The 57,671-nt window shown below is 73.4% G+C and carries 51 protein-coding genes, 2 tRNA genes and 1 pseudogene (2 of these 54 running past the window's edge); 47 read left to right on the plus strand and 7 right to left on the minus strand.

All coding sequences use genetic code 11. The features are described 5' to 3' along the window. A tRNA-Val gene (locus O7599_RS33795) sits at positions 1–68 on the plus strand (it extends 4 nt beyond the left edge of the window). A 157-nt stretch (positions 69–225) separates the two neighbouring features. Next, positions 226–297, plus strand: a tRNA-Val gene (locus O7599_RS33800). Positions 298–611: 314 nt separating this feature from the next. Here O7599_RS33800 and O7599_RS33805 read toward each other — a convergent pair. Continuing rightward, complete coding sequence (locus O7599_RS33805; protein ID WP_281619404.1) at positions 612–1,340, minus strand: exonuclease domain-containing protein; 729 nt, start codon at positions 1,338–1,340, stop codon at positions 612–614. Between the two features lie 528 nt (positions 1,341–1,868). Between O7599_RS33805 and O7599_RS33810 the strand changes: the two genes are divergently transcribed. From O7599_RS33810 to O7599_RS33820, 3 genes are all read left to right on the plus strand, one after another. After that, positions 1,869–3,029, plus strand: a complete 1,161-nt coding sequence (locus O7599_RS33810; protein ID WP_281619405.1) for a hypothetical protein — start codon at positions 1,869–1,871, stop codon at positions 3,027–3,029. A gap of 113 nt (positions 3,030–3,142) precedes the next feature. Further along, positions 3,143–5,125: a threonine--tRNA ligase gene (gene thrS, locus O7599_RS33815; RefSeq protein WP_281619406.1), complete on the plus strand. Its 1,983-nt coding sequence runs from the start codon at positions 3,143–3,145 to the stop codon at positions 5,123–5,125. 62 nt (positions 5,126–5,187) lie between these two features. Beyond that, complete coding sequence (locus tag O7599_RS33820; protein WP_281619407.1) at positions 5,188–5,748, plus strand: HIT domain-containing protein; 561 nt, start codon at positions 5,188–5,190, stop codon at positions 5,746–5,748. 185 nt (positions 5,749–5,933) lie between these two features. Here the strand turns inward: O7599_RS33820 and O7599_RS33825 are convergent, their stop codons facing one another. Continuing rightward, on the minus strand, positions 5,934–7,130 hold the full coding sequence (locus O7599_RS33825) for an aminotransferase class I/II-fold pyridoxal phosphate-dependent enzyme (protein WP_281619408.1): 1,197 nt from the start codon (positions 7,128–7,130) through the stop codon (positions 5,934–5,936). A gap of 63 nt (positions 7,131–7,193) precedes the next feature. Here O7599_RS33825 and O7599_RS33830 point away from each other — a divergent pair, with 63 nt between their 5' ends. Further along, on the plus strand, positions 7,194–8,651 hold the full coding sequence (locus O7599_RS33830; RefSeq protein ID WP_281619409.1) for a PLP-dependent aminotransferase family protein: 1,458 nt from the start codon (positions 7,194–7,196) through the stop codon (positions 8,649–8,651). 27 nt (positions 8,652–8,678) lie between these two features. Here the strand turns inward: O7599_RS33830 and O7599_RS33835 are convergent, their stop codons facing one another. Together O7599_RS33835 and O7599_RS33840 are read right to left on the minus strand one after the other, a co-directional pair. Beyond that, positions 8,679–10,292, minus strand: coding sequence for a hypothetical protein (locus O7599_RS33835; protein ID WP_281623631.1), 1,614 nt, complete (start codon positions 10,290–10,292; stop codon positions 8,679–8,681). A 140-nt stretch (positions 10,293–10,432) separates the two neighbouring features. Continuing rightward, complete coding sequence (locus tag O7599_RS33840) at positions 10,433–12,631, minus strand: elongation factor G-like protein EF-G2 (protein ID WP_281619410.1); 2,199 nt, start codon at positions 12,629–12,631, stop codon at positions 10,433–10,435. A 322-nt stretch (positions 12,632–12,953) separates the two neighbouring features. On the opposite strand from O7599_RS33840, the gene pgsA reads away from it, so the two are divergent. The 15 genes from pgsA (at position 12,954) to O7599_RS33915 (ending at position 28,426) form a co-directional block, all read left to right on the plus strand. Continuing rightward, positions 12,954–13,688 (plus strand): phosphatidylinositol phosphate synthase, encoded by a 735-nt coding sequence (gene pgsA / locus O7599_RS33845; protein ID WP_281619411.1) that lies wholly within the window; start codon positions 12,954–12,956, stop codon positions 13,686–13,688. A 20-nt stretch (positions 13,689–13,708) separates the two neighbouring features. Next, the gene (locus O7599_RS33850) at positions 13,709–14,578 is read left to right on the plus strand and encodes a phosphatidylinositol mannoside acyltransferase (protein ID WP_281623632.1); all 870 of its coding nucleotides are present in this window, start codon (positions 13,709–13,711) and stop codon (positions 14,576–14,578) included. Further along, positions 14,575–15,747 (plus strand): glycosyltransferase family 4 protein, encoded by a 1,173-nt coding sequence (locus O7599_RS33855; protein ID WP_281619412.1) that lies wholly within the window; start codon positions 14,575–14,577, stop codon positions 15,745–15,747. The genes O7599_RS33850 and O7599_RS33855 overlap by 4 nt, the downstream gene beginning before the upstream one ends. A gap of 1 nt (position 15,748) precedes the next feature. Continuing rightward, positions 15,749–16,303: a hypothetical protein gene (locus tag O7599_RS33860; protein WP_281619413.1), complete on the plus strand. Its 555-nt coding sequence runs from the start codon at positions 15,749–15,751 to the stop codon at positions 16,301–16,303. Between the two features lie 183 nt (positions 16,304–16,486). Continuing rightward, positions 16,487–17,407 (plus strand): pyridoxal 5'-phosphate synthase lyase subunit PdxS, encoded by a 921-nt coding sequence (gene pdxS / locus O7599_RS33865; protein ID WP_281619414.1) that lies wholly within the window; start codon positions 16,487–16,489, stop codon positions 17,405–17,407. 11 nt (positions 17,408–17,418) lie between these two features. Then, the gene (gene pdxT, locus O7599_RS33870; protein ID WP_281619415.1) at positions 17,419–18,009 is read left to right on the plus strand and encodes a pyridoxal 5'-phosphate synthase glutaminase subunit PdxT; all 591 of its coding nucleotides are present in this window, start codon (positions 17,419–17,421) and stop codon (positions 18,007–18,009) included. A gap of 71 nt (positions 18,010–18,080) precedes the next feature. Further along, the gene (locus O7599_RS33875; RefSeq protein ID WP_281619416.1) at positions 18,081–18,833 is read left to right on the plus strand and encodes a YebC/PmpR family DNA-binding transcriptional regulator; all 753 of its coding nucleotides are present in this window, start codon (positions 18,081–18,083) and stop codon (positions 18,831–18,833) included. A gap of 125 nt (positions 18,834–18,958) precedes the next feature. After that, complete coding sequence (ruvC, locus tag O7599_RS33880; protein WP_281619417.1) at positions 18,959–19,561, plus strand: crossover junction endodeoxyribonuclease RuvC; 603 nt, start codon at positions 18,959–18,961, stop codon at positions 19,559–19,561. Further along, on the plus strand, positions 19,558–20,181 hold the full coding sequence (gene ruvA, locus O7599_RS33885; RefSeq protein WP_281619418.1) for a Holliday junction branch migration protein RuvA: 624 nt from the start codon (positions 19,558–19,560) through the stop codon (positions 20,179–20,181). Before ruvC ends, ruvA begins: the two co-directional genes overlap by 4 nt. 70 nt (positions 20,182–20,251) lie before the next feature. Then, positions 20,252–21,295 carry a Holliday junction branch migration DNA helicase RuvB gene (gene ruvB, locus O7599_RS33890; RefSeq protein ID WP_281619419.1) on the plus strand — a complete coding sequence of 348 codons (1,044 nt, stop codon included), beginning with the start codon at positions 20,252–20,254 and terminating at the stop codon, positions 21,293–21,295. A gap of 234 nt (positions 21,296–21,529) precedes the next feature. After that, complete coding sequence (yajC, locus tag O7599_RS33895; protein ID WP_281619420.1) at positions 21,530–22,027, plus strand: preprotein translocase subunit YajC; 498 nt, start codon at positions 21,530–21,532, stop codon at positions 22,025–22,027. Positions 22,028–22,191: 164 nt separating this feature from the next. Continuing rightward, on the plus strand, positions 22,192–23,991 hold the full coding sequence (gene secD, locus O7599_RS33900) for a protein translocase subunit SecD (RefSeq protein WP_281619421.1): 1,800 nt from the start codon (positions 22,192–22,194) through the stop codon (positions 23,989–23,991). Between the two features lies 1 nt (position 23,992). Beyond that, positions 23,993–25,195 (plus strand): protein translocase subunit SecF, encoded by a 1,203-nt coding sequence (gene secF, locus O7599_RS33905; RefSeq protein ID WP_281619422.1) that lies wholly within the window; start codon positions 23,993–23,995, stop codon positions 25,193–25,195. Next, positions 25,192–25,740 carry an adenine phosphoribosyltransferase gene (locus O7599_RS33910; protein WP_281619423.1) on the plus strand — a complete coding sequence of 183 codons (549 nt, stop codon included), beginning with the start codon at positions 25,192–25,194 and terminating at the stop codon, positions 25,738–25,740. The genes secF and O7599_RS33910 overlap by 4 nt, the downstream gene beginning before the upstream one ends. A gap of 193 nt (positions 25,741–25,933) precedes the next feature. Next, on the plus strand, positions 25,934–28,426 hold the full coding sequence (locus O7599_RS33915; protein WP_281619424.1) for a bifunctional (p)ppGpp synthetase/guanosine-3',5'-bis(diphosphate) 3'-pyrophosphohydrolase: 2,493 nt from the start codon (positions 25,934–25,936) through the stop codon (positions 28,424–28,426). An 84-nt stretch (positions 28,427–28,510) separates the two neighbouring features. Here the strand turns inward: O7599_RS33915 and O7599_RS33920 are convergent, their stop codons facing one another. Further along, positions 28,511–29,740, minus strand: a complete 1,230-nt coding sequence (locus O7599_RS33920) for a DUF349 domain-containing protein (RefSeq protein ID WP_281619425.1) — start codon at positions 29,738–29,740, stop codon at positions 28,511–28,513. Between the two features lie 229 nt (positions 29,741–29,969). Then, positions 29,970–30,824: a peptidylprolyl isomerase gene (locus O7599_RS33925; RefSeq protein WP_281619426.1), complete on the minus strand. Its 855-nt coding sequence runs from the start codon at positions 30,822–30,824 to the stop codon at positions 29,970–29,972. Between the two features lie 194 nt (positions 30,825–31,018). On the opposite strand from O7599_RS33925, the gene O7599_RS33930 reads away from it, so the two are divergent. From O7599_RS33930 to nusB, 20 genes and pseudogenes are all read left to right on the plus strand, one after another. Continuing rightward, positions 31,019–31,738 carry an MBL fold metallo-hydrolase gene (locus O7599_RS33930; protein ID WP_281619427.1) on the plus strand — a complete coding sequence of 240 codons (720 nt, stop codon included), beginning with the start codon at positions 31,019–31,021 and terminating at the stop codon, positions 31,736–31,738. Next, on the plus strand, positions 31,735–33,021 hold the full coding sequence (hisS, locus tag O7599_RS33935) for a histidine--tRNA ligase (protein ID WP_281619428.1): 1,287 nt from the start codon (positions 31,735–31,737) through the stop codon (positions 33,019–33,021). Before O7599_RS33930 ends, hisS begins: the two co-directional genes overlap by 4 nt. 183 nt (positions 33,022–33,204) lie before the next feature. Then, complete coding sequence (locus O7599_RS33940; RefSeq protein ID WP_281619429.1) at positions 33,205–33,846, plus strand: vitamin K epoxide reductase family protein; 642 nt, start codon at positions 33,205–33,207, stop codon at positions 33,844–33,846. 33 nt (positions 33,847–33,879) lie between these two features. Further along, positions 33,880–35,265 carry a replication-associated recombination protein A gene (locus O7599_RS33945; RefSeq protein ID WP_281619430.1) on the plus strand — a complete coding sequence of 462 codons (1,386 nt, stop codon included), beginning with the start codon at positions 33,880–33,882 and terminating at the stop codon, positions 35,263–35,265. Positions 35,266–35,429: 164 nt separating this feature from the next. Next, on the plus strand, positions 35,430–36,041 hold the full coding sequence (rpsD, locus tag O7599_RS33950) for a 30S ribosomal protein S4 (RefSeq protein WP_281619431.1): 612 nt from the start codon (positions 35,430–35,432) through the stop codon (positions 36,039–36,041). A gap of 199 nt (positions 36,042–36,240) precedes the next feature. Then, positions 36,241–36,714: a DUF948 domain-containing protein gene (locus O7599_RS33955; RefSeq protein ID WP_281619432.1), complete on the plus strand. Its 474-nt coding sequence runs from the start codon at positions 36,241–36,243 to the stop codon at positions 36,712–36,714. Between the two features lie 5 nt (positions 36,715–36,719). Continuing rightward, entirely contained in the window at positions 36,720–37,070 is a 351-nt protein-coding gene (locus O7599_RS33960; protein WP_281619433.1) for a DUF6167 family protein, read from the plus strand. Next, positions 37,070–39,739: an alanine--tRNA ligase gene (gene alaS, locus O7599_RS33965; protein WP_281619434.1), complete on the plus strand. Its 2,670-nt coding sequence runs from the start codon at positions 37,070–37,072 to the stop codon at positions 39,737–39,739. The genes O7599_RS33960 and alaS overlap by 1 nt, the downstream gene beginning before the upstream one ends. Before the next feature lie 25 nt (positions 39,740–39,764). Further along, positions 39,765–40,232 carry a Holliday junction resolvase RuvX gene (gene ruvX / locus O7599_RS33970; RefSeq protein WP_281619435.1) on the plus strand — a complete coding sequence of 156 codons (468 nt, stop codon included), beginning with the start codon at positions 39,765–39,767 and terminating at the stop codon, positions 40,230–40,232. A gap of 78 nt (positions 40,233–40,310) precedes the next feature. Continuing rightward, positions 40,311–41,957, plus strand: a complete 1,647-nt coding sequence (gene mltG / locus O7599_RS33975) for an endolytic transglycosylase MltG (protein ID WP_281619436.1) — start codon at positions 40,311–40,313, stop codon at positions 41,955–41,957. Beyond that, entirely contained in the window at positions 41,954–42,793 is an 840-nt protein-coding gene (locus tag O7599_RS33980) for a shikimate dehydrogenase (protein ID WP_281619437.1), read from the plus strand. The genes mltG and O7599_RS33980 overlap by 4 nt, the downstream gene beginning before the upstream one ends. 144 nt (positions 42,794–42,937) lie before the next feature. Beyond that, on the plus strand, positions 42,938–44,122 hold the full coding sequence (aroC, locus tag O7599_RS33985; RefSeq protein WP_281619438.1) for a chorismate synthase: 1,185 nt from the start codon (positions 42,938–42,940) through the stop codon (positions 44,120–44,122). Further along, a complete protein-coding gene (locus tag O7599_RS33990; RefSeq protein ID WP_281619439.1) occupies positions 44,119–44,691 on the plus strand; it encodes a shikimate kinase in 573 nt (190 codons plus the stop codon). The genes aroC and O7599_RS33990 overlap by 4 nt, the downstream gene beginning before the upstream one ends. Next, positions 44,688–45,818 (plus strand): 3-dehydroquinate synthase, encoded by a 1,131-nt coding sequence (aroB, locus tag O7599_RS33995; protein ID WP_281619440.1) that lies wholly within the window; start codon positions 44,688–44,690, stop codon positions 45,816–45,818. Before O7599_RS33990 ends, aroB begins: the two co-directional genes overlap by 4 nt. After that, the gene (aroQ, locus tag O7599_RS34000; protein WP_281619441.1) at positions 45,815–46,255 is read left to right on the plus strand and encodes a type II 3-dehydroquinate dehydratase; all 441 of its coding nucleotides are present in this window, start codon (positions 45,815–45,817) and stop codon (positions 46,253–46,255) included. Before aroB ends, aroQ begins: the two co-directional genes overlap by 4 nt. 143 nt (positions 46,256–46,398) lie before the next feature. Beyond that, positions 46,399–46,614: a hypothetical protein gene (locus tag O7599_RS34005; RefSeq protein ID WP_281619442.1), complete on the plus strand. Its 216-nt coding sequence runs from the start codon at positions 46,399–46,401 to the stop codon at positions 46,612–46,614. Positions 46,615–46,759: 145 nt separating this feature from the next. Further along, entirely contained in the window at positions 46,760–47,494 is a 735-nt protein-coding gene (locus O7599_RS34010) for an AAA family ATPase (protein ID WP_281619443.1), read from the plus strand. Positions 47,495–47,647: 153 nt separating this feature from the next. Beyond that, the gene (locus tag O7599_RS34015) at positions 47,648–48,754 is read left to right on the plus strand and encodes a M24 family metallopeptidase (RefSeq protein WP_281619444.1); all 1,107 of its coding nucleotides are present in this window, start codon (positions 47,648–47,650) and stop codon (positions 48,752–48,754) included. A 67-nt stretch (positions 48,755–48,821) separates the two neighbouring features. Beyond that, positions 48,822–49,388 (plus strand): elongation factor P, encoded by a 567-nt coding sequence (efp, locus tag O7599_RS34020; RefSeq protein ID WP_281619445.1) that lies wholly within the window; start codon positions 48,822–48,824, stop codon positions 49,386–49,388. Between the two features lies 1 nt (position 49,389). Further along, positions 49,390–49,815, plus strand: a pseudogene (gene nusB, locus O7599_RS34025) (transcription antitermination factor NusB); the annotation flags it as partial. Positions 49,816–50,039: 224 nt separating this feature from the next. Here the strand turns inward: nusB and O7599_RS34030 are convergent. Beyond that, positions 50,040–50,543 (minus strand): transcriptional regulator, encoded by a 504-nt coding sequence (locus O7599_RS34030; RefSeq protein ID WP_018836716.1) that lies wholly within the window; start codon positions 50,541–50,543, stop codon positions 50,040–50,042. Between the two features lie 226 nt (positions 50,544–50,769). On the opposite strand from O7599_RS34030, the gene pyrR reads away from it, so the two are divergent. The 6 genes from pyrR to carB all read left to right on the plus strand — a co-directional run. Continuing rightward, complete coding sequence (gene pyrR / locus O7599_RS34035; RefSeq protein ID WP_281619446.1) at positions 50,770–51,330, plus strand: bifunctional pyr operon transcriptional regulator/uracil phosphoribosyltransferase PyrR; 561 nt, start codon at positions 50,770–50,772, stop codon at positions 51,328–51,330. Between the two features lie 96 nt (positions 51,331–51,426). Further along, positions 51,427–52,446, plus strand: a complete 1,020-nt coding sequence (locus tag O7599_RS34040) for an aspartate carbamoyltransferase catalytic subunit (protein WP_281619447.1) — start codon at positions 51,427–51,429, stop codon at positions 52,444–52,446. Further along, positions 52,443–53,738 carry a dihydroorotase gene (locus tag O7599_RS34045; RefSeq protein ID WP_281619448.1) on the plus strand — a complete coding sequence of 432 codons (1,296 nt, stop codon included), beginning with the start codon at positions 52,443–52,445 and terminating at the stop codon, positions 53,736–53,738. Before O7599_RS34040 ends, O7599_RS34045 begins: the two co-directional genes overlap by 4 nt. Next, on the plus strand, positions 53,735–54,340 hold the full coding sequence (locus O7599_RS34050) for a hypothetical protein (RefSeq protein WP_281619449.1): 606 nt from the start codon (positions 53,735–53,737) through the stop codon (positions 54,338–54,340). Before O7599_RS34045 ends, O7599_RS34050 begins: the two co-directional genes overlap by 4 nt. Further along, positions 54,337–55,506: a glutamine-hydrolyzing carbamoyl-phosphate synthase small subunit gene (carA, locus tag O7599_RS34055; protein WP_281619450.1), complete on the plus strand. Its 1,170-nt coding sequence runs from the start codon at positions 54,337–54,339 to the stop codon at positions 55,504–55,506. Before O7599_RS34050 ends, carA begins: the two co-directional genes overlap by 4 nt. Further along, positions 55,499–57,671, plus strand: partial view of a carbamoyl-phosphate synthase large subunit gene (gene carB / locus O7599_RS34060; protein ID WP_281619451.1) — the 5' portion only. The gene runs 1,148 nt beyond the window's last position; 2,173 of the gene's 3,321 nt are visible here — the first part of the coding sequence; it begins with the start codon at positions 55,499–55,501; its stop codon lies beyond the right edge, outside the window. Before carA ends, carB begins: the two co-directional genes overlap by 8 nt.

Raw genomic sequence — 57,671 nt, forward strand, 5'->3', positions numbered from 1 at the left:
GATTAGCTCAGGGGGAGAGCGCTTCGTTCACACCGAAGAGGTCACTGGTTCGATCCCAGTATCGCCCACGAGTCGATCGGCGACCCGTACCCGCGAACCGTGCGGGTACGGGTCGCCGATCGGTGTTTCCGGGCACCTGTGACGCGTGGGCGGGGGCGTCGCAACGGGTTTGAACACCCGGCCCGGCGCCATGTATGGTTCTGGCCGCGCCACCACGGCGTTCCGGGGCGATTAGCTCAGGGGGAGAGCGCTTCGTTCACACCGAAGAGGTCACTGGTTCGATCCCAGTATCGCCCACATAACCGACAGCCGGCCTGTGCCCGCGGAACGCGCGGGCCGGGTCGGTTTCGTCGCTTCTGCGGGGGCTCCGCCCCCGCACCCCCGGAGCCGACAGCCGGCCTGTGCCCGCGGAACGCGCGGGCCGGGTCGGTTTCGTCGCTTCTGCGGGGGCTCCGCCCCCGCAGCCCCGGAGCCGACAGCCGGCCTGTGCCCGCGGAACGCGCGGGCGGGGTCGGCTTTGTCGTTGCTGCGGGGGCTCCGCCCCCCGCACCCCCGGGAGAGGGCCGTTCCGCATCGTGCGGGACGGCCCTCAGTCGTGAGTCGCGCCCGGGTCAAGCCGCCGTCGCCAGGCCGCTCGTGCGCAACGGCCAGGCCGGGTCGCAGCGTTCGTCCGAGCCCGTGTGGGCGAACCACGCGGTCAGGCCGCGGGCCTGCGCGCCGTGCCAGACCGCCTGCCGCGCGTGCAACTCCGGTGCGCTCAGCTCGCCCAGCCGTTCCGCGTGGCGCTGGCCGATGGCCCGTACGAGACGCAGCGCCGCCGTGGCGTCCGCCCCCGCCTCGTGGGCGCCGGCCGTCTCCACGCCGTAGTGCTCGCACAGCGCCGTCAGCGTGCGGCGGCCCTTGCGGTAGCGGTCGAGGTGCCGGTCCAGCACCAGCGGGTCCAGCACGCACAGCGGCGCGCCGCCGAGGTACTTCGGCAGCGAGGAGGCGCGGTGCCGGCGTAACTCGCGGTCCAGCAGCGTCAGATCGAACGGGGCGTTCATCACCACCAGCGGCACGTGCCCCGCGCACTGCGCCGCCAGCGCCTTGCCGACCTCCTCCATCACCGGCGCCGGCCACCGGCCCAGGCGCTGCAGATGCGCCAGCGTCAGCCCGTGGACCGCGGTGGCCGCCGCCGGGATCTCCACGTCCGGGGAGACGAGCCAGGAGGTGCAGCGCGGCGGCGAAGTGATGTGGGGCTGCACAACGACGGCTGCGGAGAGTATTCGGTCGTGCTCCACGTCCGCGCCGGTGGTCTCGGTGTCGAAGGCCGCGAGCGGCCCCTCGTACCAGAGCGTCATCAGCCCCAACTCCCTGGACTTTTACGGGTGGTGGGGTCTGGCCCACCGCCCGGGTGATACCCGCAACACCCCCCGTTCGAACAATGGTTGTTTGGCGGGGAGTCGGCGCGGTGACAACAGAGAGTGAGGGCCGGGACGCCTCGGCCGCCCGCGGCGGGGCCGGCCCCCCGTCAGCTACCGACAGCGCGTGGAAGGCAGTTGGGCCATGGCCCGCACACGGCCTGCACCGCGCGGCCCGTTCCCCGAGCGGGCCGCGCCACGGCGCGGCGCTCCCGCCGTGACGGCGGCTCCCGAGACGCCGCGCACCGCCTCTCCGCGCGCGGTCGTTGCCGCTGCCCGCTGCGCTCCGGCGCAGCCCTTCCCCGGCAGCGGCACCGACCGGCCGGCCCGCTCACGGTCCGCGCGCGACCGGCCGGAGCCGCGGCACCGCCGCCGGGCCGCGCCGGTCCGCCGCGCCGCGGTCCCCGCCGACGGCGACCGCGGGCGCCGCGGAACCGTGACGCGGGCCGGCCGGGGAGGGAGACCCTGATGTACCGGCAGCCCCCGGAGCCCGACCCCGACCACACGGACCCCGCCGTGCTCGGCGCCCTCCTCGCCCGCCATGGCTGGCGCCGGCACGGCGGTTCCACCGGCCGGTACGCGCGCTTCACCCCGCCCGGCGACGCGCCGGGCGGGGCCGGCGTCCTCGTACCGGCCGACCGCGCCTTCCCCGACTGCACCGACCTGCTCGCCGAGGCGCTCACCGCGCTGGCCCGCAGCCCCGAGCCGTCCGCCCCGCTCGTGCTCACCGCCCTGGCCGTGCCCAGCGACGAGATGAGCTGGGAGTACGGCGCCGAGCGGCGGGCCGGCCCCGCCCGGTGGGCCGACGCCGAGCGGCTGTCCGCCGCCGCCCGCGCCATGCTGCTGGCCGGCGCGCTCGCCGCCCGGCGCCCCGCGGGGTTCCACGGCGCCCGGCTGCGCCCGCACGCCGCCCGGGACGTCGAGCAGACCCTGCTCGGCCCCGGCGCCCACGCCGCCCGCCTCACCGCCTTCGTCCCGGCGCCGGAGGGCCGCGCGGTCACCACCACCCTGCTCCGCGCCCTGCGCGGCACCCGCGCCGCGGTCGACCGCCAGCACGCCACCGGCGGCATGGAAGCCTTCGACAACGCGGTCGAACTCGGCGTCTGCCACGAGCTGACCGAGGCCCTGACCGCTCTCGTGCGCGGCACGGACGGCGTGCGCATCACCCTGGCCTGGGCCCCCGCGCACCCGCCGCCGCGGGGCTTCACCGCCGCCCCCGAGCCGGTGGAGTTCACCCCCGGCGACATCCCGGCCCTGCAGCGGGCCGCCATGCGCTACCGGCACCGGGAGCCCTCCCTCCCGGTCCGGATCACCGCAGCCGTCACCCGGCTCAGCCGGTCGGCAGCCACCGGCCCGGGCCGGGTGCGGCTGCGGGTACTCGCGGGAGCGGACGTCACCGAGGTGCGCACGTCGCTCGACGAGGAGTCGTACCGCGTCGCGGGCCGGGCGCACCTGGACGGCGTGCCGGTGCGGCTCAGCGGCCGGCTGGAGAGCCGCGGCGGCTTCCGGCGGCTGACCGGGGCGTCGGGGCTGCGGCCCGTACCGCTCGCGGACGCCGAGATGGACCGGCTGCCGAAGGTGCCGCACGCGCACCTGGAGGTCTTCGACGGCGCGTACGGAGACGGCTGAGGGCGCCCGTCCGCGCACCGGACGCCCGATTTCGCCGCGCACCCCCCGGGCTCGGTACGATTCACGCCGTGCCGCCGCCCGCGCGGCACCCCGTTCCCCGCGAAGGAGACCTCGTGTCCGACGTCCGTGTGATCATCAGCCGCGATGCCGCCGAGCGGGAAGAGCGCGTGGTCACGACGGGCACGACGGCCGCCGAGCTCTTCCCCGGCGAGCGCACCGTGATCGCCGCCCGCGTCGCCGGCGCCCTCAGGGACCTCGCGCACGAAGTCGCCGACGGCGACGTCGTCGAGCCGGTGGAGATCGGCAGCCCCGACGGCCTGGACATCCTGCGCCACTCCACCGCCCACGTCATGGCCCAGGCCGTGCAGGAGCTGTTCCCCGAGGCCAAGCTCGGCATCGGCCCGCCCATCAAGAACGGCTTCTACTACGACTTCGACGTCCCCGAGCCCTTCCACCCCGACGACCTGAAGCGCGTCGAGAAGAAGATGCAGGAGATCGTCAAGCGCGGCCAGCGCTTCTCCCGCCGCGTCACCACCGACGCAGACGCCCGCGAGGAGCTGGCCGCCGAGCCGTACAAGCTGGAGCTGATCGGCCTGAAGGGCAACGCCGCCGACGCCGCGGAAGGCGCGTCCGCTGAGGTCGGGGCCGGCGAGCTGACGATCTACGACAACCTCGACGCCAAGACCGGCGAGCTGTGCTGGAAGGACCTCTGCCGCGGCCCCCACCTGCCGACGACGCGGCTGATCCCCGCGTTCAAGCTGATGCGCTCCGCCGCCGCGTACTGGCGCGGCAGCGAGAAGAACCCGCAGCTCCAGCGGATCTACGGCACCGCCTGGCCGTCGAAGGACGAGCTGAAGGCCCATCTGGAGTTCCTGGCCGAGGCCGAGAAGCGCGACCACCGCAAGCTCGGCACCGAGCTGGACCTCTTCTCCATCCCCGACGACATCGGCTCGGGCCTCGCGGTCTTCCACCCCCGGGGCGGCGTCGTGCGCCGGGTGATGGAGGACTACTCGCGCAGGCGGCACGAGGAGTCGGGCTACGAGTTCGTCTACACCCCGCACGCGACGAAGGGGAAGCTCTTCGAGAAGTCGGGCCACCTGGACTGGTACGCCGACGGCATGTACCCGCCCATGCAGCTCGACGAGGGCCAGGACTACTACCTCAAGCCCATGAACTGCCCCATGCACAACCTGATCTTCGACGCCCGCGGGCGCTCGTACCGCGAGCTGCCGCTGCGCCTCTTCGAGTTCGGGACCGTCTACCGGTACGAGAAGTCCGGCGTCGTGCACGGCCTCACCCGGGCCCGGGGATTCACGCAGGACGACGCGCACATCTACTGCACCAAGGAGCAGATGGCCGGCGAGCTGGACTCGCTGCTGACCTTCGTGCTGAACCTGCTGCGCGACTACGGCCTGGAGGACTTCTACCTGGAGCTGTCCACCAAGGACCCGGAGAAGTCCATCGGCTCCGACGAGGCCTGGGAGGAGGCCACCGAGATCCTGCGCCAGGCCGCCGGCAAGCAGGGCCTGGACCTGGTCATGGACCCCGGCGGGGCGGCGTTCTACGGGCCGAAGATCTCCGTGCAGGCCAAGGACGCCATCGGCAGGACGTGGCAGATGTCCACGATCCAGGTGGACTTCAATCTGCCGGAGCGTTTCGACCTGGAGTACACCGCGGCGGACGGCTCGCGGCAGCGGCCGGTGATGATCCACCGCGCGCTGTTCGGCTCCATCGAGCGGTTCTTCGCCGTGCTGCTGGAGCACTACGCGGGCGCCTTCCCGGCGTGGCTGGCGCCGGTGCAGGTCGTCGGCATCCCGATCGGCGACGACCATGTGCCGTACCTGCAGGAGGTCGCGGCGAAGATGCGGGCCCGCGGGCTGCGCGTCGAGGTCGACTCCTCGTCCGACCGGATGCAGAAGAAGATCAGGAACGCCCAGAAGGCCAAGATCCCGTACATGCTGATCGCGGGCGACGACGACATGGCCAAGGGCGCCGTCTCCTTCCGCTACCGCAGCGGCGAGCAGAACAACGGCGTGCCGATCGACGACGCGATCGACGAGGTGGCCCGCGCGGTGGCCGAGCGCGCCGGGGCCTGATCCGGCGCTCGGCCTTCCCCGCGGGCCGGGCCCGGCGCCCGTCCCGCGGAGAAGCACGCCATATGCTGCTGAGCATGACCAGTGAGCCGGAGCAGCAGCTCGGGGTCGGTACCCCGGATCAGTTCCAGCGGCTGTGGACGCCGCACCGCATGGCGTACATCCAGGGGGAGAACAAGCCCACCGGCACCGCGGCCGGCGACGGGTGCCCGTTCTGCGCGATCCCGGAGAAGTCCGACGAGGACGGGCTGATCCTCGCCCGCGGCGCACAGGTCTACGCGGTGCTGAACCTGTACCCGTACAACGGCGGGCACCTGATGGTCGTCCCCTACCGGCACGTCGCGGACTACACCGAGCTGACCGACGACGAGACCGCCGAGCTGGCCGCCTACACCAAGCGCGCCATGACCGCCCTGCGCACCGCCTCCGGGGCGCAGGGCTTCAACCTCGGCATGAACCAGGGCCCGGTCGCGGGCGCGGGCATCGCCGCGCATCTGCACCAGCACGTGGTGCCGCGGTGGGGCGGGGACACGAACTTCATGCCGGTCGTCAGCCACACCAAGGTGCTGCCCCAACTCCTCGCGGAAACCCGCACCCTGCTCGCCGACGCCTGGCCCGAAGGCTAGCCCTGGCGAACCGCCCGTATCCCGCCAGGGTGAGATTTCCGGTTTCGTGCACACCGGATCCGAAGCCCTTCGGCGGCGGTTTCGGCGCCGGCTGGTGGGGCGGCTTCGACGGTGACGGCGGCGGGGGGTCGTGAGACCCGTACGCCCCGGGCCGCCGGGCGTCGCCGGCCCGGGGCGTACGGCGCTCAGCCCGCCGGCTCCGCCGCCTTCGCCAGCGCCTGCTCCAGGTCCGCCCACAGATCGTCCGGGTGTTCGATGCCCACCGCGACGCGCACCGTGCCCGCGCCGATGTCCATCGCCGCCAGCGCCGTCGCGTCGAGCTGCCGGTGCGAGGTGCTCGCCGGGTGCATGACGAGGGTCTTCACGTCGCCGAGCGACGGGCTCAGCAGCGCCAGCTCCAGCGACTCGACGAACCTGCGCCCCGCGTCCCGGCCGCCCGCCAGGTCGAACGCCAGCACCCCGCCGCCCGCCGCCAGCAGCCGCGCGGCGGTCGCGCGGTCCGGGTGGTCCGGCAGGCCCGGGTGGCGGACACGGGTGACCGCCGGGTGGGCGGCGAGCCGTTCGGCCAGCGTCAGCGCCGTCGCGGACTGCCGCTCGACGCGCAGCGCCAGCGTCGCCATGCCGCGCAGCGTCAGCCACGCCGCGAACGGATCGGCCACCGCGCCCTGTTCCACGGCGTGCGCCCAGACCCGGCGGCGCAGCTCCGCGTCCCGGAAGACGGCCACGCCGCCCAGGACGTCGGCGTGGCCGCCGAGGTACTTGGTCGCCGAGTGGACGACGACGGCGGCGCCGTGCTCGATGGGGCGGCAGAGCAGCGGGGTGGCGAAGGTGTTGTCGACGACGCCGGTGACGCCGGCCTCCGCGGCGGCGGCGAGGAGCGCGGGCAGGTCGGTGACGGCGGTGGTCGGGTTGGCGATGGTCTCCAGGTACAGCACCCGGGTGCGGGGCGTGAGCGCGTCCCGTACCTCGCCCGCGTCCCGGCCGGAGACGTAACTGACCGACACCCCCCAGCGCTCCGCCAGATCGGTCAGCGTCGCGTACGTGCCGCCGTACAGGGAGCGCTGCGCGACGACGTGGTCGCCGGTGGAGAGCAGGCTGAGCAGCACGCCGTTGATCGCGCCCATGCCCGACGCGAACGCCAGCCCGCCGGCGCCCCCTTCGAGGGTGCTGACGGCCTCCTCCAGGGCGCGGACGGTCGGGTTGCCGAAGCGGCTGTAGAGGTACGCGCCGTCCGGGTCGTGGAAGGCGGCGGCCAGCGCGTCGGCGGAGTCGAAGGAGAAGACGTGGCCCTGGTGGATCGGCACGGTCACGGGGCGGCTGCCCTCGGGGACGGGCACGGGCGGGTGGACGGTACGGGTCGAGGGGTGCAGTTCTGCGCTCATGGCGAAAGTCTCCGCGGCGAATGGGTTGCCGGAACAGGGCCAATTCCGGGAGATTGGTCCGCCATGGACACCGACGACGTGCGGGCCTCCGACCTGGTGGCCGCCCTCGGCCGCTGGTCGGCCGGGCGCGGCCCGCTGTACGTGCTGCTGGCCGCCCGGCTGCGGCGGCTGGTCGACGAGGGCCGGCTGCGCCCGGGCGCGGCGCTGCCGCCGGAGCGGGCGCTGGCGGCGGCGCTGGCCGTGGGGCGCACGACGGTGGTCGCGGCGTACGGCGTGCTGCGGCAGGAGGGCCGGGTCGTCCGGCGGCAGGGGAGCGGCACCCGCGTCGCGGAGGCGGCGCTCGTCCCGGGGCGTGCCGCCGAGACGGCGAACCCGCTCTTCCTCAACCTGCTGGAGCCGGCCGACGGCGTGATCCTGCTGAGCTGCGCCGCCCCGGACGGCCCGCCGCCCGAGCTGGTCCGCGCCTACCGCGACCTGGCCCTGCCCGCGACCGGCCTCGGCTACCACCCCGCCGGCCTGCCCGCCCTGCGCGCCGCCGTCGCCGCCCGCTACGCCGCGCGCGGCATCCCGACCGACCCGGCGCAGATCCTCGTCACCACCGGCGGCCAGCAGGCGCTGGCGCTGCTGACCCGGCTGTTCGTGGCCCCCGGCGACCCGGTGCTGGTCGAGGCGCCCGCGTACCCGGGGGCGCTCGACCTGTTCCGGGAGGCCGGCGCCGTGCTGCGGCCGGTGCCCGTGGGGCCGCACGGGATCGACGTGGACGCCGCCGTGCGGGCGCTGGCGGAGCACCGGCCGGCGCTCGCGTACGTCGGCTCGGTGCACCAGAACCCGACCGCGGCCGTGCTGCCCCCGCTGCGCGGGCAGCGGCTCGCGGAGGCGGCCGGGAACCTCGGCGTTCCGCTGGTGGACGACGAGGTCGTGGCGGACCTGGCGTTCGACGGCGCCGCGCCGCCGGCGCTCGCCGCGTGCGCGGCGGGCCGCGGCGAGGTGCTCAGCGTCGGGTCGCTGAGCAAGGTGGTGTGGGGCGGGCTGCGCATCGGCTGGGTGCGTGCGCCCGCGGGCGTCGTCACCCGGCTCGCCCGGCTGAAGGCGGTCCACGACCTCGGCACGGACGTGCCGGCCCAGCTCGTCGCCGTCTCCCTGCTGGCGTCGTACGCACCGCTGCTCGCCCGGCGCCGCGCCGAACTGCGCGGCGCCCACGACCACCTGCGCGCCGAGCTGGCCCGGCTGCTGCCGGCCTGGGACTGCCCGCCGGTGCGCGGCGGGCAGACGGTGTGGCTCCGGCTGCCGTACGGGGACGGGGTGTCCTTCGCGCAGGTCGCGCTCCGCCACGGGGTCGCCGTCCTGCCCGGCGCCTGCGTGGACGCCGCCGGGGGCAGCGGCCCGTACCTGCGGCTGCACTTCTGCTTCCCGCGGGACGTGCTCACCGAGGCCGTCGAGCGGCTGGCCGCGGCCTGGGCGGCGTACGACGGCAGCTCCCGCCCGGCGACGCCCGCGGCCCTCGGCGGCGTGACCGTCTGACCGGATCCGCCGCCCCCGCGCGGGGCGTCAGCCGTCGTACACGTCCGCCCGCCGGGGCTCCGCGCCCTGCACCATCCCGCTGAGCACCATCGACCGGCCGGCGAAGTTCGTCGTGTCCACGTTGTTCTCCTCCAGCACCCGCAGCGCGGCCTGGTGCACCACCCGCAGCACCGGCGTGGCCGCGCGCAGCGCGTCGTCCGCCATGAAGCGGTGCCGCCACGGCTTGTCCGCCCACACGTGCCGCAGCCCGAAGGGCTCGGGGAGCTTCAGCTTGCCGCCGAGGTAGTCGAGCAGCGGCGGGTACCAGGTGAACGGCGCCCGCGCGGCCAGCCGCACCACCTCGCGGGTGCGGACCAGGGGCAGCGGCTTCTCCTTGGTCTCCCAGAACTTCATGCCGCTCACGGTCTTGGTCTCGCGGCTGGGCTTGCTGGTGAACAGCGGGTGCACCGGGCCCAGCGCGTGCCCGGTGACCTCGATGCGCAGCGTCTGGTGCAGCACGGTCACCGAGACCAGCAGCGTGATGACCAACTGGCCGTCCCAGAGCGTGAACTGCACGCCCAGATAGTGCCGGTTGCCCGCGCCGAACTGCTGCTCGTTGCAGATCCGCTGGACCTCGAAGTCCCGTACGGAATAGCCGTCGACGACGGCGCCGCCGGGCCGGGCGACCTCGCCCGCGCCCTCGCCTATCGGCGCGACGATCCAGTGCTTTATCGCGGGCGCCGGGAAGCCGCCGGTGTGCAGCGGGGTGCGCTCCAGCATGCGCAGTTGGTCGTGGACCGCCCTGACGACGTCCCAACTGCGGAACGGGTGGATCTCGGCACCGGACTCCTTGGGCTTGAGGTCCTCCGCCAGATGCCAGGCGCCCCAGCGGGTGCCCATGCCGAGTATCCCCTTGGGGCCGGCGTAGAAGACGACGTTGCTGTGCTGCTCGGCCGACAGCTTCGCCAGGCCCAGCCGGAGCCGTTCCGCGCTGGCCTCGCCGGGGTTGCTCGGCACCGCCTCCGGGATCTTGGCGCCGAGGCCGCCGCCGGACAGCAGGGCCGTCCAGTGCTCGCGCAGGCCCCTGGCGTACTTCTCGCAGATCCGGTTCGCCCAGAACCACCCGATGACCGGCGCCACCAGCAGTCCGCGCAGGTACAGGGTGAGCAGGCCGTCGAACGGAAGCGTGAGGAACAGGTAGACGGCGGCGAGGCCGAGGATGCCCAGCAGCACGTACCCCACCGCGCCGACGCGCTTGTCCGACGCTCCGGCCAGGGTGCGGCGGAGCTGGAAGACGCCGAGCCAGAGCAGCACGCCCGGCAGGAAGAGCAGCCCGAAGACGCCCATCACCACGGTGAGCCGGGTGTCGCGCTCCTTGCGGTAGCGGTTGGCCGCCAGGCAGTGCTCCAGGACCGCCTGCGGCTCCGTGCCGAAGGACTGGATGAGCGGCTTGCGGCCGTCGGCGAGCATGCGCACCGTGACCGCGCGCGCGAACGCCTCGCCCAGGTTCGGCTCGAAGAGGGAGAGCCGGCCCTTCTTGAAGTCCGACTTGCTCCAGTCGTTGTTGGCGTCGAGCAGCTTGGTGACCGCGCTGTCGCGGTACGCCGTGGAGGCGAGCGCGTGCGTCGCTGCCGTCTGCCCCTGGGCACCCGAGAGCGGCACCTGTGCGCGCGGGGCGAAGTCGAACTCCAGCCCCTCGGAACCTGCCACTGCCGCCCCCAACGCCGCGCGTCCGCCCCGGTGATGGGGCCGGGCCCGCGGGCAGCGGGCCCGACCACCAATGTGCCCCAGCCTAGCCGCGGTCAACCGTCACGGGCCTGCCGATCACGGATCTTCGCCGCCAACTGCTGCGGCATCGGCTCGTGCCGGGCGTACGACCGGTCGAACCGGCCGGTGCCGTGCGACAGGGACCGCAGGTCCACCGCGTACCTGCCGATCTCGAACTCCGGCACCTCGGCGCGCACCAGCGTCCGGCCGCCGGCCGCCTGCTCGGTGCCGACCACGCGGCCGCGCCGCCCGGACAGGTCGCTCATCACCGGGCCCACGTACTCGTCCGCGACCAGCACGCTGACCTCGGCGACCGGCTCCAGCAGGTGGATCTGCACCTGCGCCGCGGCCTCCCGCAGCGCCAGCGCGCCCGCCGTCTGGAACGCGGCGTCGGACGAGTCCACCGAGTGCGCCTTCCCGTCGACGAGCGTCACCCGCACGTCGACCAGCGGATAGCCGGTGGCCACGCCCTTGACGGCCTGGCCGCGCACGCCCTTCTCCACCGACGGGATGAACTGCCGCGGCACAGCGCCGCCGACCACCTTGTCCACGAACTCGATGCCCGAGCCCTCCGGCAGCGGTTCGACCTCGATCTCGCAGATGGCGTACTGCCCGTGGCCCCCGGACTGCTTGACGTGCCGCCCGCGCGCCGCCGCCCGGCCCGAGAACGTCTCGCGCAGGGACACCTTGTGCTCTACCGGGTCGACCTGCACGCCGTACCGCGTGCGCAGCCGCTCCAGCGCCACGTCGCGGTGCGCCTCGCCCAGGCACCACAGGACCAACTGCCTGGTGGAGGCGTTCTGTTCCAGCCGCATGGTCGGGTCCTCGGCGCACAGCCGCGCCAGGCCCTGCGACAGCTTGTCCTCGTCCTGCTTGGTGTGCGCCTCGATGGCCACCGGCAGCAGCGGGTCGGGCATCACCCACGGCGCCATCAGCAGCGGCTCCTCCTTGGCCGAGACGGTGTCGCCGGTCTCCGCGCCGTTGAGCTTGCCGACGCAGGCGATGTCGCCGGCGATCGCCGCGTCCAGCGGGCGCTGGAGCTTGCCGAACGGGGCGGTCAGCGAGCCGATCCGCTCGTCGGTGTCGTGGTCCTCGTGCCCGCGGTCCTCCATGCCGTGCCCCGAGACGTGCACCGTCTGGTCGGGGCGCAGCGTGCCGGAGAAGACGCGCAGCAGCGACAGTCTGCCGATGTACGGGTCCGAGGACGTCCTGACCACCTCGGCGGCCAGCGGCCCGGCCGGATCGCAGGCCAGCCCCGCGCGCTCCTCGCCGCGCACGGTGGTCACGTCGGGGATCCGCCGCTCCGGCGGGGTGGGGAAGCCGCCGGTGATCAGCTCCAGCAGCTCCACGGTGCCCAGTCCCTGCGTGCCGCCCTCCGCCGCGGGCGCGGCGGCCAGCACCGGGTGGAACACCCCGCGCGCGACGGCCTTCTCCAGGTCCTGCACGAGCGTCTTGACCTCGACGTCCTCGCCGCCGAGGTAGCGGTCCATGAGGGACTCGTCCTCGCTCTCGGAGATGATGCCCTCGATGAGCCGGTTGCGCGCCTCCTCGATCAGCGGCAGCTCGTCCTCGCGCGGCGGTCTGTCCTCGCGGGCGCCGGAGGTGTAGTCGAAGACCCGCTGCGTGAGCAGGCCGATCAGCCCGTGCACGGGCTGATGGCCGTCCGCCGCCGTCTCGCCGAGCAGCGGCAGGTACAGCGGCAGCACGGCGTCGGGGTCGTCGCCGCCGAAGGCCTCCTGGCAGGTCCGGGTCATCTGGTCGAAGTCGGCTCTGGCGGCGTCCAGGTGCGTGACGACGATCGCCCGCGGCATCCCGACCGCCGCGCACTCGTCCCAGAGCATCCGGGTCGCGCCGTCCACGCCGTCCGCGGCCGAGACGACGAAAAGGGCCGCGTCCGCCGCTCGCAGACCGGCCCGTAGCTCCCCGACGAAGTCCGCGTAGCCGGGGGTGTCCAACAGATTGATCTTGATGCCGTCCCACTCCACCGGGACCAGGGAGAGCTGCACCGAGCGCTGCTGGCGCTGTTCGATCTCGTCGTAGTCCGAAACGCAGCCGCCGTCCTCGACCCGGCCGGCCCGGGTGAGCGCCTTCGTGGTCAGCGCGAGCGCCTCCACCAGCGTCGTCTTACCGGATCCGCTATGGCCGACCAGCGCCACGTTCCGAATGTCGGAGGGCCGGGCGGCCGCCGCTGCCCTGCCGGCGGCCCCGGGGTGTGCGTTTGCCTTGTCACCCATGTGTCTCGCCTCCGTCTGACACGTGCGGTGCATTCGAGCTTTGCACCGCGGTCAGACCCCGTCCATAGCACGGACGGCTTCGGAGTGACGGACTCCCACGTACGGGCGGACGGTCGGGTGGAAGGGCGGGCGGAAGGGCCCGGCGGACGGCGGGGCGTACGGGCGTGCCGGACGCCCGTACGGGCCCGGGCGCCCACGGGCGTACGGCCCGCACGGCCCCGCGCGGGCGCTGGCTACGATGGCTGCGCTACGTTGAGCGACTTCCACCGACGAGCCCCCCGGCCAGCCGCGGGGCCCGGCGACCGGCGACCCTGGGACGGCCATGCTGAACAAGTACGCGCGTGCGATCTTCACGCGTGTCTTCGCACCGATCGCCGCGATGCTCCTGCGCCGCGGCGTGAGCCCCGACACCGTCACCTTCGTGGGCACCCTCGGGGTGATGGCGGGCGCCTTGGCCTTCTTCCCGCTGGGGGAGTTCTTCTGGGGCACGATAGTCATCACCCTCTTCGTCTTCTCCGACCTGATCGACGGCACCATGGCCCGCCAGTCCGGCCGCTCCAGCCGCTGGGGCGCGTTCCTGGACTCCACGCTCGACCGGGCGGCCGACGCGGCCGTCTTCGGCGGCATCGCGCTCTGGTACGCGGGCGACGGCGACGACCTCATGATGTGCGCCGTGGCGATGTTCTGCCTGGCCGGCGGCCAGGTCGTGTCGTACACCAAGGCGCGCGGCGAGAGCATCGGGCTGCCGGTGAAGGTCAGCGGCGTGATGGAGCGCGCGGACCGGCTGGTGCTCACCCTGGTGCTCACCGGCTTCGCGGGCATGGAGCGCACCTTCGGCATCCCGCACATCGACGTCCTGCTGCCCGTCGCGCTGTGGGCGGTCGCCGCGGGCAGCGCGATCACGCTCTGCCAGCGGATGGTGACCGTGCACCGGGAGGCCGCCGAGAAGGACGCCGCCGACCCGCTGCCGCCGCCCGCGCCGCGCGACGGCCCGCGCCCCGAGACCGACTCCGCGTCCGAGCCCGAGTCCGCGCCCGCGGACCAGGAGCGCGCGTGAAGGAGCGCCTGACCGACGGGATGTACGGCCTGGGCTGGGCAGCCGTGAAACGGCTCCCCGAGCCCGCCGCCGCCGCCCTCGGCAGGCGCATCGCCGACACCGCCTGGCGCCGCGACGGCAAGGGCGTACGACGGCTGACGTCGAACCTCGCGCGCGTGGTCCCGGACGCCGGGCCGGAACGGCTGGCCGCGCTCAGCCGGGCCGGCATGCGCTCGTACATGCGCTACTGGATGGAGTCCTTCCGGCTGCCCGCCTGGAGCGAGCAGCGCGTCCGCGACGGCTTCGACCCCGCGGACGTGCACTGGCTCGAGGACGGCCTCGCCGGCGACACCGGCGTGATCCTCGCGCTGCCCCACATGGGCAACTGGGACCTCGCGGGCGCCTGGGTCACCACCAAGCTCGGGGTGCCCTTCACCACCGTGCAGGAGCGGCTGAAGCCCGAGTCGCTGTACGACCGCTTCGTCGCGTACCGCGAGAGCCTGGGCATGGAGGTGCTGGCGCACGGCGGCGCGAGCGCCTTCGGCACCCTCGCCCGGCGGCTGCGGGACGGCGGGCTGGTGTGCCTCGTCGCCGACCGGGACCTGTCCGCCGGCGGCGTCGAGGTGGACTTCTTCGGCTTCACGGCCCGGATGCCCGCGGGCCCCGCGCTGCTCGCCCAGCAGACCGGCGCGCTGCTGCTGCCCGTCACGCTCTGGTACGACGACTCGCCCGTCCTGCAGGGCAGGGTGCACGCCCCCGTGGAGGTGCCCGCGACCGGCACCCGCGCGGAGAAGACCGCCGCCATGACGCAGGCCATGGCCGACGACTTCGCCGCCGGCATCGCCGCGCACCCGGAGGACTGGCACATGCTGCAGCGGTTCTGGCCGGACCTGGACCCGGTGTCGCCGTGAGGGTCGGGATCGTCTGCCCGTACTCCTGGGAGACGCCCGGCGGGGTGCAGTTCCACGTCCGCGACCTGGCGGAGCACCTGCGCGCCGCCGGCCACACCGTCTCCGTCCTCGCGCCCGCGGACGACGACACCCCGCTGCCCGAGTACGTCGTCGGGGCCGGCCGCGCCGTCCCCGTGCCGTACAACGGGTCCGTGGCGCGCATCAACTTCGGCTTCCTGTCCGCCGCCCGGGTACGCCGCTGGGTGCGCGACGGCGACTTCGACGTGCTGCACATCCACGAGCCGGCCGCGCCGTCGCTCGCGCTGCTGGCCTGCTGGGCGGCGAAGGGGCCGATCGTGGCCACGTTCCACATGTCCAGCCCGCGCTCCCGCGGCATGATCGCCGCGTACCCGATCCTGCAGTCGGCGCTGGAGAAGATCAGCGCCCGCATCGCGGTCAGCGAGTACGCGCGCCGCACCCTGGTGGAGCACCTGGGCGGCGACGCGGTCGTCATCCCCAACGGCGTCGACGTCTCCTTCTTCGCCGCGGCCGAGCCGAAGGCCGAGTGGCAGGGCCGCACGCTGGGGTTCATCGGCCGGATCGACGAGCCGCGCAAGGGGCTGCCGGTGCTGATGGAGGCGTTCCCGCGAATCCTTCAGCGGGTGCCCGACGCCCGCCTGCTCGTCGCCGGGCGCGGCGACCCGGCGGAGGTCGTGGGACACCTGGCGCCCGAGGTGCGCGAGCGGGTGGAGTTCCTGGGGATGATCGGCGACGAGGACAAGGCGCGGCTGCTGCGCAGCGTCGACCTGTACGTCGCGCCGAACACCGGCGGCGAGTCGTTCGGCATCATCCTCGTCGAGGCGATGTCGGCGGGGGCACCGGTGCTGGCCGCCGACCTGGACGCGTTCGTGCAGGTGCTGGACGGCGGCACGGCGGGCGAGGTGTTCGCGTGCGGGGACGCCGGGGACCTGGCCGAGCGGGCCGCGGGGCTGCTGCTGGACGGCGCGCGCCGGGCCGGGCTGCGCGAGCGCGGCAGCCGGCACGTCCAGCGCTTCGACTGGTCGACGGTCGGCGCGGACGTCCTCGCGGTGTACGAGACGGTGACCCAGGGCGCCGCGTCGGTGGCGGAGGACGAGCGCGCCGGCCGCTGGGCGGCCCGCTTCGGCCCCGCCCGCGACCGGGAGGTATGACGTGTCCACCCCGCTGACCCTGGTGCTCGTCGCGGTCGGGCTCTGCCTGATCGGCGTCTACCTGAGCTGGACCGCCGGGCGGCTCGACCGGCTGCACACCCGTATCGACGCCACCAAGGCGGCCCTCGACGCGCAGTTGCTGCGGCGCGCCTCGGTGGCGCAGGAGCTGGCCACCAGCGGCGTACTCGACCCGGCCGCCTCGATCGTGCTCTACGAGGCCGCGCACGCCGCGCGGCAGGCGGAGGAGGACCAGCGCGAGGTCGCCGAGAGCGAGCTGAGCCAGGCGCTGCGGGCGGTGTTCGAGGCCCCGGAGCAGGTGGAGGCGGTGCGCGGGGCGCCGGGCGGCGAGGAGGCCGTACACGAGCTGGCGGAGGCGGCGCGGCGGGTGCCGATGGCGCGGCGCTTCCACAACGACGCGGTACGGGCGGCGCGGGCGCTGCGCCGGCACCGCAAGGTGCGCTGGTTCCGGCTGGCGGGGCACGCGCCGTTCCCGCTGGCGGTCGAGATGGACGACGAGCCGCCGCCGGCGCTGACCGACCGGGCCCCGGCGGGCTGAGCCCGGCCGCGGGCTCGGCGGCCACAGCTTGCCGATTGGCTCTTTCCCGACCCCTCCCGCCTGGGGTTTCCTTGACGGTGGCGCACGCTCGGGCCCGGGGTCCGAACGTGCTTACGATAGAAGTGGCGCGCGTACGCCACCCAGACACCCACACCGCACCCCAGCACCGAGCGAGGTTCCACCGTGTCCAGCACGCCCAGCTCCGCCCCCCAGTCGTCGGCTCCCGAGACCGGCACCGCACGCGTCAAGCGCGGCATGGCCGAGCAGCTCAAGGGCGGCGTGATCATGGACGTCGTCACGCCCGAGCAGGCGAAGGTCGCCGAGGACGCCGGCGCCGTCGCGGTGATGGCCCTGGAGCGGGTGCCCGCCGACATCCGCAAGGACGGCGGAGTGGCGCGCATGTCCGACCCCGACATGATCGAGGGCATCATCGAGGCCGTCTCCATCCCCGTGATGGCCAAGTCCCGCATCGGCCACTTCGTCGAGGCCCAGATCCTGCAGGCGCTCGGCGTCGACTACATCGACGAGTCCGAGGTGCTCACCCCCGCCGACGAGGTCAACCACTCCGACAAGTGGGCCTTCACCACGCCCTTCGTCTGCGGCGCCACCAGCCTGGGCGAGGCCCTGCGCCGGATCGCCGAGGGCGCCGCCATGATCCGCTCCAAGGGCGAGGCGGGCACCGGGAACGTCGTCGAGGCGGTGCGCCACCTGCGCCAGATCAAGAACGAGATCGGCGCCCTGCGCGGCCTGGACAACCACGAGCTGTACGCGGCGGCCAAGGAGCTGCGCGCCCCGTACGAGCTGGTCGCCGAGGTGGCGCGGCTCGGCAGGCTGCCCGTCGTGCTGTTCTCCGCCGGCGGCGTCGCCACCCCCGCGGACGCCGCGCTGATGCGCCAGCTCGGCGCCGAGGGCGTCTTCGTCGGCTCCGGCATCTTCAAGTCCGGCGACCCGGCCAAGCGCGCCTCCGCCATCGTCAAGGCCACCACCTTCTACGACGACCCGAAGGTCGTCGCGGACGCCTCCCGCAACCTCGGCGAGGCCATGGTCGGCATCAACCTCGACACCCTGGACGACGCCGAGCGCTACGCCGGCCGGGGCTGGTGAGGACGGCCCGCATGGACACCCCCGCCATCGGCGTGCTCGCCCTCCAGGGCGACGTACGCGAGCACCTGGCCGCGCTGACCGCGGCCGGGGCGAGCGCCGTGCCGGTGCGCCGGCCGGCGGAGCTGGCGGAGGTGTCCGGCCTGGTCATCCCCGGCGGCGAGTCCACCACCATGTCCAAGCTCGCCGTCGCCTTCGGCCTGCTGGAGCCGCTGCGCGACCGGGTGCGGGCGGGGATGCCCGCGTACGGCTCCTGCGCCGGCATGATCATGCTGGCCGACAAGATCCTCGACCCGCGCTCCGGGCAGGAGACCGTCGGGGGCATCGACATGATCGTGCGGCGCAACGCCTTCGGGCGGCAGAACGAGTCGTTCGAGGTGCCGCTGGAGGTGGCCGGCGTCCCCGGCGGCCCCGTGCACGGCGTCTTCATCCGGGCGCCGTGGGTGGAGTCCACCGGCGCGGGGGTGGAGCGGCTGGCGGAGGTCGGCGGGCACCCCGTCGCCGTCCGGCAGGGTCCGCTGCTGGCCACGTCGTTCCATCCCGAGCTCACCGGCGACCACCGGGTGCACGCCCTCTTCGCCGATATGGTGCGCCGGGCGGGCTGACCGCCACCGGTAGGATCGACGAGTTCGTTGCCGGTTAGTCGAATGCGCGGAACGCGGAATGGAGCGGGGCTGTGTCCGGCCACTCTAAGTGGGCTACCACCAAGCACAAGAAGGCCGTGATCGATGCCAAGCGAGGAAAGCTCTTCGCCAAGCTGATCAAGAACGTCGAGGTCGCGGCGCGGCAGGGGGGAGCCGACCCCGACGGGAACCCCACGCTGTACGACGCGATCCAGAAGGCCAAGAAGCAGTCCGTCCCGAACAAGAACATCGACAGCGCCGTCAAGCGCGGTGCCGGTCTCGAAGCGGGCGGCGCCGAGTACGAGACGATCATGTACGAGGGCTACGGCCCGAACGGCGTGGCCGTCCTCATCGAGTGCCTGACGGACAACCGCAACCGCGCCGCCTCCGACGTCCGCGTCGCCATGACCCGCAACGGCGGCTCCATGGCCGACCCCGGCTCCGTGTCGTACCTGTTCCACCGCAAGGGCGTGGTGATCGTCCCCAAGGGCGAGCTGGGCGAGGACGACGTGCTGGCCGCGGTGCTGGACGCCGGCGCCGAGGAGGTCAACGACCTGGGCGAGTCCTTCGAGGTGCTCAGCGAGGCCGGCGACATGGTCGCGGTCCGCACCGCCCTGCAGGACGCCGGAATCGACTACGACTCGGCCGAGGCCAACTTCGTCCCCACCATGCAGGTGGAGCTGGACGAGGAGGGCGCCCGCAGGATCTTCCGGCTCATCGACGCCCTGGAGGACAGCGACGACGTCCAGAACGTCTTCGCCAACTTCGACGTCTCCGACGAGGTCATGGAGAAGGCCTCCGCCTGAGCGTCGTACGCGCACACCGTGACGGGCCCGCGGGGGGCGACATCCGGCGGGCCCTTCGCCCGCGGTGTCGGTGCCTGCCGGTAGCCTGCACACACGTGCGCGGGCAGACGAGAGGGGGGCGGCCGGTGCGGGTGCTCGGAGTGGACCCGGGGCTGACCCGGTGCGGCGTGGGCGTCGTGGACGGAGCGCCGGGCCGGGCGCTGCGAATGGTCGCCGTCGGCGTCGTGCGCACCCCCTCCGACGCCCCGCCCGCCGAGCGGCTGCTGCTCATCGAGCGCGGCGTCGAGGAGTGGCTCGACGCGCACGGGCCCGAGGCCGTCGCCGTCGAGCGCGTCTTCAGCCAGCACAACGTACGCACCGTCATGGGCACCGCCCAGGCAAGCGCCGTCGCCCTCCTGTGCGCCGCCCGCCGCGGCCTGCCCGTCGCGCTGCACACCCCCAGCGAGGTCAAGGCGGCCGTCACCGGCTCGGGCCGCGCCGACAAGGCCCAGGTCGGCGCCATGGTCACCCGGCTGCTCCGGCTCGACGCACCGCCCCGACCCGCCGACGCCGCCGACGCGCTGGCGCTGGCCATCTGCCACCTGTGGCGCGCCCCCGCCCAGGAGCGCCTGGCCCGCGCGCGTGCCGCCGGCGCGCCCGCGCGGGCCGACGCGGGCGCACCGGGCCGCCGCGTGCGCCGGGACCGCCCGGAGCACCGGGACCGCGAGATCCGGAGAGACCCCGCATGATCGCCTTCGTCAGCGGCCCCGTCGCCGCCCTCGCCCCCGACGCCGCGGTCATCGAGGTCGGCGGCATCGGCATGGCCGTCCAGTGCACCCCCGACACCCTGTCCACGCTGCGCGTCGGCAAGGACGCCCGGCTGGCCACCTCCCTCGTCGTCCGGGAGGACTCCCTCACCCTCTACGGCTTCGCCGACGACGACGAGCGCCAGGTCTTCGAGCTGCTGCAGACCGCCAGCGGCGTCGGCCCGCGGCTGGCCCAGGCCATGCTCGCCGTGCACCGCCCCGACGCGCTCCGCCTCGCCGTCTCCACCGGCGACGAGAAGGCGCTGACCGCCGTCCCCGGCATCGGCAAGAAGGGTGCGCAGAAGCTGCTGCTGGAGCTGAAGGACCGGCTCGGCGAGCCGCTGGGCAGCAGCGGCCTCGTCGCCCGCCGGGCCGGCGCCGCCCCGGCCGCCGGCTGGCGTGAGCAGTTGCACGCCGCCCTCACGGGCCTGGGGTACGCGCCGCGGGAGGCCGACGAGGCCGTCACCGCCGTCGCCCCGCAGGCCGAGGAGAACGGCGCCGCGCCCCCGCCGCTGCCGCAGTTGCTGCGCGCCGCCCTGCAGACCCTGAACCGCGCCCGATGACGGCGCCGCCCCGCCCCCGGCGCGTACGACGCACCGCACCGGCACCCGCACCACGACGGACGGATCCACGATGACCTGGGAGGACGCCGACCCGCGGGTGGTGGACTCGGCCGCCGACGCCGACGACCGGGCGGTGGAGACCGCGCTGCGCCCCAAGGACCTGGCCGAGTTCGTCGGGCAGGAGCGGGTGCGCGAGCAGCTCGACCTGGTGCTGCGCGCCGCCCGCCAGCGCGGCGGCGCCGCCGACCACGTGCTGCTCTCCGGCGCCCCCGGCCTCGGCAAGACCACCCTCGCGATGATCGTCGCCGCCGAGATGGCCGCCCCGATCCGCATCACCTCGGGCCCCGCCATCCAGCACGCCGGCGACCTGGCCGCGATCCTCTCCTCGCTCCAGGAGGGCGAGGTGCTCTTCCTCGACGAACTGCACCGCATGTCGCGGCCCGCCGAGGAGATGCTCTACATGGCGATGGAGGACCTGCGGGTCGACGTCATCGTCGGAAAGGGCCCCGGCGCCACCGCCATCCCGCTGGAGCTGCCCCCCTTCACCCTGGTCGGCGCCACCACCCGGGCCGGGCTGCTGCCCCCGCCGCTGCGCGACCGCTTCGGCTTCACCGGGCACATGGAGTTCTACTCGCCGGCCGAGCTGGAGCGCGTCCTGCACCGCTCCGCCCACCTGCTGGAGGTCGCCGTGGACGCCGCCGGCGCCGCCGAGATCGCCGGCCGCTCCCGCGGCACCCCCCGCATCGCGAACCGGCTGCTGCGCCGCGTGCGGGACTACGCGCAGGTCAAGGCCGACGGTGTGATCACCCGCGAGATCGCCGCCCGGGGCCTGGAGGTCTACGAGGTCGACGACCGCGGCCTCGACCGGCTCGACCGCGCCGTGCTCGGCGCCCTGCTCAGACTCTTCTCCGGCGGCCCCGTCGGGCTGTCCACCCTGGCCGTGGCCGTGGGGGAGGAGCGGGAGACCGTCGAGGAGGTGGCCGAGCCCTTCCTCGTACGCGAAGGGCTGCTGGCCCGTACGCCCCGCGGCCGCGTCGCCACCCCCGCCGCCTGGGCCCACCTGGGCCTCACGCCCCCGCAGCCCGGCGGCGGCGTGCAGCAGACGGCCTTCTGAGCGTCCCGCGGCGCGCGCCGCCGGGCGGGGCGGGCCCGGCCGCGCGGGGTGCCCCGGCGCGTACCGGAGCGGCGCGCGGAGTCGCCGGTTACGGAACCCGGGTGACATGCTGGGCGTTGTTCACACGGCGGAACTCGCTTAGACTCCGCCGACGCCTTCCGGAACCGGAGGGCACCCCCGCCCCCCAGAACGAGGCCGTGGCGAACGCGGTCCTACGAAGGAAACCCGGACACCGTGGATATCACGATTCTCTTGCCGTTCATCGTGCTCATCGGGGCGATGTTCCTGATGACCCGCTCGGCAAAGAACAAGCAGCGCCAGATGATGAGCATGCGGGACCAACTGCAGCCGGGCAGCGGCGTGCGGACCATCGGCGGCATGTACGCCACGGTCAAGGAGGTCCACGAGGACACCATCCTTCTGGAGGTGGCCCCCGGAGTGCACGCGATCTACGCGAAGAACTCCATCGGCGCCGTCCTGGACGACGCCGAGTACAACCGCATCGTGCACGGCGCTCCGGAGCTCGACGACGAGGAGATCACCGCGCCCGACGACGCCTCCTCGCTGACCGAGTCCGCCGACGGTGACGACGACGGCGAGGACCGCGGGGAGACCTCGGACCGCATCGACCTCGACAAGAAGGACGCCGCCGACGACGCCGAGGGCGACGCCGAGCCCGCGGACGCCACCGGCGAGGACAAGAAGAGGAACGGCGGCTCCGCCGCGAAGTGACCGCGGCCCTTCGGCGGGCGGCCCCGCACCGAGTAGTGCGGAGGCGCCGCCGGCCGCGGTGAACGGGGGACCGGTCACTTTTCGCCTCGCGGCACCGCGGGGCTACACTTCGTGACCGCGCGACGAGCCCCGCCGCGCGGTGTCTGGACAGGAGAATCGAGAAGGTGGCAGCACCGAAATCGGGTCGCAGGTCCCAGGGATCTCAGGGCAGGCCCTGGCGCCCCCTGCTGCTGATCCTGACCGCGATCGCCGCGCTCACCGGTGGGATGTTCCTCTCCGGACACACCACCCCGCGCCTGGGCATCGACCTGGCCGGCGGCACCAGCATCACGCTGGAGGCCAAGCCCCAGCCGGGCGGCGAGAACGCGATCAACTCCACCAACATGGATACCGCCGTCAACATCATCGAGCGCCGCGTCAACGGCCTCGGTGTGCAGGAGGCGGAGGTCCAGACGCAGGGCGACCGGCACATCATCGTCAACATCCCCAAGGGCACCGACCAGAAGACGGCCCGCGAGCAGGTGGGCACCACCGCGCGGCTGTTCTTCCGGCCCGTCCTGTCCTACGAGGCGAACGAGCCCACGCCGGCACCGAGCGCCTCGGAGTCCGGGGACGCGGACAAGGAGAAGGACAAGGGCGACGCCTCCACCTCGCCGTCCCCGTCCGAGACCGCCTCCGACGAGGCCGCTTCCGGCGACGAGGGCGGCTCAGGCGACGAGGCCGGTCCGAGCGACGACGCCACCGAGCAGGGCCGGGCCCTGTCCGAGGCCCTCACCCAGGCCGACGACTCGCCCAGCCCGACCGACTCGCAGGCGCCGCCCGCCGAGACGCCCCCCGCCGAGCAGGCGCCCACCGGCCAGATCCCCGCCGACGTGCAGAAGAAGCTCGACGGGCTGGACTGCTCCAACGCCGAGGAGCGCACCAAGATCGGCGAGAACGCCAAGCCCACCGACACCGTCGTCGCCTGCGACAGCGACGGCGCGTTCAAGTACGCGCTCGGCCCGGCCGAGGTCGAGGGCACCGACGTCGGCGAGGCCTCCGCCACGTACGACGCCCAGCAGGGCTCCGGCTGGATCGTGCAGCTCGAGTTCGACGACAAGGGCTCCGACAAGTTCGCCGACGTCACCGGCAACCTCGCCTCCCAGGCCCCGCCGAACAACCAGTTCGCCATCGAGCTCGACGGTGAGGTCGTCTCCGCACCCTCCGTCGACGAGTCGATCACCGGCGGCCGGGCGCAGATCTCCGGCAGCTTCAACCAGGAGTCGGCCGAGGAACTGGCCAACGTCCTGTCCTACGGCGCGCTGCCGCTGTCCTTCGAGGAGTCCGAGGTCACCACCGTCTCGCCGGCCCTCGGCAACGAGCAGCTCAACGCCGGTCTCATCGCCGGTGCCATCGGGCTGGGGCTGGTGATCCTCTACCTCGTCGCGTACTACCGCGGGCTGGCCCTGGTGGCTGTCGTCAGCCTCATGGTCTCCGCCGCCCTCACGTACACGATCATGGCCCTGCTCGGCCCCGGCATCGGCTTCGCGCTGAACCTCCCGGCGGTCTGCGGCGCGATCGTGGCGATCGGCATCACGGCGGACTCGTTCATCGTCTACTTCGAGCGCATCCGCGACGAGATCCGCGAGGGGCGCACGCTGCGCCCCGCGGTGGAGCGCGGCTGGCCACGGGCCCGGCGCACCATCCTGGTGTCCGACTTCGTGTCGTTCCTCGCCGCGGCCGTGCTCTTCGCCGTCACCGTCGGCAAGGTGCAGGGCTTCGCCTTCACGCTCGGCCTGACCACGCTCCTGGACGTCGTCGTCGTCTTCCTCTTCACGAAGCCGGTGATGACCATCCTGGCCCGTAAGCGCTTCTTCGCCAGCGGCCACCCCTGGTCCGGGCTCGATCCCAAACGGCTGGGAGCCAGGCCACCGCTGCGCGGCCGCCCGCGCGTCGCCGGTCCCGTCAACCCGAAGGAGGTCTGAGATGTCGCGCCTCGGCACCCTCGGCGCCCGCCTCTACCGCGGTGAGGCCGGCTACGACTTCGTTGCGAAGCGGTTCCTCTGGTACGGCGTCTCCGTCCTCATCACGGTCATCGCGGTCGCCGGCTTCTTCATCCGCGGCCTGAACATGGGCATCGAGTTCGAGGGCGGCGCGGTCTTCACCACCCCGAAGACCGAGACCTCGGTCTCGCAGGCCCAGGAGGTCGCCGAGGACGCCTCGGGCCACCAGGCCATCGTCCAGGAGCTGGGCAGCGGGAAGCTCCGCATCCAGGTCAGCAGCATCGAGACGCAGCAGTCCGACAAGGTCAAGTCGGCGCTCGCCGAAGAGCTGAACGTCGACGCGGGGCAGATCAACGACCAGCTCGTCGGCCCCAGTTGGGGCGAGCAGATCGCGAACAAGGCGTGGCAGGGCCTGGCGATCTTCATGGTCCTCGTGGTGATCTATCTCGCCATCGCCTTCGAGTGGCGCATGGCGCTGTCGGCGCTCGTCGCGCTGATCCACGACCTGACGATCACGGTCGGCGTCTACACGATCGTCGGCTTCGAAGTCACCCCGGGCACGGTCATCGGCCTGCTGACCATCCTGGGTTACTCGCTGTACGACACGGTGGTGGTCTTCGACGGCCTCAAGGAGAGCACGAAGGACATCACCAAGCAGACGGGCTTCACCTACCGGGAGGCGGCCAACCGCAGCCTCAACGGCACGCTCGTCCGCTCCATCAACACCACCGTCGTCGCTCTGCTGCCGGTCGCCGGCCTGCTGTTCATCGGCGGCGGCGTGCTCGGCGGCGGCATGCTCAACGACATCGCGCTGTCGCTGTTCGTCGGCCTCGCGGCCGGCGCGTACTCCTCGATCTTCATCGCCACCCCGTTGGTCGTCGACTTCAAGGAGCGCGACCCCGCGATCAAGGCACACAACAAGCGCGTGGCCGCCCGCCGCGCCTCCGACGCCCGGGCCGCCGCCCGCGGCGAGAAGGCGTCGGCCCGGCGCGAGGACGGGCCCGGCGCGGCGGCGGTCGAGGACGCCGAGCCGCAGGACGACCCCCGCGCCCCCGAACCCGCGGGCCAGGGCGTCGTCGGGTCCCCGCGCGCCGAGGGCCGCCGGCAGCAGCCGGTGTCGCGGCAGCGCGGCCGGGGCCGGCCCTCCGGCAGCCGCGGCGGCCGGTCGGGGGGCAAGCGGCGGTGAGTGTGCCCGACGGGACCCGGGAGCTGCTGCTCAGCCGGATCCAGGACGTGCCGGACTATCCGCAGCCCGGCGTGATGTTCAAGGACATCACCCCGCTGCTGGCCGACGCGAAGGCGTTCACGCTGCTCACGGACGCGCTGACCGACGTCTGCCGGGAGCAGGGTGCGCAGAAGGTCGTCGGTCTGGAGGCGCGCGGCTTCATCCTGGGCGCGCCGGTCGCGGTGCGCGCGGGGATCGGCTTCGTGCCCGTACGCAAGGCAGGCAAGCTGCCGGGCGCCACCCTCGGGCAGGCGTACGACCTGGAGTACGGCACGGCGGAGATCGAGATACACGCGGACGCCCTGCAGCCCGGCGACCGGGTGCTGGTCATCGACGACGTGCTGGCCACCGGCGGCACCGCGGAGGCGTCGGTGCAGCTCATCCGGCGCGCCGGCGGCACCGTCACCGGTCTGGCCGTGCTGCTGGAGCTGGGCTTCCTGGCCGGCCGGGCGCGCGTCGAGCGGGCGCTCGACGGCGCTCCGCTGGACGCGCTCGTCACCGTCTGAGCGGTCCGGGGAGGCCGGGCGTCCCGGGCGGCCCGGCGGGTCTGTGCCGTCCGGGCGGCACGTGCCGTCCCGGTCGGCGTTCTGCCCGGTGGGGGGCCTGGTCAGGCGGTTGCCGGGTGGTGCGGACGCGACGGCAGATACCATGGCAGTTCCGGGGATCTCCCCGTGGGCCGTCCACCGTCAAGGAGTGCTCTTGCCAGACGAGGCTCATCGGTCCACCGCAGCGCCGCCCGAGAAGCAGCCCGGCGCGGCGGACCGCCCGCTGCCCCCGCGGGCCGTGGAGAACGGCTCCGGGCGCCGTGCCGCGCCGCCGGACGGGCGTGCGCAGCCGGCCACCCCCGCGCGCGTCGAGCCCGCCTCGGGCCACGGCGGCGGGCAGGCCGGCCGCGGCGGGTCGCCGAGCCGCGTGCGCGCGCGGCTGGCGCGCCTCGGCGTGCAGCGGCAGAGCCCGTACAACCCGGTGCTGGAGCCGCTGCTGCGGATAGTGCGCGGGAACGACCCGAAGGCCGACACCTCCACGCTGCGCCAGATAGAGCGCGCCTACCAGGTCGCCGAGCGCTGGCACCGCGGCCAGAAGCGCAAGAGCGGCGACCCGTACATCACCCACCCCCTGGCCGTCACCACGATCCTGGCGGAGCTGGGCATGGACCCCGCCACGCTGATGGCCGGGCTGCTGCACGACACGGTCGAGGACACCGAGTACGGGCTCGAAGACCTGCGCCGTGACTTCGGCGACCAGGTGACGCTGCTGGTGGACGGCGTCACCAAGCTGGACAAGGTCAAGTTCGGCGAGGCCGCGCAGGCGGAGACCGTGCGCAAGATGGTCGTCGCCATGGCCAAGGACCCCCGGGTCCTGGTGATCAAGCTCGCCGACCGGCTGCACAACATGCGCACGATGCGCTACCTGCGCCGGGAGAAGCAGGAGCAGAAGGCGCGCGAGACCCTGGAGATCTACGCGCCGCTGGCCCACCGGCTGGGCATGAACACCATCAAGTGGGAGCTGGAGGACCTCGCCTTCGCGATCCTCTACCCGAAGATGTACGACGAGATCGTCCGGCTGGTCGCCGAGCGCGCCCCGAAGCGGGACGAGTACCTGGCGGTCGTCATCGACGAGGTCCAGCAGGACCTGCGCAGCGCCCGGATCAAGGCGACCGTCACCGGCCGCCCGAAGCACTACTACAGCGTCTACCAGAAGATGATCGTCCGCGGCCGCGACTTCGCCGAGATCTACGACCTGGTGGGCATCCGCGTCCTCGTCGACTCGGTCCGCGACTGCTACGCGGCGCTCGGCACCATCCACGCGCGGTGGAATCCCGTCCCCGGACGGTTCAAGGACTACATCGCGATGCCCAAGTTCAACATGTACCAGTCGCTGCACACGACGGTCATCGGGCCCGAGGGCAAGCCCGTCGAGCTGCAGCTCCGCACGTTCGACATGCACCGCCGCGCCGAGTACGGCATCGCCGCGCACTGGAAGTACAAGCAGGAGGCCGCCGGCGGCGCCGCCCGCCAGCAGGGCGCCGGCGCCCGCAGGGGCGGGAAGTCCGAGCAGGTCAACGACATGGCCTGGCTGCGCCAGTTGATCGACTGGCAGAAGGAGACCGAGGACCCCGGCGAGTTCCTGGACGCGCTGCGCTTCGACCTCTCCCGCAACGAGGTCTTCGTCTTCACGCCCAAGGGCGACGTGATCGCCCTGCCGGCCGGCGCCACGCCCGTCGACTTCGCGTACGCCGTGCACACCGAGGTCGGGCACAAGACCATAGGAGCGCGGGTCGGCGGCCGGCTCGTACCGCTGGAATCCGCGCTCGACAACGGCGACACCGTCGAGGTCTTCACCTCCAAGGCGGCCGGCGCGGGCCCCTCCCGGGACTGGCTGAACTTCGTCAAGTCGCCCCGCGCGCGCAACAAGATCCGCGCCTGGTTCTCCAAGGAGCGCCGGGACGAGGCGATCGAGCAGGGCAAGGACGCCATCGCCCGGGCCATGCGCAAGCAGAACCTGCCGATCCAGCGCATCCTCACCGGCGACTCCCTGGTCACCATCGCGCACGAGATGCGCTACCCCGACATCTCCGCGCTCTACGCGGCGATCGGCGAGGGCCACATCTCCGCGCAGAACGTGGTGCAGAAGCTGGTCCAGGCGCTCGGCGGCGAGGAGGCGGCCACCGAGGACATCGAGGAGACCGCCCCGCCGCTGCGCGGCAAGACCCGCAAGCGCCGGGCGGTCAACGACCCCGGGGTGATCGTCAAGGGCGTCGACGACGTGTGGGTGAAGCTCTCCCGCTGCTGTACGCCGGTGCCCGGAGACCCGATCATCGGCTTCGTCACCCGCGGCAAGGGCGTCTCCGTGCACCGCGCGGACTGCGTCAACGTCGAGTCGCTGTCGCAGCAGCCCGAGCGGATCATCGAGGTGGAGTGGGCGCCGACGCAGTCGTCGGTCTTCCTCGTCGCCATCCAGGTGGAGGCCCTCGACCGCTCCCGGCTGCTCTCGGACGTCACCAGGGTGCTGTCCGACCAGCACGTGAACATCCTGTCCGCCGCCGTGCAGACCTCCCGCGACCGGGTGGCCACCTCGCGCTTCACCTTCGAGATGGGCGATCCGAAGCACCTGGGACACGTGCTGAAGGCGGTACGGAAGGTGGAGGGCGTCTACGACGTGTACCGCGTCACCTCCGCCCGGAACAACTGAGCGCACCCGCCGCCCTCGTCCCCCAACGCGCCGAGGGCCCCGCCGCCCGGCGGGGCCCTCGGCACGTACGAGCTGCTCCGGCGCTCAGCCCCCGAACTCCCGCAGGCCCTTGAGGGCCTGGTCGAGCAGCGCCTGCCGGCCCTCCAGCTCACGGGCCAGCTTGTCGGCCTTGGCGGCGTTGCCCTGCGACCTGGCCTGCTCGATCTGCCGGTGGAGCTTGTCGACGGCGTCCTGCAACTGCCCCGTGAGCCCCTCGGCGCGCGCCCGCGCCTCCGGGTTCGTCCGGCGCCACTCGGCCTCCTCCGCCTCGCCGATGGAGCGCTCCACGGCGTGCATCCGGGCCTCGATCTTCGCCCTGGCGTCCCGGGGTACGTGGCCGATGGCCTCCCACCGCTCGTTGATCGAACGGAAGGCCCCCCTGGCGGTCTTGAGGTCGGTGACCGGCAGCAGCTTCTCCGCCTCCGCGACCAGCTCCTCCTTGCGCGTCAGGTTCTCGCGCTGCTCGTGGTCGCGCTCCGCGAAGACCTCGCTGCGGGCCTGGAAGAAGACGTCCTGCGCGCCGCGGAAGCGGGTCCACAGGTCCTCCTCCTGGTCGCGCTGCGCGCGGCCCGCGGCCTTCCAGTCCGACATCAGCTCGCGGTAGCGGGCGGCCGTCGGCCCCCACTCACGGGAGGCGGAGAGCGCCTCCGCCTCCTCCACCAGCTTCTCCTTGCGCCGCCTGGCCTCCTCGCGCTGGGCGTCGAGGGAGGCGAAGTGGGCCTTGCGGCGCTTGGAGAAGGCCGAGCGGGCGTGGCTGAAGCGGTGCCACAGCTCGTCGTCGCTCCTGCGGTCCAGCCGCGGCAGGCTCTTCCAGGTCTCCACCAGTTCCCGCAGCCGCTCGCCCGCCGCGCGCCACTGCTCGCTCTGCGCCAGCTCCTCCGCCTCGGCGACCACCGCCTCCTTGGACTCGCGCACTTCCTGCTGGTGCTTGGCCTTCGCCGCCTTGCGCTCCTCCTGACGGGCGCCCACGGCCTCCACCAGCCGGTCGAGCCGCGCCGTCAGCGCGTCCAGGTCGCCGACCGCGTGCGCCTCCGAGACCTGCGCGCGCAGGTGGTCGATGGCGGTGGTGGCGTCCTTGGTGGACAGGTCGGTGGTCTGCACCCGGCGCTCGAGGAGGCCGATCTCCACGACCAGGCCCTCGTACTTGCGCTTGAAGTAGGCGAGCGCCTCGTCGGCCGAGCCCGCCTGCCAGGAACCGACGACTCGCTCGCCGTCGGCGGTACGCACGTACACGGTGCCCGTCTCGTCGACCCGGCCCCATGGGTCGCTGCTCACAGCGCCTCCTCACATGACGCCCCGCGGGCCCGGCAGCCCGGCGGCGTCGTCCACAGTTGTCTGCGGCCGGAAAGGGGATGGGGTACCGGATCCGGCCGATCGGCGGCGGGCGAAGGCGACTGCCGCCGGCACCCCCGCACCTGCACAACGCCAACATAGGCGAACGGCGGGCCGGCTGTCCGCATCCCGCGCGAGACCAATCCCGTAACGACGCGGGCCCGGTCGCGGCTCAGTGGTCGTGCTCCTGCTCCTTGGTGCCCTCGGTGACGGTCGCCTTGTCGATGACCACGGTCGCGTTCGGCGCGGTGTTGCCGGTCTGCGGGTCCTGCGGCTGCGCGCCGGCCTCGGCGATGGTGTTGACCGTCGCCGTGCCCTCGCCGGTGAGCATGCCGAAGGGCGTGTAGTTCGGGGGCAGCGGGCTGTCCTGGTAGACCAGGAAGAACTGGCTGCCGCCGGAGTCCTTCTGCCCGGTGTTGGCCATCGCCACGGTGCCCGCGGGGTACGTCCCGCCCTTGACCGCCTTGTCCTTGAGGTTCTCGTCCGGGATCGTGTACCCGGGTCCGCCCTGGCCGGTACCGCCCGGGTCGCCGCACTGCAGCACGAAGATGCCGGACTCCTGTCCGGTCAGCCGGTGGCACGGGCTGTGGTCGAAGTAGCCCTCGTCGGCGAGGAAGCGCATGTTGTTCACGGTGTGCGGCGCCTTGCCCGCGTCCATCTCGATGCCGATGTCGCCACAGGTGGTCGACAGCGTCATCGTGTACGTCGCGGACTCGTCGATGTCGAGCTTCGGCTCCTTCTTCCACGTCTTCTTCGACGGCTTGCCGGCCTCCGGCTTGCCGCAGGGGTCGTGCGCCTTCTCCGGGCTCGCGCTGGGCGCCGCCGCGTCGTCCTTCTTCTTGTCGTCGTCGTCCGACCCGAAGCCGGTGGCGGCCGCGATCGTGACGACGACGATCACCAACACCAGCGGGGCGCTGATGATCGCCGCGAGCTTCCGGTTGTGCTTTCTGCGGTCGGCGCGCCTGCGCTGCTGCCGCTCGTACTTATCCCGGGCGAGCTGCCGCCTCCGCTGGTCCCTGCTGACCACCGCGTCTTCTCCCTCGCATCGCTGCCACACGCGTTCGTGGACCGGAATTCCGTGTGCCGTACCGTATATCGATTCGCTGCCGGATGAGGAGCGCCGGTAGTCTCAGAACGGCCGCAATTCCGGGGCCGCCCGCGGTCCGCGCGGCTCCCGGCGGCGGCACACATCCGACGGCATCCGACAGGTGAAGGACGATCGTGCTCATTGCCGGGTTCCCCGCGGGCGCATGGGGCACCAACTGTTATCTCCTCGCCCCGGCCGCGGGGGAGGAGTGTGTGATCGTCGACCCCGGGCACCGGGCCGCCGACGGCGTCGCCGAAGCGGTCGCCAAGCACCGGCTCAAGCCGGTCGCGGTCGTGCTCACCCACGGGCACCTGGACCACGTCGCCTCGGTGCTCCCCGTCTGCGGCGCCCACGACGTGCCCGCCTGGATCCACCCCGCCGACCGGTACATGCTCACCGACCCGGAGAAGGCGCTCGGCCTGTCCGTCGGAGCGCCGCTGCTCGGCGACCTGACGGTAGGCGAGCCGGACGACCTGGTCGAGCTCGCCGACGGCGCCGAGCTGGAGCTGGCCGGGCTGAGCCTCACCGTCGCGCACGCGCCCGGCCATACCAAGGGGTCGGTGACCTTCCGGCTGCCCGAGCAGCCGGAGGTGCCACAGGTCCTCTTCTCGGGCGACCTGCTCTTCGCCGGCTCCATCGGACGCACCGACCTGCCCGGCGGCGACAGCGCCGAGATCCTGCGGTCGCTGGCCCGCGTGTGCCTGCCGCTCGACGACTCGACCGTGGTGCTCCCCGGGCACGGCCCCCAGACGACCATCGGCCGCGAGCGCGCCGGCAATCCCTTCCTGCAGGAGCTGGCCGCCGGCCGGGCGGGCGGCCAGGCCGCCCCGCTCCGCCACCGACGACGAATGTGACGACACTCTCCGTGAGCACTTCACCGGCCTTCAAGGCCCCCAAGGGCACCTACGACCTGACCCCGCCGCGCTCCGCGGCCTACCTCGCGGTCCGCGAGGCGTTCGCCGCGCCCGTACGCCGCGCCGGCTACGGCTACGTCGAGACCCCCGGCTTCGAGGACGTGCGGCTCTTCTCCCGCGGCGTCGGCGAGTCCACCGACATCGTGACCAAGGAGATGTACACCCTCACCACCAAGGGCGGCGACGAGCTGGCGCTGCGCCCCGAGGGCACCGCCTCCGTGCTGCGCGCCGCGCTGGAGGGCAACCTGCACAAGCAGGGCAACCTGCCGGTCAAGCTGTGGTACTCCGGCTCGTACTACCGCTACGAGCGCCCGCAGAAGGGCCGCTACCGGCACTTCTCCCAGGTCGGCGCCGAGGCCATCGGCGCCGAGGACCCGGCACTGGACGCCGAGTTGATCGTCCTGGCCGTCGACGGCTACCGCGCGCTGGGGCTGACGGGCTTCCGGCTGCTGCTCAACTCCCTCGGCGACCAGGAGTGCCGCCCCGCGTACCGCACCGCGCTGCAGGACTTCCTGCGCGGCCTCGACCTCGACGAGCCCACCCGCGAGCGGATCGAGATCAACCCGCTGCGCGTGCTCGACGACAAGCGCCCGGAGGTCCGGGCGCAGCTCGACGCCGCGCCGCTCATGCGCGGCCACCTGTGCGAGGCGTGCAAGGCGTACCACGAGCAGGTCCGCGAGCTGCTGACCGCGGCCGGCGTCGCGTACGAGGACGACCCCCGGCTGGTCCGCGGCCTCGACTACTACACGCGCACCACCTTCGAGTTCGTCCACGACGGCCTCGGCGCGCAGTCCGCCATCGGCGGCGGTGGGCGCTACGACGGGCTGTCGGAGATGATCGGCGGCCCCGCCCTGCCGTCGGTGGGCTGGGCGCTGGGCGTGGACCGCACGGTGCTGGCGCTGGAGGCCGAGGGCGTGGAGCTGGACCTGCCCGCGACCACCGACGTGTACGCGGCGGCCCTCGGCGAGCAGGCCCGCAGGACCCTCTTCGGCGTGGTCACGGAGCTGCGCCGGGCCGGGGTCGCGGCGGACCTCGCCTTCGGCGGCAAGGGGCTGAAGAACGCGATGCGGTCCGCCGACCGCTCCGGCGCGCGCTACGCGCTGGTCGCGGGGGAGCGGGACCTCGACGAGGGCGTGGTGCAGCTCAAGGACCTCGGCAGCGGCGAGCAGCGGCCGGTCGCGCTGGCCGCGGTCGTCGGCGAGCTGCGGAAGCTGCTGGCCTGACCCCTGCGGGTGGCGCGCTGACGGGCGGACTTACGCCGGTCGAACGCGCGGTCGGGCATCGTTGCCCCTGCCGGTGGACGGCCGGCGGGTCACCGGCTGAGCACCGGTGCACCGGTGCCCGATCGCCCCTCGTTGCGGCACAATGAGGTGCCGCCACCGATCCGAGCCCACGGAAGCAGCGAGATGACCACGACCGCAACGAGAACGGCCCCGTCCCGGCACGAGGACCCGCCCGACTCCGGACTGATCCGGTCGGGCCGACCGTTCGCCTGGCTGCTGGTGATCGGCGGCGCGCTGGGCCTCGTGGCGTCCGCGGTGATCACGCACGACAAGATGAAGCTGCTGGAGGACCCGGGCTACGTCTCGGCCTGCAGCCTGAACCCCGTCCTGTCGTGCAACAACATCATGAAGAGCTGGCAGGCCTCGGTGTTCGGGTTCCCGAACCCGTTCGTCGGCTGGATCGCCTTCCCGATGCTCGTCGTGATCGGCGTCGGCCTGCTGGCCGGCGCGGGGCACCGCCGCTGGTGGTGGACCGGGCTGTGGGCGGGCTCCCTCTTCGGGGTCGGCTTCGTCACCTTCCTCCAGTACTCCTCGCTGTACAAGATCGGCTCACTGTGCCTGTGGTGCTCGCTGGTCTGGGCGGTGACGATCCTGATCTTCTGGTACACGACCGTGCACAACGTCAAGACCGGCGTCTTCCCGGTCTCGGCGCGGGTGCGCGAGGCGGTGCTGGAGTTCAACTGGGTGGTGCCCGTCCTGTGGTACGGGGTCCTGCTGATCCTGATCGGCATCCGCTGGTGGTCGTACTGGAAGACGCTCCTCTGAGGGCTGTCAGTCCCGTGGCATAGGGTCGAATGCGTGGAGCCCGACCTGTTCACCGCCGCGGCCGAGGAGCGCCAGGAGAAGGATCCCGGCAGCTCCCCGCTGGCCGTCCGGATGCGCCCGCGCACCCTCGACGAGGTCGTGGGGCAGCAGCACCTGCTGAGGCCCGGCGCGCCGCTGCGCCGGCTCGTCGGCGAGGGCGCCGGAGGTCCTGCGGGCCCGGCGTCCGTGCTGCTGTGGGGCCCGCCCGGCACCGGCAAGACCACCCTGGCGTACGTGGTCAGCCAGGCCACGCAGAAGCGCTTCGTGGAGCTGTCCGCGATCACCGCCGGCGTCAAGGAGGTCCGCGCGGTCATCGAGGGCGCCCGCCGCGCCGCCGGGGGGTACGGCAAGGAGACCGTCCTCTTCCTCGACGAGATCCACCGCTTCAGCAAGGCCCAGCAGGACTCGCTGCTGCCCGCGGTCGAGAACCGCTGGGTGACGCTGATCGCGGCCACCACGGAGAATCCGTACTTCTCGGTCATCTCCCCGCTGCTCTCCCGCTCGCTGCTGCTCACGCTGGAGCCCCTCACCGACGACGACGTGCGCGGGCTGCTGCACCGGGCGGTCGCCGCCGAGCGCGGGCTCGGCGGCGCGGTGACGCTCCCGGAGGACTCCGAGGAGCACCTGCTGCGCATCGCCGGCGGCGACGCGCGCCGGGCGCTCACGGCGCTGGAGGCGGCGGCGGGGGCGGCGCTGGCGCAGGGCGAGGCGGAGGTGTCGCTGCCGACGCTGGAGGCGGCGGTGGACCGCGCCGCCGTGGCGTACGACCGGGACGGCGACCAGCACTACGACGTGGCCAGCGCCCTGATCAAGTCCGTGCGCGGCTCGGACGTGGACGCGGCGCTGCACTATCTGGCGCGCATGATCGAGGCCGGTGAGGACCCGCGGTTCATCGCCCGGCGGCTGATGATCTCCGCCAGCGAGGACATCGGGCTCGCCGACTCCTCGGCGCTGCAGACGGCGGTCGCCGCGGCCCAGGCCGTGGCCATGATCGGCTTCCCGGAGGCGGCGCTGACGCTGGCGCACGCCACGGTGGCGCTCGCGCTGGCCCCGAAGTCCAACGCGGTGACGAAGGCCGTCGGCGCCGCGATGGACGACGTACGGGCGGGCAGGGCGGGCCCGGTGCCCGCGCATCTGCGGGACGGGCACTACAAGGGCGCGGAGAAGCTGGGGCACGCGCAGGGGTACGTGTACCCGCACGACGTCCCCGGCGCCATCGCCGCCCAGCAGTACGCCCCGGACGCCCTGGCGGGCCGGCGGTACTACGAGCCGACGCGGTACGGCGCGGAGGCGCGGTACGCCGAGGTGGTCGAGCGGGTGCGCGAGCGGCTGGCGGGCGGGGGTCAGGACGGCCCGGGACGGGGCGACGAGCGCAACTGACGCGCGGAGCGCGGGCGGCCGGCGTCCCGGTGACGCGGATCACGGTGCCCGGCCGCCGGGAATGCCCGGATTCGCGAGCGTGTTACCCGAAGAGGTAGCACACCGGCAGCGCGAAATCGCTTAAGGTAAGCCTTGCCTAACTTTCTCAACGAGGACGGAACAGCGTGAACCAGCCGCGCCCCAAGGTCCGCAAGTCGCGGGCCCTCGGCATCCCGCTCACCCCGAAGGCCGCCAAGTACTTCGAGGCGCGCCCCTACCCGCCCGGCATGCACGGCCGCGGTCGCAAGCAGACCAGCGACTACAAGGTCCGGCTGCTGGAGAAGCAGCGGCTGCGCGCGCAGTACGACATCAGCGAGCGCCAGCTCGTGCGGGCGTACGAGCGTGCCAGCAAGGTGCAGGGCAAGACGGGCGAGGCGCTGATCGTCGAGCTGGAGCGCCGCCTGGACGCGCTGGTCCTGCGCGCGGGCCTGGCCCGGACCGTCTACCAGTCCCGGCAGATGGTCGTCCACGGCCACATCGCGGTCAACGGCCGCAAGGTCGACCGGCCGTCCTTCCGGGTCCGCCCGGAGGACGTGGTGACGGTCCGCGAGCGCAGCCGTGAGAAGTACCCCTTCCAGGTCGCGCGCGAGGGCGGCTACGCCCCGGACGGCGAGACCCCCCGCTACCTGGAGGTCAACCTGCCGGCGCTCGCCTTCCGGCTGGACCGGGAGCCCAACCGCCGCGAGATCCCCGTCATCTGCGACGAGCAGCTCGTCGTGGAGTACTACGCCCGCTGACCGCCCGGCCGCGCGGGCGGGCTGCACGGTGCGTACCCGGAAGTATGCGCAACGTACAATCCGCTCGCGCAACTCCCCTGTGCACGGGCGCTAATCCGGTACGGCGCCGTCGGTGCGGCGCGATAGGGTCGGAGCCTGCCCTGGCAGCGCAACACCCCGTCGACTCGCCCGGCGAGCAGCCCTGAAGGAGCGGTGCATCGTGTCCGGTGGAGAGGTGGCCGGCATCCTCGTGGCCGTCTTCTGGGCCATCCTGGTCTCGTTCCTGGCCGTGGCACTCTTCCGGCTCGCCCGGACGCTCCGCGCCGCGGGCGAGTTGGTCACGCGCGTGACCGAGGAGGCCGTCCCGCTTCTCGCGGAGGCCGGCGCCACGGTCCGCTCGGCCCACACCCAGCTCGCGCGGGTCGACGCCATCGCCGCCGACGTCCAGGAGGTCACGGCCAACGCCTCGGCCCTGTCCTCCACCGTCTCCACCGCCTTCGGCGGCCCCCTGGTGAAGGTGGCCGCGTTCGGGTACGGGGTGCGCCGCGCGCTCGGCCGGGACCGCGGCGCGGCGGCGGACGGCGGCGAGGTGATCGTCGGCGGCTCGGTCGGCGGCCCGGCCGGCGCGCCCGCCGCGACCGCCCGGGTGCCCGCCGCCCGCCGGGGCTTTTCCGCCAGGCGCAGAAAGGGCTGAGCAGCATGTTCCGTCGGACCTTCTGGTTCACGACCGGTGCCGCCACCGGCGTCTGGGCCACCCTCAGGGCGCAGCGCGCGATGCGCCACGTCTCCCCCGAGAGCATCGCCGCCACGGCCGCGAACCGCGCCGTCGACACCGGCCGCCGCGCCCTGCTCTTCGCCCGGGACGTGCGCGCCGCGATGGCCGAGCGCGAGGACCAGCTCAACGACGCCCTCGGGCTCAGCCCCCGCAGCCGCCCCGCCGAACTGCCGGGACAGCGCGCCAAGGCACAGCTCGACCGGAAGGCCGCCCGGCGCCGGCCCGACGACCGCAACCGGTACCACCGCAATCGCAACCTGAAAGAGGACCACTGATGGAGTCGGCCGAAATCCGCCGCCGCTGGCTGCGCTTCTTCGAAGAGCGTGGGCACACCGTCGTGCCGTCGGCGTCGCTGATCGCCGACGACCCCACGCTGCTCCTCATCAACGCGGGCATGGTCCCCTTCAAGCCGTACTTCCTCGGCGAGGCCACCCCGCCGTACAAGCGCGCCACCAGCGTGCAGAAGTGCATCCGCACCCCGGACATCGACGAGGTCGGCAAGACCACCCGGCACGGCACGTTCTTCCAGATGTGCGGCAACTTCTCCTTCGGGGACTACTTCAAGGAGGGCGCCGCCACCCTCGCCTGGGAGCTGCTCACCAGCCCGCAGGACGCGGGGGGTTACGGCCTGGACCCCGAGCGCCTGTGGATCACGGTCTACGAGGACGACGACGAGGCCGAGCGCATCTGGCGCGAGGTGGTCGGCGTGCCCCCGGAGCGCATCCAGCGCCTGGGCAAGGAGGAGAACTACTGGGACATGGGCGTGCCCGGTCCCTGCGGCCCCTGCTCCGAGGTCAACTACGACCGCGGCCCCGGGTTCGGCGAGGCGGGCGGCCCCGCCGTCAACGGCGAGCGCTACGTGGAGATCTGGAACCTGGTCTTCATGCAGTACGTGCGCGGCCCCGGCAAGGGCAAGGACTACCCCATCCTCGGCGACCTGCCCCAGCAGAACATCGACACCGGACTCGGCCTCGAACGGCTGGCGATGATCCTGCAGGACGTGCACAACATGTACGAGATCGACACTTCGCGCGCCGTCATCGACAAGGCCGAGGAGCTGACCGGCGTGCGCTACGGCGCCGCCGAGCACTCGGACGTCTCGCTGCGCGTCGTCTCCGACCACATGCGCGCCTCCGTCATGCTCATCGGCGACGGCGTCACCCCCGGCAACGAGGGCCGGGGCTACGTGCTGCGCCGCATCATGCGCCGCGCCGTACGCAACATGAAGCTGCTCGGCGCCGACCGCCCCGTCGTCGGCGAGCTGGTCGACGTCGTCATCCGCACCATGGGCGAGCAGTACCCGGAGCTGGTCGCCGACCGCAAGCGCATCGAGTCCGTCGCGCTCGCCGAGGAGGCCCGCTTCCTCAAGACCCTCAAGGCCGGCACCAACGTGCTGGACACCGCCGTCACCGAGGCCCGGGCCGCCGGCTCCGGCGTGCTCCCCGGCGACAAGGCGTTCCTGCTCCACGACACCTGGGGCTTCCCGATCGACCTCACCCTGGAGATGGCCGGCGAGCAGGGCCTGACGGTCGACGAGGACGGCTTCCGGCGGCTGATGAAGGAGCAGCGGGAGCGGGCCAAGGCCGACGCCGCCGCCAAGAAGACCGGCCACGCCGACCTGTCCGCGTACCGCGAGGTCGCCGACTCCGCCGGCGCCACCGAGTTCACCGGCTACAGCCACACCGACACCGAGTCCACCGTCGTCGGCCTGCTGGTCGGCGGCGTGGCCTCGCCCGCCGCCACCGAGGGCGACGAGGTCGAGGTCATCCTCGACCGCACCCCCTTCTACGCGGAAGGCGGCGGCCAGCTCGCCGACACCGGCCGGATCCGGCTCGGCTCCGGCGCCGTGGTCGAGGTGCGCGACGTGCAGCAGCCCGTGCCGGGCGTCAGCGTGCACAAGGGCGTCGTCCAGGTCGGCGAGGTGACCGTCGGCGAGCCCGCGCAGGCCGCCATCGACGTGAGCCGGCGCCGCGCCATCGCCCGCGCCCACAGCGCCACCCACCTCACCCACCAGGCGCTGCGCGACGCCCTCGGCCCGACCGCCGCGCAGGCCGGCTCCGAGAACGCCCCGGGCCGCTTCCGCTTCGACTTCGGCGCCCCCGCCGCCGTACCGAGCGGCGTCCTGGGCGACGTCGAGCAGAAGATCAACGAAGTGCTGGCCCGCGAACTCGACGTACACGCCGAGGTCATGTCGATGCAGGACGCCAAGAAGCAGGGCGCCCTGGCCGAGTTCGGCGAGAAGTACGGCGACCGGGTCCGCGTCGTCACCATCGGCGACTTCTCCAAGGAGCTGTGCGGTGGCACGCACGTGCACAACACCGCCCAGCTCGGCCTGGTCAAGCTGCTCGGTGAGTCCTCCATCGGCGCCGGCGTGCGCCGGGTGGAGGCCCTGGTCGGCGTGGACGCCTACCACTTCCTCGCCCGCGAGCACACCGTGGTCCACCAGCTCACCGAGCTGCTGAAGGGCCGCCCGGAGGAACTGCCCGAGCGGATCTCCGGCATGCTCGCCCGGCTGAAGGACGCGGAGAAGGAGATCGAGAAGTTCCGCGCCGAGAAGGTGCTGCAGGCCGCCGCCGGCCTCGCCGAGGGCGCCAGGGACGTGCGCGGCGTCGCGCTCGTCGCCGCCCGGGTGCCGGACGGCACCGCCGCCGAGGACCTGCGCAAGCTCGTCCTGGACGTACGGGGCCGGATCCCCGGCGACCGGCCGGCCGTCGTGGCGCTCTTCTCCGTCGCGGGCGCCCGCCCCGTCACCGTGATCGCCACCAACGAGGCCGCCCGCGAGCGCGGCCTGAAGGCCGGCGACCTGGTGCGTACGGCCGCCAAGGCGCTCGGCGGCGGAGGCGGCGGCAAGCCCGACATCGCCCAGGGCGGCGGGCAGGACCCGCAGGCCGTCGGCGAGGCCGTGGCCGCGGTGGAGCGGGGCGTCGCGGAGGCCGCCGCCTGATGCGCGGCAGCCGCCGGAGGACCGGATGATCCGCCGCGGGCGCCGGCTCGCGGTGGACGTCGGCGACGCCAGGATCGGGGTCGCGTCCTGCGACCCCGACGGGATCCTGGCCACGCCCGTGGAGACCGTGCCGGGCCGGGACCTGCCGGCGGCGTACCGCAGGCTGGCCGCGCTCACCGAGGAGTACGAGCCGCTGGAGGTGCTCGTCGGCCTGCCGCGCTCGCTGCACGGCGGCGAGGGCCCGGCCGCGGCCAAGGTCCGCGGCTTCGCCGAGAAGCTGGCGCGCCGCGTCCACCCCGTGCCCGTGCGGCTCGTCGACGAACGGATGTCCACGGTGACGGCCGCTCAGAACCTGCGTGCGGCCGGGAGGTCGAGCCGCAAGGGCCGACCGGTGGTCGACCAGGTGGCGGCCGTCGTCATCCTCCAGAGTGCGCTCGAAGCCGAACGGGCGTCGGGGGTCGCGCCGGGCGAGAGCGTCGAAGTGGCTATGTGATCGCGATACGGTAACGTTCCGCGCGGACACGGCACCCGTCGTATAAACGCACCGGCGGCCACGCGGCATAGGGGACTGATGACTGACTACGGCCAAAACCCCGGCTCCCAACCCTGGCAGCCCGACGACGGCCTTTACGGCGGGCAGCAGGACTGGCAGGGAGGGCAGCCCGGCACCGGGCACCACCACTACGGGGGGCAGCAGCCGCAGCAGCACTACCCGCATCAGCCGCAGTCCTCCTGGGACTCGGGCCAGCAGCCGCAGTACCCCGGCAACTGGGACACCACCGGCGGCGGGATGCCGCTGGCCGACCCCTACGCCGCCCCCGTGCCGCAGCCCGACTACTACGGCACACCGGACGCCTACCCGCCGCCGAACCCGCACCCGCGCCGCCCGCAGCCGCCGCAGCAGCCGGGTCACCAGCAGCCGCACCCGCACCACCAGCAGCCCGGCCACCGGCAGCCGCCGCACCAGCAGCAGCCGCCCCCCCACCCGGCCCAGGGCCGCCGCCGCCCCGACGGCCGCGAGGACTGGGACCCCGCCTCCCGCCCGCCCGAGCGCGACGACCACCCCTTCTTCGACGGCGGCGGCGACGACGACTTCGACGACGGCCGCCACGACGGCCCCCGCGACGGCCGCCGAAGCGGCGGCCGGAGCGCCGGCCGCGACCGGCGCGGCGCCAAGCGCCGCAACGGGTGCGCCTGCCTCGTCATCGCCCTCGTGCTGGCCGGCGGCCTCGGCGGCCTCGGCTACGTCGGCTACAACTTCTGGAGCGACCGCTTCGGCGCCGCCCCCGACTACGCGGGCGAGGGCCAGGGCAACGTGACCGTGGAGATCCCCGAGGGCGCGACCGTCACGCAGATGGGGAACATCCTCAAGGAAAAGGGCGTGGTCAAGAGCGTCCAGGCGTTCATCGACGCCGCCGGCACGGAGACCCTGCACCCCGGCGCGTACACGCTGCACAAGGAAATGTCCGGCGAGGCCGCCGTCGAGATGATGATGAGCCCGGAGGCCGCCAACGCCCTCGTCGTCCCCGAGGGCCGGCGCGCCACCGCCGTCTACGCGATGATCGACGAGCACCTGGGGCTGGAGGAGGACACCACCGCCAAGGTCGCCGAGAAGGGCGACCTCGGCCTGCCCGACTGGGCGGAGGGCAACCCCGAGGGCTTCCTGTGGCCGTCGAACTACTCCGCCGCCGAGGGCACCGACCCCAAGAAGGTGCTGCGCGAGATGGTCGAGCGCGCCAACGCCAAGTACACGGAGCTGGGCCTGGAGGACAAGGCGGAGAAGGTGGGGCAGACCCCGTACGAGGTCCTCACCATCGCCAGCCTCATCGAGGCGGAGGGGCAGTCGAAGGAGGAGTTCGGCAAGGTCTCGCGGGTCATCTACAACCGCCTGAAGCCGGACAACACCGCCACCAACGGCATGCTGCAGTTCGACTCCACCATCAACTACGCCAAGGGCGAGTCGAACCTCGACATCTCCAACCAGGACACGCAGTTCGACTCCCCGTACAACACGTACCTCCACGCCGGCCTGCCGCCCGGGCCCATCGACAACCCCAGCGAGCGCGCCATCGAGGCGGCCCTCGCCCCGACCCAGGGCGACTGGCTGTACTTCGTCACCGTCAAGCCGGGCGAGACGCGCTTCACCGCCAGCAAGGAAGAACACGACCGCAACGTCGAGGAGTTCAACGAGAACCAGCGCAAGGAGGAGGACGAGTGAGGGAAGGGCCGCGGCGTGCGGCCGTGCTCGGCTCGCCCATCGCCCACTCCCTGTCGCCGGTGCTGCACCGCGCCGCCTACGACGATCTCGGCCTGACGGGCTGGACGTACGGCCGCTACGAGGTGGACGAGAAGCAGCTCGCCGCCTTCCTCGACAGCCTGACGCCGGGGGAGTGGGCCGGGCTGTCGCTGACCATGCCGCTCAAGCGCGCGGCGATCCCGCTGGTCGACGAGGTCAGCGCCACCGCCCGGTCCGTCGAGGCCGTCAACACCGTCGTCCTGCGCGACGACGGCCGCCGCTTCGGCGACAACACCGACATCCCGGGGATCGCCGCGGCGCTGCGCGAGCGCGGCATCGAGAAGGTCGAGCGCGCCGCCGTCCTCGGCGCCGGCGCCACCGCCTCCTCCGCGCTCGCCGCCCTCGCCGCCGTCTGCTCCGGGGAGGTCACGGCGTACGTACGCTCCGCCGCCCGCGCGACGGAGATGGAGCAGTGGGGTGAGCGCCTCGGCGTTTCGGTGATCTGTGCGGACTGGTCCGGGGCCGCCGCCGCCTTCGACGCCCCGCTCGTCGTCGCCACCACCCCGGCCGGCGCCACCGACGAGCTCGCGGCCGGGGTGCCGGAGCGCCCCGGCGCGCTCTTCGACGTGCTGTACGAGCCGTGGCCCACGCCGCTCGCCGGCGCGTGGGCCGCGCGTGGCGGGACGGTCGTCGGAGGTCTCGACCTGCTGGTGCACCAGGCGGTGCTGCAGGTGGAGCAGATGACGGGCGCCGCCCGGGCCCCGCTGGCGGCCATGCGGGAGGCCGGCGAGGCCGCGCTCCGCGCCCGTACGCTCTGACCGCGGCGCCCGGCGCCCGGCGGCGGGCTCCCGAGGGGGCAGGAGTCTGCCGGTTCCCCCGTCCATTCCGTGGACCCGGGCGGGTACGGGGCCCGGAGCGTGCGAGGATCGGGGCGAGGACTTCGCACTCGTAAGGGAGCACCGTTGAGCAGGTTGCGCTGGCTCACCGCAGGGGAATCGCACGGCCCGGCACTCGTCGCGACGCTGGAGGGCCTCCCCGCGGGGGTGCCCGTCACCACCGACCTGATCGCCGACCACCTCGCCCGCCGCCGGCTGGGGTACGGCCGCGGGGCGCGGATGAAGTTCGAGCGCGACGAGGTCGCCTTCATCGGCGGCGTACGCCACGGGCTCACCCTCGGCTCCCCGGTCGCGGTCATGATCGGGAACACCGAGTGGCCCAAGTGGGAGAAGGTCATGGCCGCCGATCCGGTGGACCCGGCCGAGCTGGCGGGCATCGCCCGCAACGCCCCGCTGACCCGCCCCCGCCCGGGCCACGCCGACCTCGCCGGCATGCAGAAGTACGGCTTCGACGAGGCCCGCCCGGTGCTGGAGCGCGCCTCGGCCCGCGAGACCGCGGCCCGGGTCGCGCTGGGCGCCGTGGCCCGCTCGTACCTGAAGGAGACCGCCGGCATCGAGATCGTCTCGCACGTCGTGGAGCTGGGCGGCGCCCGCGCCCCCTACGGCAGCGTCCCCGCCCCCGCCGACGTGGCGCAACTGGACGCCGACCCGGTGCGCTGCCTGGACGCGGACGCGAGCAAGGCGATGGTCGCCGAGATCGACCAGGCCCACAAGGACGGCGACACCCTCGGCGGCGTCGTCGAGGTCGTCGCGTACGGCGTGCCGGTCGGCCTCGGCTCGCACGTGCACTGGGACCGCCGGCTGGACTCCCGGCTGGCCGGGGCGCTCATGGGCATCCAGGCCATCAAGGGCGTCGAGCTGGGCGACGGCTTCGCGCTGGCCCGCGTCCCCGGCTCGCAGGCCCACGACGAGATCGTCGGCACCGACGACGGCATCCGCCGCTCCTCCGGCCGCTCCGGCGGCACCGAGGGCGGGCTGAGCACCGGCGAGCGCCTGCGCGTGCGTGCCGCGATGAAGCCCATCGCGACCGTGCCCCGCGCGCTGGCCACCGTGGACGTCGCCACCGGCGAGGCCACCAAGGCGCACCACCAGCGCTCCGACGTCTGCGCCGTGCCCGCCGCGGGCATCGTGGCGGAGGCGATGGTGGCGCTGGTGCTGGCCGACGCGGTGGCGGAGAAGTTCGGCGGCGACAGCGTCACGGAGACCGCCCGCAACGTCCGCGGCTACCTGGAGAACCTGGCGATCCGATGACCAGCAGCACCGAGGGCCGTGAGCGCCCCGACACCCCCGCGCCCGCAGGACGTACGGCCGGCCCCGCCGTCGTGCTCGTCGGCCCGCCCGGCGCCGGCAAGTCCACCGTCGGCGCCGTGCTCGCCGCCCGGCTCGGCACCACCGTCCGCGACACCGACGAGGACATTGAGAGGGCCGCGGGCAAGCCCATCCCCGACATCTTCTACGACGACGGCGAGCCCGCCTTCCGCGCCCTGGAGCGCGCCGCGGTGCGCGCCGCGCTCGCCGAGCACCCCGGCGTGCTGGCCCTCGGCGGCGGCGCCGTCATGGACCCCGGCACCCGCGAGCTGCTCGCCGTCCACCCCGTCGTCTTCCTCGACGTCGAGATGGCCGACGCCGTCAAGCGCGTCGGCCTCGACGCCCCCCGCCCGCTGCTGGCCGTCAACCCGCGCCAGCAGTGGCGCACCCTGATGGAACAGCGCCGCCCCCACTACACCGAGGTCGCCCGCGCGACCGTCACCACCGCCGGCCGCACGCCGGACGAGGTCGCCGAGCTCGTACTCGCAGCATTGGAGAGCCACCCCGCATGACACCGAGCGCCGAAGGGGCCGAGGTCACCCGCATCCACATCGGCGGCACCGCCGGCACGGAGCCGTACGAGGCCGTCGTCGGGCGGCAGTTGCTCGGCGAGCTGCCGCGGCTGATCGGCGAGCGGGCCAGGCGCGTCGCCGTCATCGTGCCGGAGGCCCTGGCCGAGACCGGCGAGGCGCTGCGCGCGGACCTGGCGGGCGGCGACGGGTACGAGGCCGTCGTCATCCAGGTGCCGAACGCCGAGGAGGCCAAGACCGCCGAGGTGGCCGCCTACTGCTGGCGTGCCCTCGGCCAGTCCGGCTTCACCCGCAGCGACGCCGTCGTCGGCGTCGGCGGCGGCGCCACCACCGACCTCGCCGGGTTCGTCGCCGCGAGCTGGCTGCGCGGCGTGCGCTGGGTGGCGGTGCCGACGACCGTGCTGGGCATGGTGGACGCCGCGGTCGGCGGCAAGACCGGCATCAACACCGCGGAGGGCAAGAACCTCGTCGGCGCGTTCCACCCGCCGGCCGGGGTGCTGTGCGACCTCGCCGCGCTGGACTCCCTGGGCGTCCACGACTACGTCTCCGGCCTCGCCGAGGTCATCAAGGCCGGCTTCATCGCCGACCCGGCGATCCTGGAGCTCATCGAGGCCGACCCCGAGGGCGCCCGCAGCCCCGCCGGGCCGCACACCGCGGAGCTGGTCGAGCGCGCGATCCGGGTCAAGGCCGAGGTGGTCTCGGCGGATCTGAAGGAGTCGGGCCTCAGGGAGATCCTCAACTACGGGCACACCCTCGGCCACGCGATCGAGAAGAACGAGCGCTACAAGTGGCGGCACGGCGCGGCCGTCTCCGTCGGCATGGTCTTCGCCGCCGAGCTGGGCCGGATCGCCGGCCGCCTCGACGACGCCACCGCCGACCGGCACCGCGCGGTGCTGCGCGCCGTCGGGCTGCCCGTGACGTACCGCGGCGACCAGTGGCCCAGGCTGCTGCAGACGATGAAGGTGGACAAGAAGACCCGCGGCGACCTGCTGCGCTTCATCGTCCTGGACGGGCTGGCGAAGCCGGCCGTGCTGGAGGGCCCCGACCCGGCGATGCTGCTCGCCGCGCACGCCGAGATCGCCGCGGGCGGCGAGGAGGCGGCCGGATGACGCGCGTGCTGGTGCTCAACGGGCCGAACCTCGGCCGCCTCGGCTCCCGCGAGCCCGACGTCTACGGCGCCACGTCCTACGCGGGCCTCGTCGAGCAGTGCACCGCGCTCGGCAAGGAGCTGGGCTTCGAGGTCGAGGTGCGGGAGACCAACGACGAGGGCGAGATGATCCGCTGGCTGCACGAGGCCGCGGACGGCCGGCTGCCCGTGGTGATCAACCCGGGCGCCTTCACGCACTACTCGTACGGGATGCGCGACGCGGCGGCGCAGCGCACGGCGCCGCTGATCGAGGTGCACATCTCCAACCCGCACGCCCGCGAGGAGTTCCGGCACACCTCCGTGATCGCCGCGGTGGCCTCCGGCACGATCGCGGGCTTCGGCATCGGCTCCTACCTGCTGGCGCTGCGCGCGCTGGCGCAGGGCGCGGTTGCGTCCTGAGCCCGCGCCCTCCGCCATCGGAGTCACGGATCTTCTCCTCGGTACGAAGGCGTAACCTCACCGGCCCTCCCGCGGATAGGAAGGAGGGACCGTCCGGTCCCGGTCGGAAGCACTCCGACCCACCGACGACGAGGAGAAACACGATGCGCGTATGGGCGCGGGTGGCGGTCGCGATGGTCGCGGCGCCGGCGGGCGTGGGGTTGCAGGCGGGGGTCGCGACCGCCGACGAGCATTACAACGGCGGCAACGTCTCGAACGGGTCGAGCTTCGCGCTCCTGCGCACCGGGCAGATCGACGACCCGATGGAGGACGTGCTGGAGCACACCCTGCTCATCGGCGGAAAGCACACCTGGGACTAGGTCCGCGCGGGGCTCCTGGCAGGATCGTTCCCACCATGGCGGGTCGTGCGGGTACCGTGCGGGGCTAGGACAGCCGCGGACCGCGGTACGGCCATGACCAGCCGGGTGCCGGTACGTGACGGGTCACAGAGCGAGGGTGCAGGGGATGCAGCACGCAGTGGGGGTTCCGCAGCCGCCCCGGGGCAGACCTGGGCCGGGCGGCCCGCCGCCGGCGGCCGGGCCGCAGGACGCGGTGGAGACGACCGGCCATCTGAAGCTCCCGGTCGGCGGCCCCGTGACCCTGCCGAGCCCGCCGCCCGCACCCATGCCGCACGGCGCACCGCCACCGACGGTGGCGGTGCTCCTCATCGGCCCTGCCGGGGCCGGTAAGACCACGGTGGCGCGGCACTGGGCGGACACCCGCAGGGCGCCGACCGCGCACATAAGCCTCGACGACGTACGCGAGTGGGTGCGCGCCGGCTTCGCCGACCCGCAGGCCGGCTGGACCGACCACTCCGAGGCGCAGTACCGGCTGGCCCGCCGCACCTGCGGCTTCGCCGCCCGCAACTATCTGGCCAACGGCATCTCCTGCATCCTCGACGACGCCGTCTTCCCCGACCGCCCCGTTGTCGGCCTCGGCGGCTGGAAGCGGCACGTCGGCCCCGGGCTGCTGCCCGTGGTGCTGCTGCCGGGCCTGGAGTCCGTTCTCGCCCGCAACGCCGCGCGCACCGGCAACCGGCGGCTCGCGGACGAGGAGGTCGCCCGCATCCACGGCAGGATGGCCGGCTGGTACGGCTCCGGCCTGCCGATCATCGACAACTCGCGCCACGACGTGCCCGCGACCGTCCGGATGCTCGACGACGTCGTCGGGCGCAGCCTGGCCAGCCCCCCGGCCTGGTAGCCCCCGGCCCGCGGGCTCGCCCGGCGACTGAGCGGCCCGCCGGCCGGACCGCCCCGCCGCGGGCGTACGCCCCCGCCGCGTACGGCCCCGGGCACGTGCCCGTACGGACGCGCTCCGGCGGCCCCGCGCTCCGGGCAGCCCTAGGCTCGGATCATGCCCGAGGTGCACGCTGCCCGCCGTACCCGGCTGCGCTCTCACTGCGAGGCGGCCGGCAGCGACGCCGTGCTCGTCTCCAGGCCGGCGAACATCACCTACCTCACCGGCTGCGCCCCGCCCGGCGCGGTGCTGCTGCTCGGGACCGGCGAGGACATGCTCGTACGGCCCGGCGACCCCGCGCAGGACCCCGTCGGCGCTCCGCAGCCCGACGACCTGCGCGTCCACGCCCTCGGCGGCCCCGAGGGGGACGCCGCCGTCGCGGCCACGGGGCTCGCCGCCGCCGGCGGCGCCACCGCGCTGGCCGTCGAGGAGCACCACCTGACCGTGGCCAGGCACCGCGCCCTGGCCTCCGTCGCGCCCCGGCTCGCGCTGACCGACCTGTCCCGCGCCGTGGAGCAGCAGCGGCTCGTCAAGGACGACGAGGAGATCGCGTGCCTGCGGATCGCCGCCGAGATCGGCGACCAGGCGCTCGGCGAGCTGCTGGAGTCCATCCTCGTCGGCCGCACGGAACGGCACCTGGCGCTGGAGCTGGAGCGGCGTCTCGTCGACCACGGCGCCGAGGGCCCGGCGTTCCCCACCGCCGTCGGCACCGGGCCGCACGCCGGCCGCGCGGGGCACGTGCCGACCGACCGGCGGGTCGAGGAGGGCGACTTCCTCACCGTCTGCCTGGGTGCGCGCTACCGCGGCTACCGCTGCGAGATCGGCCGCACCTTCGTCGTCGGCACCGCCCCCGACGACTGGCAGATCGAGCTGTACGACCTGGTCTTCGCCGCGCAGCGGGCCGGCCGGGAGGCGCTGACGCCGGGCGCGGAGTACCGCGAGGTGGACCGGGCTTCGCGCCAGGTGCTCACCGCGGCAGGACACGGCGACGGCGTCGGGCCGTGCACCGGCCACGGGGTGGGACTCGAAATCGACGAGGACCCGCGGCTCGGCCCCGGGGCGATGGGTAAACTGGACGCTCGTGTGCCGGTCACCGTCGAGCCGGGAGTCCATCTCCCCGGCCGGGGCGGGGTCCGGATCGACGACACGCTCGTCGTCCGCTCGCCTGCGGACGGCGGTCCCGAGCTACTCACCATCACGACCAAGGAACTGCTCGCGCTCTGACCCCGGCCGGGTCGATGGCGAATCCGGGCCTCCTCGGTCGTCCACGCAGTCCAGGAGATTTCGCGACGTGGCCACCACGAACGACCTCAAGAACGGCTTGGTGCTCAAGCTCGACGGCGACCAGCTCTGGTCCGTCGTCGAGTTCCAGCACGTCAAGCCCGGCAAGGGCCCTGCATTCGTCCGCACGAAGCTGAAGAACGTGCTCTCCGGCAAGACCGTCGACAAGACGTTCAACGCCGGGGTGAAGGTCGAGACGGCCAACGTCGACCGCAGGGACATGCAGTACTCGTACAAGGACGGCGAGTACTTCGTCTTCATGGACATGGAGACGTACGACCAGCTCCACGTCGACCCCAAGACCGTCGGCGACACCGCCAACTACCTGCTGGAGGGCTTCGACACGACCGTGGCGCTGCACGAGGGCACGCCGCTGTACGTCGAGCTGCCCGCGGCCGTCGAGCTGACCATCGCGCAGACCGACCCGGGCGTGCAGGGCGACCGCTCCACCGGCGGCACCAAGCCGGCCGAGCTGGAGACCGGCTTCTCCATCCAGGTCCCGCTGTTCATCACCACCGGCGAGAAGATCAAGGTCGACACCCGCTCCGGCGAGTACCTCGGCCGCGTGAGCGGCTGACGTGGCCGCACGGAACACGGCTCGCAAGCGCGCGTTCCAGATCATCTTCGAGTCCGACCAGCGCGGCGCGCCCGCGGGACAGGTGCTGGAGGACTGGATCCGGCTGGCCCGGACCGACCCGCGGCAGCCGCCGGTCGGCGACTTCACGCGGCGGCTGGTCGAGGGGTACGCGGCGCACGCCGCCCGCATCGACGAGCTGCTGGGCTCGTACTCGGTCGGCTGGACCCTGGACCGGATGCCGGTCGTGGACCGCAGCATCCTGCGGCTGGGGGCGTACGAGCTGATCTGGGAGGACGAGACGCCGGACGCGGTGGCGATCGACGAGGCGGTGCAGCTCACCAAGGAGTTCTCCACGGACGACTCGCCGGGCTTCGTCAACGGCCTGCTGGGCCGGCTGCAGGAGCTGAAGCCGCGGCTGCGCCGGGACGGCGGAGCGGGTGAGCCCGGGGAGGCGGGGCCGGACGGCCCGAGCGGGGCCGCCGCACCGGAGCCGCGGGTGCCGGACGCGGACGTGCCGGACGCCACCGGGCCGGAGGCCGGCTAGCCGCGGCGCCCGACGCGCGCCTTCGACGCACACCGCCGCCGGCGGAGCGGACCCCCCGCGGGGCCCGTTCCGCCGACGGCGGTACGTTTCTGCAGGTGAGGCGCGGGTCAGGCGTCCTCGTGCACCACGACGGCGCGGCGGGCGTCGGCGTCCAGGACGCCCCAGCCGATGAGCTGCTCGGTCAGCACCGACGGCGACTGGTCGTAGATCACCGCGAGGGTGCGCAGGTCGTCCTGGCGGATCGAGAGGACCTTGCCGTTGTAGTCCCCGCGCTGGCTCTGGATCGTGGCGGCATAGCGCTGCAGCGGGCCCGCCTTCTCGGCGGGGATCTGGGCCAGGCGCTCCAGGTCCAGCACGAGCTTCGGCGGCGGCTCCGCCGCCCCGCCGGGCGCCGAACCCGGGAGAAGCTCCTGGACCGGCACCCCGTAGAAGTCCGCCAGCTCGGCCAGCCGCTGCACGGTGACCGCACGGTCCCCGCGCTCGTACGACCCGACGACGACGGCCTTCCAGCGCCCCTGGGACTTCTCCTCCACGCCGTGCAGTGAGAGGCCCTGCTGGGTACGGATGCCCCGGAGCTTGGCCCCGAGCTGTTTGGCGTATTCGCTGGACATATGGCTCCCCGGACGACAGTCTGGTAACTCACTGTGAGGTTACGCAGCGTAACTTGGCTTCGTCAAGCGGAAGATTCATCCGGCCGCCACCCATGAGGGTGGCACGGGGGCGGTGGCGGAGCGGCGAGGCCCGGCGGCGGTGGTGTCCGACCGCGCTGTTACGGTAGAGGGGACCTGACGTCCTTTAACGCCCGTCCTGTGAGGCGGGGAAGGGGGTCCTTTCCGTATGGACACGCACGGCCCTGACCCGGCGCGGCCCGTTCTGGAGGCGCCGGACATCCAGCGGGTGCTGACCCGCATCGCGCACGAGATCGTGGAGCGCACCAAAGGCGCCCCCGACGTGGTGCTCCTGGGCATTCCGACCCGCGGCGTGTGGCTCGGCCACCGGCTCGCCGCGAAGCTCGAAGAGATCACCGGCAGGAAGTTCGGCCAGTCGGGCGTCGGCTCGCTCGACATCACGATGTACCGCGACGATCTGCGCCTGGGCCCGCCCCGCGCGCTGGCGCGCACGGACATCCCCGCGGAGGGGATCGACGGCCGGCTGGTGGTGCTCGTGGACGACGTGCTCTTCTCCGGCCGCACGATCCGCGCGGCGCTCGACGCGCTGAACGACATCGGCAGACCGCGGGCGGTCCAGCTCGCCGTCCTCGTCGACCGCGGCCACCGCGAGCTGCCCATCCGCGCCGACTACGTCGGCAAGAACCTCCCCACGTCGCTGCGGGAGACGGTCCGCGTCCAGCTCACCGAGGAGGACGGCCGCGACGCCGTGCTGCTCGGCTCCAAGTAGGACGCCCGCCCCGCCCCGCCGGCCGCCGGGGGCGTACGCCCCCGCGAGCCGCGGCGCGCCACCCGCCGCCGTACCCACGACACACCGGAGCACCCAGTGAAGCGCCATCTCATCTCGGCCGCCGACCTGTCCCGCGACGACGCCGTGCTGATCCTCGACACCGCCGAGGAACTGGCCCGGATCGCGGACCGGCCCATCAAGAAGCTGCCGACCCTGCGCGGCCGCACGGTGGTCAACCTCTTCTACGAGGACTCCACCCGCACCCGCATCTCCTTCGAGGCCGCCGCCAAGCGGCTCTCCGCCGACGTCATCAACTTCTCCGCCAAGGGCTCGTCCGTCTCCAAGGGCGAGTCGCTGAAGGACACCGCCCTGACCCTGGAGGCCATGGGCGCCGACGCCGTCGTCATCCGCCACCACGACTCCGGTGCCCCGCACCGGCTCGCCACCTCCGGCTGGATCAACGGCTCCGTCGTCAACGCGGGCGACGGCACCCACGAGCACCCCACGCAGGCGCTCCTCGACGCCTTCACCATGCGCCGCCACCTCGCGCCCGGCACCGGCGGCGGGCTCGACGGCCGCCGGATCACGGTCGTCGGCGACATCCTGCACAGCCGGGTCGCCCGCTCGAACGTGCTGCTGCTGCACACCCTCGGCGCCGAGGTCACCCTCGTCGCCCCGCCCACCCTGGTGCCGGTCGGCGTGGAGAGCTGGCCGTGCGAGGTCTCGTACGACCTGGACGCCGTGCTGCCGAAGTCCGACGGCGTGATGATGCTGCGGGTGCAGCGCGAGCGCATGAACGCCGCGTTCTTCCCCACCGAGCGCGAGTACGCCCGCCGCTACGGCCTCAACGGCGACCGGCTGGCGCGCACGCCCGGGCACGCCCTCGTCATGCACCCGGGCCCGATGAACCGCGGCATGGAGATCACCGCCGAGGTCGCCGACTCGCCCCGCTGCACCGCGGTCGAGCAGGTCACCAACGGCGTCTCCATCCGCATGGCCGTGCTCTACCTGCTGCTCGGCGGCGCACCGGGAGAGGCACCCGCCACCGGCACCACCGCGGGCACGACCGCCGCGCCCGCCCCGACCACCGCACGCACCGAGGAGACCGACCGATGAGCAAGATCCTGATCCGCGGCGCGCAGGTACTCGGCGGCGAGGCCCGGGACGTCCTGATCGACGGCGAGACGATCGCCGAGGTCGGCGAGGCCGGCACGGCGCTGCCGGCCGGGGACGCCGAGGTGGTCGAGGCCGCGGGGCACATCCTGCTGCCGGGCCTGGTCGACCTCCACACCCACCTGCGCGAGCCCGGCCGCGAGGACTCCGAGACCGTCCTGACCGGCACCCGCGCGGCCGCGAAGGGCGGCTTCACCGCCGTCCACGCGATGGCCAACACCTTCCCCGTCGCCGACACCGCCGGCGTCGTCGAGCAGGTCTGGCGGCTCGGCCGCGAGTCCGGCTACTGCGACGTGCAGCCGGTCGGCGCCGTCACCGTGGGGCTGGAGGGCAAGAAGCTCGCCGAGCTGGGCGCCATGCACGAGTCGGCGGCCGGCGTCGTGGTCTTCTCCGACGACGGCAAGTGCGTGGACGACGCCGTGATCATGCGCCGGGCGCTGGAGTACGTGAAGGCGTTCGACGGCGTCGTCGCGCAGCACGCGCAGGAGCCGCGGCTGACCGAGGGCGCCCAGATGAACGAGGGCGTCGTCTCCGCCGAGCTGGGCCTCGGCGGCTGGCCCGCCGCCGCCGAGGAGTCGGTCATCGCCCGGGACGTGCTGCTCGCCGCCCACGTGGACTCCCGGGTGCACGTCTGCCACCTGTCCACCGCCGGTTCGGTGGAGATCGTGCGCTGGGCGAAGTCCAAGGGCTGGCGCGTCACCGCCGAGGTCACGCCCCATCACCTGCTGCTCACCGACGAGCTGGTCCGGTCCTACGACCCCGTCTACAAGGTCAACCCGCCGCTGCGCACCGAGACCGACGTACGCGCGCTGCGCGAGGCGCTGGCCGACGGCACCATCGACTGCGTCGCCACCGACCACGCCCCGCACCCGCAGGAGGACAAGGACTGCGAGTGGGCCGCCGCCGCCATGGGCATGGTCGGCCTGGAGACGGCGCTGTCCGTCGTCCAGCAGACGATGGTCGACACCGGCCTGCTCGACTGGTCGGGCGTCGCCGACCGGATGTCCTTCCGCCCCGCCGCCATCGGCCGCCTCGACGGGCACGGCCGCCCCGTCGCCCCCGGCGAGCCCGCCAACCTCACCCTGCTCGATCCCGCCTACCGTGGTCGGGTGGATCCGCACACCTTCGTCTCCCGCAGCCGTAACACCCCCTACGCTGGGCGCGAGCTGCCCGGCCGGGTCACGCACACGTTCCTGCGCGGCCGGGCCACCCTCGCCGGGGGTGAGCCGGCATGAGGTTCGCCACCCTGCTCGCCGACGAGCGGCAGTCGCAGCCGGTGACCGACTGGGCGGCGCGCATCGGCTGGATCGTCGGCCTGATCCTGTTCATCGCGCTCGTCTACTGGCTGATGCGCGAGGGCTGGAAGTGGCGCGGCCTGCTCCAGTCCGGCATTCCGGACCTGCCCCGGATTCCCGAAGAACCCGGCGCGGTGCGGCTGGAGCTGACCGGCCGCTACCACGGCACCACCGTCGCCGGGCAGTGGCTGGAGCGCATCGTCGCCCACGGCCTGGGCGTGCGCAGCCGCGTCGAGCTGACCCTCACCGAGCAGGGCCTGGAGGTGGTGCGCCCGGGGGCCACGGACTTCTTCGTCCCCGCCGCGCACCTGCGCGGCGCCCGGCTCGACAAGGGAATCGCCGGCAAGGTCCTCACCGAGGGCGGGCTGCTGGTGATCACCTGGGAACACGACGGCGCCGCGTACGACTCCGGCTTCCGCTCCGACCGCGCCGCCGAGCACACCGCCTGGGTGGCGGCGCTCGGCGCGCCCCCCGCCGAGAACGCTCCCGCCGCCGACGCCGCGAGCACCGCAGACAGCACCACCACGGAAGGCGCACGATGACCGCAACCCGTCGCGGCCAAGGGAGCCCGGCCGTACTCGTCCTCGAAGACGGCCGCAGCTTCCGCGGCCGCGCCTACGGAGCGACGGGGGAGACGTTCGGCGAAGCCGTGTTCTCCACCGGCATGACCGGCTACCAGGAGACCCTGACCGACCCCTCGTACCACCGCCAGGTCGTCGTCATGACCGCCCCGCACGTCGGCAACACCGGCGTCAACGACGAGGACGCCGAGTCCGCCCGCATCTGGGTCTCCGGCTACGTCGTGCGCGACCCCGCCCGCGTCCCCTCCAGTTGGCGCGCCACCCGCTCCCTCGACGAGGAGCTGCGCCGCCAGGGCGTCGTCGGCATCTCCGGCGTCGACACCCGCGCGCTCACCCGGCACCTGCGCGAGCGCGGCGCCATGCGCGTCGGCATCTTCTCCGGCGACCGGGTCACCGACCCGGACGGGATGGTCGCCCGGGTGCGGGTGCAGGAGCAGATGACGGGCGCCGACCTCGCGCCCGAGGTCGCCACCGCCGAGCCGTACGTCGTCCCCGCGGCCGGCGCGAAGCGCTTCACCGTCGCCGCGCTCGACCTCGGCATCAAGGGCATGACGCCGCGGCGCATGGCCGAGCGCGGCATCGAGGTGCACGTGCTGCCCGCCACCGCCACGGTCGAGGAGGTCTACGCCGTCCGGCCCGACGGCGTGTTCCTCTCCAACGGCCCCGGCGACCCGGCCGCCGCCGACCTCACCGTGGTCCGCGCGGTGCTGGAGCGCGGCACGCCGCTGTTCGGCATCTGCTTCGGCAACCAGCTCCTCGGCCGCGCGCTCGGCTTCGGCACGTACAAGCTGAAGTACGGCCACCGGGGCATCAACCAGCCCGTCCAGGACCGCACCACCGGCCGCGTCGAGGTCACCGCGCACAACCACGGCTTCGCCGTCGACGCCCCCCTCGACGCGGTCGCCGACACCCCGTACGGGCGCGCCGAGGTCAGCCACGTGTGCCTCAACGACCAGGTCGTCGAGGGCCTCCGGCTGCTGGACCGGCCGGCGTTCTCCGTCCAGTACCACCCCGAGGCCGCCGCCGGGCCGCACGACGCGGCGTATCTCTTCGACCGCTTCGTCCAGCTCATGGCAGATCACGCGCAACAGGCCGCACAGGCAGAACAGGGAGCCCAGCGTGCCTAAGCGCACCGACATCCGGTCCGTCCTGCTCATCGGCTCAGGCCCGATCGTCATCGGCCAGGCCGCCGAGTTCGACTACTCCGGCACCCAGGCGTGCCGCGTGCTCCGGGCCGAGGGCCTGCGCGTCGTGCTCGTCAACTCCAACCCGGCGACGATCATGACCGATCCGGAGATCGCCGACGCCACGTACGTCGAGCCGATCACCCCCGAGTTCGTCGAGAAGATCATCGCCCGGGAGCGCCCGGACGCCCTGCTGCCCACCCTCGGCGGGCAGACCGCGCTCAACACCGCGGTCTCGCTGCACGATTCCGGCGTGCTGGAGAAGTACGGCGTGGAGCTGATCGGCGCCAACGTCGAGGCCATCCAGAAGGGCGAGGACCGCGAGCTGTTCAAGGAGGTCGTCGCCGAGGTCCGCCGCAAGACCGGGCACGGCGAGTCCGCCCGGTCGGTGATCTGCCACTCCATGGACGAGGTGCTGGCCGGCGTCGACGGGCTCGGCGGCTACCCCGTGGTCGTGCGCCCCTCCTTCACCATGGGCGGTGCCGGCTCCGGCTTCGCGCACGACGAGGAGGAGCTGCGCCGCATCGCCGGCCAGGGGCTCGCGCTCTCGCCGACGACCGAGGTGCTGCTGGAGGAGTCCATCCTCGGGTGGAAGGAGTACGAGCTGGAGCTGATGCGCGACAAGCACGACAACGTCGTGGTCGTCTGTTCCATCGAGAACCTCGACCCCATGGGCGTGCACACCGGCGACTCCGTGACGGTCGCGCCCTCGATGACGCTCACCGACCGTGAGTACCAGATCCTGCGCGACATCGGCATCGCCGTCATCCGCGAGGTCGGCGTCGACACCGGCGGCTGCAACATCCAGTTCGCCGTCGACCCGGCGGACGGCCGGATCGTCGTCATCGAGATGAACCCGCGCGTCTCGCGCTCCTCGGCGCTGGCCTCCAAGGCCACCGGCTTCCCGATCGCCAAGATCGCCGCGAAGCTGGCCGTGGGCTACACCCTGGACGAGATCCCCAACGACATCACCCGCGAGACCCCCGCGTCCTTCGAGCCCACGCTCGACTACGTGGTCGTGAAGGTGCCCCGCTTCGCCTTCGAGAAGTTCCCGGCCGCGGACGCGACGCTCACCACCACGATGAAGTCGGTCGGCGAGGCCATGGCCATCGGCCGCAACTTCACCGAGGCGTTGAACAAGGCGCTCAGGTCGGTCGAGAAGCGGGACGCCCCGTTCGACTTCTCCGGCCCGCCGCCGGCCCCCGGTGAGAAGGCCGCGCTGCTCGCGAAGGCCGCCGTGCCCACGGACGGCCGGCTGAACACCGTGATGGCCGCCATCCGGGCCGGCGCCGCTCGGGAGGAGGTGCACGAGGCGACGCGGATCGACCCCTGGTTCGTCGACCAGTTCTTCCTGATCAAGGAAGTCGCCGACGAGCTGGCCGCCGCCGACCACCTCGACCCGGAACTCCTCGCCCACGCCAAGCGGCACGGCTTCTCCGACGCCCAGATCGCCGGCGTGCGCGGGCTGCGCGAGGACGTGGTGCGCGAGGTGCGGCACGCGCTGGGCGTACGCCCGGTGTACAAGACGGTCGACACCTGCGCCGCCGAGTTCGCCGCGCGCACCCCGTACCTCTACTCCTCGTATGACGAGGAGACCGAGGTCGCCCCGCGCGAGCGCCCCGCGGTGATCATCCTCGGCTCCGGTCCCAACCGCATCGGCCAGGGCATCGAGTTCGACTACTCCTGCGTCCACGCCTCCTTCGCCCTCGGCGAGGCGGGCTACGAGACCGTGATGGTCAACTGCAACCCGGAGACCGTCTCCACCGACTACGACACCTCCGACCGGCTGTACTTCGAGCCGCTGACGCTGGAGGACGTGCTGGAGATCGTGCACGCCGAGACCCAGGCGGGCCCGGTCGCGGGCGTCCTCGTCCAGTTGGGCGGGCAGACCCCGCTGCGGCTCGCGCAGGCGCTGAAGGACAACGGCGTGCCCGTCGTGGGCACCTCGCCCGAGGCGATCCACGCCGCCGAGGACCGCGGCGCGTTCGGCCGCGTGCTCGCCGAGGCGGGGCTGCCGGCGCCCAAGTACGGCACCGCGTTCTCCTTCGATGAGGCCAAGACGATCGCCGCCGGGATCGGCTACCCGGTCATGGTGCGCCCGTCGTACG

The organism is Streptomyces sp. WMMC500, assembly GCF_027497195.1.
GTDB lineage: Bacteria > Actinomycetota > Actinomycetes > Streptomycetales > Streptomycetaceae > Streptomyces.

Coding starts and splice junctions, on each gene's coding strand:
- O7599_RS33805 (WP_281619404.1), bottom strand. CDS start 1,340: ATGACGCTCTGGTACGAGGGGCCGCTCGCGGCCTTCGACACCGAGACC.
- O7599_RS33810 (WP_281619405.1), top strand. CDS start 1,869: ATGTACCGGCAGCCCCCGGAGCCCGACCCCGACCACACGGACCCCGCC.
- O7599_RS33820 (WP_281619407.1), top strand. CDS start 5,188: ATGCTGCTGAGCATGACCAGTGAGCCGGAGCAGCAGCTCGGGGTCGGT.
- O7599_RS33825 (WP_281619408.1), bottom strand. CDS start 7,130: ATGAGCGCAGAACTGCACCCCTCGACCCGTACCGTCCACCCGCCCGTG.
- O7599_RS33830 (WP_281619409.1), top strand. CDS start 7,194: ATGGACACCGACGACGTGCGGGCCTCCGACCTGGTGGCCGCCCTCGGC.
- O7599_RS33840 (WP_281619410.1), bottom strand. CDS start 12,631: ATGGGTGACAAGGCAAACGCACACCCCGGGGCCGCCGGCAGGGCAGCG.
- pgsA (WP_281619411.1), top strand. CDS start 12,954: ATGCTGAACAAGTACGCGCGTGCGATCTTCACGCGTGTCTTCGCACCG.
- O7599_RS33850 (WP_281623632.1), top strand. CDS start 13,709: ATGTACGGCCTGGGCTGGGCAGCCGTGAAACGGCTCCCCGAGCCCGCC.
- pdxT (WP_281619415.1), top strand. CDS start 17,419: ATGGACACCCCCGCCATCGGCGTGCTCGCCCTCCAGGGCGACGTACGC.
- ruvA (WP_281619418.1), top strand. CDS start 19,558: ATGATCGCCTTCGTCAGCGGCCCCGTCGCCGCCCTCGCCCCCGACGCC.
- ruvB (WP_281619419.1), top strand. CDS start 20,252: ATGACCTGGGAGGACGCCGACCCGCGGGTGGTGGACTCGGCCGCCGAC.
- secF (WP_281619422.1), top strand. CDS start 23,993: ATGTCGCGCCTCGGCACCCTCGGCGCCCGCCTCTACCGCGGTGAGGCC.
- O7599_RS33940 (WP_281619429.1), top strand. CDS start 33,205: ATGACCACGACCGCAACGAGAACGGCCCCGTCCCGGCACGAGGACCCG.
- O7599_RS33960 (WP_281619433.1), top strand. CDS start 36,720: ATGTTCCGTCGGACCTTCTGGTTCACGACCGGTGCCGCCACCGGCGTC.
- alaS (WP_281619434.1), top strand. CDS start 37,070: ATGGAGTCGGCCGAAATCCGCCGCCGCTGGCTGCGCTTCTTCGAAGAG.
- ruvX (WP_281619435.1), top strand. CDS start 39,765: ATGATCCGCCGCGGGCGCCGGCTCGCGGTGGACGTCGGCGACGCCAGG.
- mltG (WP_281619436.1), top strand. CDS start 40,311: ATGACTGACTACGGCCAAAACCCCGGCTCCCAACCCTGGCAGCCCGAC.
- O7599_RS33990 (WP_281619439.1), top strand. CDS start 44,119: ATGACCAGCAGCACCGAGGGCCGTGAGCGCCCCGACACCCCCGCGCCC.
- aroB (WP_281619440.1), top strand. CDS start 44,688: ATGACACCGAGCGCCGAAGGGGCCGAGGTCACCCGCATCCACATCGGC.
- aroQ (WP_281619441.1), top strand. CDS start 45,815: ATGACGCGCGTGCTGGTGCTCAACGGGCCGAACCTCGGCCGCCTCGGC.
- O7599_RS34005 (WP_281619442.1), top strand. CDS start 46,399: ATGCGCGTATGGGCGCGGGTGGCGGTCGCGATGGTCGCGGCGCCGGCG.
- O7599_RS34010 (WP_281619443.1), top strand. CDS start 46,760: ATGCAGCACGCAGTGGGGGTTCCGCAGCCGCCCCGGGGCAGACCTGGG.
- O7599_RS34015 (WP_281619444.1), top strand. CDS start 47,648: ATGCCCGAGGTGCACGCTGCCCGCCGTACCCGGCTGCGCTCTCACTGC.
- O7599_RS34030 (WP_018836716.1), bottom strand. CDS start 50,543: ATGTCCAGCGAATACGCCAAACAGCTCGGGGCCAAGCTCCGGGGCATC.
- pyrR (WP_281619446.1), top strand. CDS start 50,770: ATGGACACGCACGGCCCTGACCCGGCGCGGCCCGTTCTGGAGGCGCCG.
- O7599_RS34045 (WP_281619448.1), top strand. CDS start 52,443: ATGAGCAAGATCCTGATCCGCGGCGCGCAGGTACTCGGCGGCGAGGCC.
- O7599_RS34050 (WP_281619449.1), top strand. CDS start 53,735: ATGAGGTTCGCCACCCTGCTCGCCGACGAGCGGCAGTCGCAGCCGGTG.
- carA (WP_281619450.1), top strand. CDS start 54,337: ATGACCGCAACCCGTCGCGGCCAAGGGAGCCCGGCCGTACTCGTCCTC.